Source organism: Variovorax sp. PAMC26660, from assembly GCF_014302995.1.
Taxonomy (GTDB): domain Bacteria; phylum Pseudomonadota; class Gammaproteobacteria; order Burkholderiales; family Burkholderiaceae_C; genus Variovorax.
In genome coordinates this window covers 2,235,652-2,290,955 of record NZ_CP060295.1, presented here as the reverse complement: position 1 = coordinate 2,290,955, position 55,304 = coordinate 2,235,652, and the positions used below count along the sequence as shown (strand labels likewise).

53 protein-coding genes and 1 pseudogene (2 of these 54 only partly in view) are annotated in these 55,304 nt (G+C 65.2%); 23 read left to right on the top strand and 31 right to left on the bottom strand.

The features are described from left to right. Nucleotides 1-22: the 3' end of a recombination regulator RecX gene (gene recX / locus H7F35_RS11085; RefSeq protein WP_187112909.1), read on the top strand. It extends 437 nt beyond the left edge of the window; the window shows 22 of its 459 coding nt (coding positions 438-459); its start codon lies beyond the left edge, outside the window; the stop codon is at nt 20-22. Beyond that, nucleotides 6-434, top strand: a complete 429-nt coding sequence (locus H7F35_RS11080; protein WP_187112908.1) for an SRPBCC family protein — start codon at nt 6-8, stop codon at nt 432-434. The genes recX and H7F35_RS11080 overlap by 17 nt, the downstream gene beginning before the upstream one ends. 339 nt (nt 435-773) lie before the next feature. Here the strand turns inward: H7F35_RS11080 and H7F35_RS11075 are convergent, their stop codons facing one another. From H7F35_RS11075 to H7F35_RS11040, 8 genes are read right to left on the bottom strand one after another with little or no spacing between them, the layout of a single operon-like run. Beyond that, nucleotides 774-1,883, bottom strand: coding sequence for a mandelate racemase/muconate lactonizing enzyme family protein (locus tag H7F35_RS11075; RefSeq protein ID WP_187112907.1), 1,110 nt, complete (start codon nt 1,881-1,883; stop codon nt 774-776). A gap of 5 nt (nt 1,884-1,888) precedes the next feature. Then, on the bottom strand, nt 1,889-2,710 hold the full coding sequence (locus tag H7F35_RS11070; RefSeq protein WP_187112906.1) for a transporter substrate-binding domain-containing protein: 822 nt from the start codon (nt 2,708-2,710) through the stop codon (nt 1,889-1,891). A gap of 38 nt (nt 2,711-2,748) precedes the next feature. Then, entirely contained in the window at nt 2,749-3,477 is a 729-nt protein-coding gene (locus H7F35_RS11065; RefSeq protein ID WP_187112905.1) for an amino acid ABC transporter ATP-binding protein, read from the bottom strand. Continuing rightward, complete coding sequence (locus H7F35_RS11060; protein WP_410010773.1) at nt 3,461-4,117, bottom strand: amino acid ABC transporter permease; 657 nt, start codon at nt 4,115-4,117, stop codon at nt 3,461-3,463. Before H7F35_RS11060 ends, H7F35_RS11065 begins: the two co-directional genes overlap by 17 nt. A gap of 13 nt (nt 4,118-4,130) precedes the next feature. After that, on the bottom strand, nt 4,131-4,814 hold the full coding sequence (locus H7F35_RS11055; protein WP_187112904.1) for an amino acid ABC transporter permease: 684 nt from the start codon (nt 4,812-4,814) through the stop codon (nt 4,131-4,133). Nucleotides 4,815-4,853: 39 nt separating this feature from the next. After that, nucleotides 4,854-6,083 carry a UxaA family hydrolase gene (locus H7F35_RS11050; protein ID WP_187112903.1) on the bottom strand — a complete coding sequence of 410 codons (1,230 nt, stop codon included), beginning with the start codon at nt 6,081-6,083 and terminating at the stop codon, nt 4,854-4,856. Nucleotides 6,084-6,098: 15 nt separating this feature from the next. Then, the gene (locus tag H7F35_RS11045) at nt 6,099-6,428 is read right to left on the bottom strand and encodes a UxaA family hydrolase (RefSeq protein WP_187112902.1); all 330 of its coding nucleotides are present in this window, start codon (nt 6,426-6,428) and stop codon (nt 6,099-6,101) included. Between the two features lie 11 nt (nt 6,429-6,439). Further along, nucleotides 6,440-7,099 (bottom strand): RraA family protein, encoded by a 660-nt coding sequence (locus H7F35_RS11040; RefSeq protein WP_187112901.1) that lies wholly within the window; start codon nt 7,097-7,099, stop codon nt 6,440-6,442. Between the two features lie 223 nt (nt 7,100-7,322). On the opposite strand from H7F35_RS11040, the gene H7F35_RS11035 reads away from it, so the two are divergent. The 3 genes from H7F35_RS11035 to H7F35_RS11025 all read left to right on the top strand — a co-directional run bounded on the left by H7F35_RS11035 (nt 7,323) and on the right by H7F35_RS11025 (nt 10,339). Beyond that, nucleotides 7,323-8,096, top strand: coding sequence for an SDR family oxidoreductase (locus H7F35_RS11035; RefSeq protein ID WP_187112900.1), 774 nt, complete (start codon nt 7,323-7,325; stop codon nt 8,094-8,096). A gap of 3 nt (nt 8,097-8,099) precedes the next feature. Then, the gene (locus H7F35_RS11030; RefSeq protein ID WP_261803600.1) at nt 8,100-9,425 is read left to right on the top strand and encodes an MFS transporter; all 1,326 of its coding nucleotides are present in this window, start codon (nt 8,100-8,102) and stop codon (nt 9,423-9,425) included. A 68-nt stretch (nt 9,426-9,493) separates the two neighbouring features. Beyond that, entirely contained in the window at nt 9,494-10,339 is an 846-nt protein-coding gene (locus H7F35_RS11025) for an IclR family transcriptional regulator (RefSeq protein WP_187112899.1), read from the top strand. Between the two features lie 21 nt (nt 10,340-10,360). Here H7F35_RS11025 and yiaA read toward each other — a convergent pair whose 3' ends face one another. Beyond that, complete coding sequence (gene yiaA, locus H7F35_RS11020; RefSeq protein ID WP_187112898.1) at nt 10,361-10,798, bottom strand: inner membrane protein YiaA; 438 nt, start codon at nt 10,796-10,798, stop codon at nt 10,361-10,363. Nucleotides 10,799-10,911: 113 nt separating this feature from the next. Between yiaA and H7F35_RS11015 the strand changes: the two genes are divergently transcribed. Beyond that, a complete protein-coding gene (locus H7F35_RS11015) occupies nt 10,912-11,640 on the top strand; it encodes a hypothetical protein (RefSeq protein WP_187112897.1) in 729 nt (242 codons plus the stop codon). Nucleotides 11,641-11,676: 36 nt separating this feature from the next. Here the strand turns inward: H7F35_RS11015 and argC are convergent, their stop codons facing one another. After that, nucleotides 11,677-12,600: an N-acetyl-gamma-glutamyl-phosphate reductase gene (argC, locus tag H7F35_RS11010; protein WP_187112896.1), complete on the bottom strand. Its 924-nt coding sequence runs from the start codon at nt 12,598-12,600 to the stop codon at nt 11,677-11,679. Nucleotides 12,601-12,805: 205 nt separating this feature from the next. Here argC and sucC point away from each other — a divergent pair, with 205 nt between their 5' ends. The 9 genes from sucC (at nt 12,806) to H7F35_RS10965 (ending at nt 23,450) form a co-directional block, all read left to right on the top strand. Then, nucleotides 12,806-13,972, top strand: coding sequence for an ADP-forming succinate--CoA ligase subunit beta (gene sucC, locus H7F35_RS11005; RefSeq protein WP_187112895.1), 1,167 nt, complete (start codon nt 12,806-12,808; stop codon nt 13,970-13,972). A gap of 10 nt (nt 13,973-13,982) precedes the next feature. After that, entirely contained in the window at nt 13,983-14,876 is an 894-nt protein-coding gene (gene sucD, locus H7F35_RS11000) for a succinate--CoA ligase subunit alpha (RefSeq protein WP_124457755.1), read from the top strand. 125 nt (nt 14,877-15,001) lie between these two features. After that, nucleotides 15,002-15,685, top strand: a complete 684-nt coding sequence (locus tag H7F35_RS10995) for a TerC family protein (protein WP_187112894.1) — start codon at nt 15,002-15,004, stop codon at nt 15,683-15,685. Nucleotides 15,686-15,713: 28 nt separating this feature from the next. Then, a complete protein-coding gene (locus H7F35_RS10990) occupies nt 15,714-16,523 on the top strand; it encodes a Stp1/IreP family PP2C-type Ser/Thr phosphatase (RefSeq protein ID WP_187114238.1) in 810 nt (269 codons plus the stop codon). A 66-nt stretch (nt 16,524-16,589) separates the two neighbouring features. After that, nucleotides 16,590-17,240 carry an FHA domain-containing protein gene (locus H7F35_RS10985; RefSeq protein ID WP_187112893.1) on the top strand — a complete coding sequence of 217 codons (651 nt, stop codon included), beginning with the start codon at nt 16,590-16,592 and terminating at the stop codon, nt 17,238-17,240. Between the two features lie 57 nt (nt 17,241-17,297). Beyond that, nucleotides 17,298-19,550, top strand: coding sequence for a CHASE2 domain-containing protein (locus H7F35_RS10980; protein WP_187114237.1), 2,253 nt, complete (start codon nt 17,298-17,300; stop codon nt 19,548-19,550). A 29-nt stretch (nt 19,551-19,579) separates the two neighbouring features. Continuing rightward, the gene (locus H7F35_RS10975) at nt 19,580-20,383 is read left to right on the top strand and encodes a 3',5'-cyclic-nucleotide phosphodiesterase (protein WP_187114236.1); all 804 of its coding nucleotides are present in this window, start codon (nt 19,580-19,582) and stop codon (nt 20,381-20,383) included. Between the two features lie 204 nt (nt 20,384-20,587). Beyond that, nucleotides 20,588-21,094 carry a pilin gene (locus H7F35_RS10970; protein ID WP_187112892.1) on the top strand — a complete coding sequence of 169 codons (507 nt, stop codon included), beginning with the start codon at nt 20,588-20,590 and terminating at the stop codon, nt 21,092-21,094. A gap of 637 nt (nt 21,095-21,731) precedes the next feature. Continuing rightward, nucleotides 21,732-23,450: a PglL family O-oligosaccharyltransferase gene (locus H7F35_RS10965; RefSeq protein WP_261803599.1), complete on the top strand. Its 1,719-nt coding sequence runs from the start codon at nt 21,732-21,734 to the stop codon at nt 23,448-23,450. 10 nt (nt 23,451-23,460) lie between these two features. Here the strand turns inward: H7F35_RS10965 and H7F35_RS35035 are convergent, their stop codons facing one another. The 7 genes from H7F35_RS35035 to moaC form a co-directional block, all read right to left on the bottom strand. Next, nucleotides 23,461-23,925: a type IV pilin protein gene (locus H7F35_RS35035; protein ID WP_187112891.1), complete on the bottom strand. Its 465-nt coding sequence runs from the start codon at nt 23,923-23,925 to the stop codon at nt 23,461-23,463. A 25-nt stretch (nt 23,926-23,950) separates the two neighbouring features. Beyond that, a complete protein-coding gene (locus H7F35_RS10955; RefSeq protein WP_410010772.1) occupies nt 23,951-27,343 on the bottom strand; it encodes a pilus assembly protein in 3,393 nt (1,130 codons plus the stop codon). 10 nt (nt 27,344-27,353) lie between these two features. Beyond that, nucleotides 27,354-27,902 carry a PilX N-terminal domain-containing pilus assembly protein gene (locus tag H7F35_RS10950; RefSeq protein ID WP_261803598.1) on the bottom strand — a complete coding sequence of 183 codons (549 nt, stop codon included), beginning with the start codon at nt 27,900-27,902 and terminating at the stop codon, nt 27,354-27,356. 86 nt (nt 27,903-27,988) lie between these two features. Continuing rightward, on the bottom strand, nt 27,989-28,759 hold the full coding sequence (locus tag H7F35_RS10945; protein ID WP_187112889.1) for a PilW family protein: 771 nt from the start codon (nt 28,757-28,759) through the stop codon (nt 27,989-27,991). Continuing rightward, entirely contained in the window at nt 28,759-29,277 is a 519-nt protein-coding gene (locus tag H7F35_RS10940) for a pilus assembly protein (protein WP_261803597.1), read from the bottom strand. The genes H7F35_RS10945 and H7F35_RS10940 overlap by 1 nt, the downstream gene beginning before the upstream one ends. A 47-nt stretch (nt 29,278-29,324) precedes the next feature. Further along, nucleotides 29,325-29,915: a GspH/FimT family pseudopilin gene (locus H7F35_RS10935; RefSeq protein ID WP_187112887.1), complete on the bottom strand. Its 591-nt coding sequence runs from the start codon at nt 29,913-29,915 to the stop codon at nt 29,325-29,327. Between the two features lie 228 nt (nt 29,916-30,143). Next, nucleotides 30,144-30,626 (bottom strand): cyclic pyranopterin monophosphate synthase MoaC, encoded by a 483-nt coding sequence (gene moaC / locus H7F35_RS10930; RefSeq protein WP_187112886.1) that lies wholly within the window; start codon nt 30,624-30,626, stop codon nt 30,144-30,146. A 54-nt stretch (nt 30,627-30,680) separates the two neighbouring features. On the opposite strand from moaC, the gene H7F35_RS10925 reads away from it, so the two are divergent. Continuing rightward, nucleotides 30,681-32,246 carry a M48 family metalloprotease gene (locus H7F35_RS10925; RefSeq protein ID WP_187112885.1) on the top strand — a complete coding sequence of 522 codons (1,566 nt, stop codon included), beginning with the start codon at nt 30,681-30,683 and terminating at the stop codon, nt 32,244-32,246. Nucleotides 32,247-32,265: 19 nt separating this feature from the next. Here H7F35_RS10925 and H7F35_RS10920 read toward each other — a convergent pair whose 3' ends face one another. The 3 genes from H7F35_RS10920 to H7F35_RS10910 form a co-directional block, all read right to left on the bottom strand. Next, the gene (locus tag H7F35_RS10920) at nt 32,266-32,619 is read right to left on the bottom strand and encodes a phage holin family protein (protein ID WP_187112884.1); all 354 of its coding nucleotides are present in this window, start codon (nt 32,617-32,619) and stop codon (nt 32,266-32,268) included. 96 nt (nt 32,620-32,715) lie between these two features. Then, the gene (locus tag H7F35_RS10915) at nt 32,716-33,180 is read right to left on the bottom strand and encodes a hypothetical protein (protein ID WP_187112883.1); all 465 of its coding nucleotides are present in this window, start codon (nt 33,178-33,180) and stop codon (nt 32,716-32,718) included. A gap of 72 nt (nt 33,181-33,252) precedes the next feature. Then, a complete protein-coding gene (locus tag H7F35_RS10910) occupies nt 33,253-33,990 on the bottom strand; it encodes a TerC family protein (protein ID WP_187112882.1) in 738 nt (245 codons plus the stop codon). A gap of 496 nt (nt 33,991-34,486) precedes the next feature. Here H7F35_RS10910 and H7F35_RS10905 point away from each other — a divergent pair, with 496 nt between their 5' ends. Both H7F35_RS10905 and H7F35_RS10900 read left to right on the top strand, forming a co-directional pair. Then, complete coding sequence (locus tag H7F35_RS10905) at nt 34,487-34,951, top strand: DUF3717 domain-containing protein (protein WP_187112881.1); 465 nt, start codon at nt 34,487-34,489, stop codon at nt 34,949-34,951. Nucleotides 34,952-34,967: 16 nt separating this feature from the next. Further along, on the top strand, nt 34,968-35,273 hold the full coding sequence (locus H7F35_RS10900; RefSeq protein WP_187112880.1) for a putative signal transducing protein: 306 nt from the start codon (nt 34,968-34,970) through the stop codon (nt 35,271-35,273). Between the two features lie 18 nt (nt 35,274-35,291). On the opposite strand, the gene H7F35_RS10895 is transcribed toward H7F35_RS10900, so the two are convergent. The 3 genes and pseudogenes from H7F35_RS10895 to purB all read right to left on the bottom strand — a co-directional run bounded on the left by H7F35_RS10895 (nt 35,292) and on the right by purB (nt 37,917). Continuing rightward, complete coding sequence (locus tag H7F35_RS10895) at nt 35,292-35,852, bottom strand: YaeQ family protein (protein WP_187112879.1); 561 nt, start codon at nt 35,850-35,852, stop codon at nt 35,292-35,294. A 34-nt stretch (nt 35,853-35,886) separates the two neighbouring features. After that, a pseudogene (locus H7F35_RS10890) lies at nt 35,887-36,450 on the bottom strand (TonB-dependent receptor domain-containing protein); the annotation flags it as partial. 87 nt (nt 36,451-36,537) lie between these two features. Beyond that, the gene (gene purB, locus H7F35_RS10885) at nt 36,538-37,917 is read right to left on the bottom strand and encodes an adenylosuccinate lyase (protein WP_187112878.1); all 1,380 of its coding nucleotides are present in this window, start codon (nt 37,915-37,917) and stop codon (nt 36,538-36,540) included. A 131-nt stretch (nt 37,918-38,048) separates the two neighbouring features. Between purB and H7F35_RS10880 the strand changes: the two genes are divergently transcribed. Then, nucleotides 38,049-38,660 carry a glutathione S-transferase N-terminal domain-containing protein gene (locus H7F35_RS10880; RefSeq protein ID WP_187112877.1) on the top strand — a complete coding sequence of 204 codons (612 nt, stop codon included), beginning with the start codon at nt 38,049-38,051 and terminating at the stop codon, nt 38,658-38,660. A 107-nt stretch (nt 38,661-38,767) separates the two neighbouring features. Here H7F35_RS10880 and H7F35_RS10875 read toward each other — a convergent pair whose 3' ends face one another. The 6 genes from H7F35_RS10875 to H7F35_RS10850 all read right to left on the bottom strand — a co-directional run bounded on the left by H7F35_RS10875 (nt 38,768) and on the right by H7F35_RS10850 (nt 45,141). After that, nucleotides 38,768-39,562: an SDR family NAD(P)-dependent oxidoreductase gene (locus H7F35_RS10875; protein WP_187112876.1), complete on the bottom strand. Its 795-nt coding sequence runs from the start codon at nt 39,560-39,562 to the stop codon at nt 38,768-38,770. Next, a complete protein-coding gene (locus tag H7F35_RS10870) occupies nt 39,559-40,860 on the bottom strand; it encodes an MFS transporter (protein ID WP_187112875.1) in 1,302 nt (433 codons plus the stop codon). Before H7F35_RS10870 ends, H7F35_RS10875 begins: the two co-directional genes overlap by 4 nt. Before the next feature lie 15 nt (nt 40,861-40,875). Beyond that, nucleotides 40,876-42,099: an SAM-dependent methyltransferase gene (locus tag H7F35_RS10865; RefSeq protein ID WP_187112874.1), complete on the bottom strand. Its 1,224-nt coding sequence runs from the start codon at nt 42,097-42,099 to the stop codon at nt 40,876-40,878. Then, the gene (locus H7F35_RS10860; RefSeq protein WP_187112873.1) at nt 42,096-42,893 is read right to left on the bottom strand and encodes a DUF1365 domain-containing protein; all 798 of its coding nucleotides are present in this window, start codon (nt 42,891-42,893) and stop codon (nt 42,096-42,098) included. The genes H7F35_RS10865 and H7F35_RS10860 overlap by 4 nt, the downstream gene beginning before the upstream one ends. Beyond that, the gene (locus H7F35_RS10855) at nt 42,890-44,233 is read right to left on the bottom strand and encodes an NAD(P)/FAD-dependent oxidoreductase (RefSeq protein ID WP_187112872.1); all 1,344 of its coding nucleotides are present in this window, start codon (nt 44,231-44,233) and stop codon (nt 42,890-42,892) included. Before H7F35_RS10855 ends, H7F35_RS10860 begins: the two co-directional genes overlap by 4 nt. 293 nt (nt 44,234-44,526) lie before the next feature. Continuing rightward, a complete protein-coding gene (locus H7F35_RS10850) occupies nt 44,527-45,141 on the bottom strand; it encodes a glutathione peroxidase (protein ID WP_187112871.1) in 615 nt (204 codons plus the stop codon). A 127-nt stretch (nt 45,142-45,268) separates the two neighbouring features. Between H7F35_RS10850 and H7F35_RS10845 the strand changes: the two genes are divergently transcribed. The 3 genes from H7F35_RS10845 to H7F35_RS10835 all read left to right on the top strand — a co-directional run bounded on the left by H7F35_RS10845 (nt 45,269) and on the right by H7F35_RS10835 (nt 47,631). Further along, entirely contained in the window at nt 45,269-46,126 is an 858-nt protein-coding gene (locus tag H7F35_RS10845) for a ferritin-like domain-containing protein (protein ID WP_187112870.1), read from the top strand. 77 nt (nt 46,127-46,203) lie between these two features. Next, nucleotides 46,204-47,082, top strand: a complete 879-nt coding sequence (locus H7F35_RS10840; protein ID WP_187112869.1) for an RNA polymerase sigma-70 factor — start codon at nt 46,204-46,206, stop codon at nt 47,080-47,082. Between the two features lie 87 nt (nt 47,083-47,169). Further along, nucleotides 47,170-47,631: a carboxymuconolactone decarboxylase family protein gene (locus tag H7F35_RS10835; RefSeq protein ID WP_187112868.1), complete on the top strand. Its 462-nt coding sequence runs from the start codon at nt 47,170-47,172 to the stop codon at nt 47,629-47,631. 8 nt (nt 47,632-47,639) lie between these two features. Here the strand turns inward: H7F35_RS10835 and H7F35_RS10830 are convergent, their stop codons facing one another. Together H7F35_RS10830 and glnE are read right to left on the bottom strand one after the other, a co-directional pair. Then, nucleotides 47,640-48,827 carry a septal ring lytic transglycosylase RlpA family protein gene (locus H7F35_RS10830; protein ID WP_187112867.1) on the bottom strand — a complete coding sequence of 396 codons (1,188 nt, stop codon included), beginning with the start codon at nt 48,825-48,827 and terminating at the stop codon, nt 47,640-47,642. After that, the gene (gene glnE / locus H7F35_RS10825) at nt 48,820-51,624 is read right to left on the bottom strand and encodes a bifunctional [glutamate--ammonia ligase]-adenylyl-L-tyrosine phosphorylase/[glutamate--ammonia-ligase] adenylyltransferase (protein ID WP_187112866.1); all 2,805 of its coding nucleotides are present in this window, start codon (nt 51,622-51,624) and stop codon (nt 48,820-48,822) included. Before glnE ends, H7F35_RS10830 begins: the two co-directional genes overlap by 8 nt. A 25-nt stretch (nt 51,625-51,649) precedes the next feature. On the opposite strand from glnE, the gene H7F35_RS10820 reads away from it, so the two are divergent. Further along, on the top strand, nt 51,650-55,304 hold the 5' portion of the coding sequence (locus H7F35_RS10820) for a YhdP family protein (protein ID WP_187112865.1). It continues 563 nt past the right edge of the window; the window shows 3,655 of its 4,218 coding nt (coding positions 1-3,655); its start codon is at nt 51,650-51,652; its stop codon lies off the right edge, out of view.

Sequence of the window (55,304 nt, the reverse complement as noted above, 5' to 3'; positions counted from 1 at the left end):
CTTCGATGAAGCAGACGAATGAAGACCTCACCGTGCAGTCCCGCGTCGTCACGCAGCGCGTGGCCTGCGAATGGCGTCGCGCTTATGCGTTGGCTGCCGATCCGGCGCGCTTGCCTGATTGGGCGAGCGGCCTGGCCAAGAGCGCACTGGTTCGCTACGGCGACCACTGGATTGTGAAAACGCCCGAGAGCGGTGACGCTCACATGCGTTTTGCGCCGTCCAACGACTTTGGCGTTCTTGATCACTGGGTCGCGCCTGAAGGTGTGCCTGAGGTCTACCTGCCGTTTCGAGTGATCGGCGTGGCGCCGGGCGCTTGTGAGTTGCAGTTCACGCTGTTGCGCCAGCCGCACATGGACGATGCAGCCTTTGAGCGCGATGCGGAATGGATTGCGCGTGACCTGCAGGCGCTGCGGCATCTGCTTGAAGCTGGCTGACTCGGCCTTTTGGAGGCTGTTCATGGGCCGGGCGCGTTCTTGGCGCTGCTGTTCGGGGCGGGTGCATTCAGGGCGAGTGCGAATGACACCGGGTGCTCCCCTGTGCGAATGTCCCCCGCTTCGCTCCTCCTTTATTTCGCTGCGGGGAGCACCCGGTGCCATTCGCACAAGGGCACGCTGCTGGTGATCGCCGATCAACAAGTGCTCTGAGCGCTCACGTCGATACGGGGCTCTTTTTCGCGAAATAAAGGAGGAGCGAAGCGGGGGACATTCGCGAAAAAGAGCACCGTGTCGGCGTGAGTGCCGCCCTGAACAGCAGCACCCCAACGCCAAACAAGCTCAGCCGCGAACCACAATCGGCGCGAACTTGCGCCGCGCCTTGAGCTGATCGACGTCCCACTCAATGCCGAGCCCCGGCGTCTCAGGTGCCACCGCATGGCCATCCTCGATACGCAGCCGGCTCGTGGTCAGGTCGTCGAGCTGCGGGATGTATTCGACCCAGCGCGCATTCGGCACCGCCGCGCACAGGCTCACATGCAGCTCCATCAGGAAGTGCGGACACATCGCGATGTTGTGGGCTTCGGCCAGATGCGCAATCTTCAGCCATGGCGTGATGCCGCCCACACGCGCCACGTCGGCCTGCACGATGGAGCAAGCGCCCTGCTGGATGTATTCGGCGAACTGCGACGGGTGGTACATCGACTCGCCCACCGCGATCGGTACGCTGGTGCTGGCCAGCAGTTGCGCATGCCCGCGCACATGTTCGGCCGGCATCGGCTCCTCGAACCATGCGAGATCGAGCAGCGCGTACTGGCGCGCACGGCGAATGGCTTCGGCCACGGTGAAGCTCTGGTTGGCATCGACCATCAGCTCGAAATCAGCGCCGACCGCCTCGCGCACGGCCGACAGGCGCGCAATGTCCTGCGCCACATGCGGCTTGCCGACCTTGATCTTCGCGCCGAGAAAACCGTCGGCCTTGGCTGCGAGCGTCTGCTCGACCAGTTGCGCCGGCTCGATGTGCAGCCAGCCGCCTTCGGTGGTGTAGACCGGTACGCGCGACTGCGCACCGCCGGCCAGTCGCCACAGCGGCAGGTTGACGGCACGCGCATTGCGGTCCCACAGCGCGGTGTCGATGGCCGCCAGAGCCAGGCTGGTGATGGCGCCGACCGCGGTGGCGTGCGTGTGGAAGAACAGGTCACGCCAGATCGCCTCGTACTGCTGCGGATCGCGCCCGATCAGGCGTGGCACCAGATGGTCGTGCAGCAGCGCCACGATGGACGAGCCGCCCGTGCCTATGGTGTAGGTGTAGCCCGTGCCCACCGAGCCGTCGTCGCAGCGCACGGTGACCATCACGGTCTCCTGCGTCACGAAGGACTGGATGGCGTCGGTGCGCTTGACCTTGGGCGCAATGTCGATCTGCGCGATCTCGACCTGGTCGATCTTGGCCATCGTGCTCAACCCGCGTTGCGCGTCACTTCGACCGGCAGGTCGGCGCCGTGGAACTTCTTGTAGATGGTGTTCAGCTCGCCGCTCTTGAGCTGCGCCTTCACGAAGTCGTCCAGCTTGGCCTTCAGCCGGGGCTCGTTCTTGCGCATGCCGATGGCCATCATGTTGATCTTCATCGTGAACTTCGGCTCCATCTGCTTGGCCGGGTTCTTCTCGTTGATGGTCTTCAGGAGCGGTGGCGCGGTGGCGAAGATGTCGGCCTGGCCGCTGATGACGGCGGTGATCGAGGTGGCGTCGTCGTCGAAGCGCACGATCTGCGTGCCGGCCGGCGCGGCCTTGGTGAGTTCCTGGTCGTTGGTGGTGCCACGCGTGGCAATCACCTTCTTGCCGGCCAGGTCCGCAGGGCCGGTGATGGTCATGCTTTTCGGCGCGCCGACCACGGCCAGGATGGCGGCGTAGGGCACCGAGAAATCAACGACCTTCTCGCGCTCGGGCGTGACCGACATGCTCGAGATCACGATGTCGGCCTTGTCGGTCTGCAGGAACGGGATGCGGTTGGCGCCGGTGGTCTGCACGATCTCCAGCTCCACGCCCAGGCTCTTGGCCAGCAGGCGCGCGGTCTCGACGTCGGAGCCGGTGGCGTTGAGTTTTTCGTCCTTCAGGCCGTACGGCGGCACGGCCAGGTCGATGGCCACGCGGATCTTCTTGGCGGCCGTGATGGTGTCGAGCTGGTCGGCATGCGCCGTGCCGCCGATGAAGGCAAGCGGCAGGGCCAGCGCAAGGGCGGAAAGCAGTGCGCCGCGGCGCTGGGCAAAGAGAGAGCGGGTCATCGAAGGTCTCCTGGAGTTGTGAAGATGGGCGCCGGCGCTCAGAGCCCGGTGCCTAGGAAGTGCTGCAGCTCGGGCGTTTGCGGGTGGCTGAGGATGCTGGCGTCGCCCTCTTCCCATACCAGCCCCTGGTGCATGTAGATGATCTTGTCGGCCACGCCGCGCGCGAAGGCCATCTCGTGCGTCACGAGGATCATGGTCATGCCTTCGGACGCGAGCTTTTCCATCACCTTGAGCACTTCGCCGGTGAGCTGCGGGTCGAGCGCGGAAGTCACTTCGTCGAACAGCATGAGCTGTGGCTTCATCGCGAGCGAGCGCGCGATGGCCACACGCTGCTGCTGGCCGCCCGAGAGTTGTTCGGGGTAGGCGTCGGCCTTCTCGGCCAGGCCCACGCGTTCGAGCACTTCCATCGCGATGGCGTTGGCTTCGGAGGCGCCGATCTTTTTCACCGACTGCGGTGCGAGCGTGATGTTCTGCTTGACCGTGAGGTGCGGGAACAGGTTGTAGCTCTGGAACACGATGCCCACGTCCTTGCGCAGCGCGCGCAGGTTCAGGGCCGCATCGTGCACCGCATGGCCGCAGCACTGGATGGTGCCGCTGTCGATGGTTTCGAGCCGGTCGATGCAGCGCAGTGCCGTGCTCTTGCCCGAGCCGCTCTGGCCGATGATGGCCACCACCTGGCCGCGCTCGACCGAGAACGACACGCCCTTGAGCACATGCAGCTTGCCGAAGTGCTTGTGGACGTCGTTGAGTTCAACCACGGGCTGCATTGAGCTTCCTTTCAAGGGCGCGGCTCCACCGCGAGAGCGGGTAGCAAAGAATGAAATAGAGAACCACCGCGCACCCGAAATACAGGAAGGGCTGGAAGGTCGAGTTGTTCAGCACCTTGGCGTTGTAGGACAGCTCGGCATAGCCGACCACCAGCGACGCGATCGATGTGTTCTTGATGATCTGCACCATGAAGCCCACGGTGGGCGGCGTCGCGATGCGCAGCGCCTGCGGCAGGATCACGCGGCGCATGCGCTCCCAGCGCGTGAGCGCCAGGCACTCGGCGGCTTCCCACTGCGCGCGCGGCACCGCCTGGATACAGCCGCGCCAGATCTCGCCGAGGAAGGCGCTGGCGTAGACGGTGATGGCCAGCGCCGCCGCGGCCAGTGCCGGCACCGAGCCGATGCCGGCGATGTTGGGGCCGAAGAAGCACACGCCCATCAGCACCAGCAGCGGGGTGCCCTGGATGACCTGGATGTAGCCCGCGGCCGCCACGCGCACTGCCTTGACCGGCGACACGCGGGCCAGCGCCACCGCGAGCCCGATCAGCCCGCCGCCGACAAAGGCCAGCGCCGAAAGCTGCACCGTGCCCCAGGCACCCAGAAGGAGAAAGCCGAAGTGATCGGCCGGCATGAATGTCATGACGCGGCGCCTTTCACAGCGGCGTGCCGAGCTTGCGCCGGCGCGGGAAGATCAGCATGGCCAGCAGCCAGAAGCCCAGCCGCATGGCGTACGACAGCACGAGGTACACCACCCACAGCACGATGAAGATCTCGAAGTTGCGGAAGGTGTCCGACTGGATGCGGTTGGCCACGCCGAACAGTTCTTCCGCGCCGATCGACGACATGATGCTGGAGGCCAGCATCAGCAGCACGAACTGGCTGGCAAGCGCCGGATACACCCGCTCCACGGCCGGGCGCAGGATCACGTGCCAGAACACCTGCAGCTTGGAAAGCCCAAGGCATTGCGCGGCTTCGAGCTGGCCCTTGTGGATCGACTCGATGCCCGCGCGGATGATCTCGCAGCTGTAGGCGCCGATGTTGACCACCAGCGCCAGCACCGCGCCCACCATGATCGGCATGGTCACGCCCGCGCTCGACAGGCCAAAGATCAGAAAGTAGCTCTGGATCAGCAGCGGCGTGTTGCGGATCGCCTCCACATAACCACCCGTCAGGCCGCGCAGCCAAGCGTGCGGGCTGTTGCGTCCGAGTGCGCAGACGGTGCCCAGCGCAAAGCCCAGCACGGTGGCGACGAAGGACAGTTGCACGGTCGTCCATGCGCCTTCCAGCAGCAGCGGCCACTGCGCGAGCACGGGTGCGAAATCGAACTGGTAGTTCAAGCAATCTCCTTCGGGGAATCGTTCGCAGGAGTGGCCGGCTCAGGCCGCACGAGCCAGGGGCATGCAGGACGGACCGAGGGGCTCGAAGGCCTTGTAGGTCAGGATGAATTCGCGATGGCCCAGGCCTTCGGACTTGGTGGCCGCGCCGTTGGCGACGTCGCGCACCGCATCGAAGATTTCCTGCCCGACTTCCTGCAGCGTGCCGCGCCCTTCGAGGATGCGGCCGGCGTCCACGTCCATGTCTTCGGCGAGCTGGCGGTAGGTGTCGGGATTGGCGCAGACCTTGATGACCGGCGAGATCGCCGAACCCACCACCGAGCCGCGTCCGGTGGTGAAAAGGATGAGGTGCGCGCCGCAGGCGATCAGCTCGACGATCTCGGCGTTGTCGCTGATGTTCGGAAAGCCGAAGCGCGGCTCGCCATCGGGCACCACGTCGAGCAGGTAGAGGCCGCCCTGCGGCGGCACGTCGCCGGGCTTGACGATGCCGTTGATCGGCGAGGCGCCGCTCTTGGCATAGGCACCCAGCGATTTCTCTTCAATGGTCGAAAGGCCGCCGTCGGCGTTGCCCGGCGCGAAGCTGCCGTGACCCATGATGCTGTAGTAGCGCGCGGCCTTGTTCACGCACTCGACGATCGCATCGCCGAGTTCCGGCGTGGCGGCGCGTCGCTTCATGTGGAATTCGCAGCCGATCAGCTCGCCGGTTTCCTCGAAGATGCAGCGCGCGTCCTGCGCGATCAACAGGTCGAAGGCGCGGCCCACGGCCGGGTTGGCGGTGATGCCGCTGGTGCCGTCGGAGCCGCCGCAGATGGTGCCGACGATGAGTTCGTTCATGGCCATCGGCACGCGCCCCTGCTGCGCGAGTTCGGCCAGCGCCCATTCGACCCATTCGGTGCCTTCGCGGATCGTGCTGCGGGTGCCGCCCTTCTGCTGGATGGTCAGCGTGTGCACCGGCCGGCCCGAGGCCGCGATGGCCTGTTCGAGCTTGCGCTTGTTCATGCTTTCGCAGCCCAGCGAGATCAGCAGCGCCGCGCCCACGTTGGGGTGCGTGGTGATCGCCGTCATCATGCGCTCGGCGTACTCGTTGGGGTAGCAGCCCGGGAAGCCGACGAGGTGCACTTCGACATCGCCTTGCTGATGGCGGAAGTTCAGCGTGATCTCGCGCGCGACGTGGTGCGCGCACTCCACGAGATAGGCGACGACCACCACGTTGCGTATGCCCTTGCGGCCATCGGCGCGCAGGTAGCCGTGGAGCGGGTTCGTTGAGCTCATGAGGGTGTCGTCGCTTCAGGCATGGCCGACGAAGGTGTGGCCCTCGTCCAGCGTGTAGGTGGGGGTGTAGTCGCTGTCGAGGTTGTGCGTGTGGATGTGCTCGCCGGCCTCGACCGGAATGCGCAGGCTGCCGATGACGGCGCCGTACTTCAGCACCTTCTCGCCCGCGGCGATGGCGCGACGCGCGAGCTTGTGGCCCAGGCCGATCTCGCGCGGCAGCGTGGCGCTGCCGCCTTCGAGCTGCACCACGGTGCCGGCTGCGAGGTGGCTGCAGGCGATCAGGCAGTTGTCCTCGGGCGAGAGCAGCACGAGCCGGGAGTCGAGGGGTTGCTGAAGGGCGCTCACGGTTCGATGCCTCAGAACTTGCGGTACTTCAGGTAGGCCTCTTGCGGATCGGTGCCCGCGAGGATGGCGGTGCGCACGAGGTTCTCGCGGCCCATCATGTGTTCGGCCTCGGTGACGATGGCTTCGGCCTGCGCGAGCGGGATGCAGATCACGCCGTCGGTGTCGGCCAGCAGCAAGTCGCCCGGGTTCACGGTGACTTCGCCGATGCGCACGGGCACTTCCATCGCGTCGGGCAGCCAGTAGCCGACGACGTCGCGCGGCGTGAAGTAGCGATGCCAGACCTGGAAGCCTTGGGCAATGATGAATTCGGCATCGCGCACGCCGCCGTCGGCGATCACGCCCAGCACGCCCTTGCGCCCGAGTGTTTCGGCGGACAGCTCGCCCATGTGCGAGACCGTCGAGTCGTTGGGCTGGATCACCGCGATGTGGCCCGGTTTGGCGCGCGAGAGAAAACCGGTCCAGGCCATCAGCGTTTCATGCGGGTCGACGGTGGGATCGACGCGGCCGCTCACCGTGAAGGCTGGGCCGCAGATCTTCTGGCCGGCGATCAGCGGGCGCAGTGTGGGCGGCAGCGTGAAGTCGCGCAGACCCATGGCGCGCATGACGTCGTGAAGGATGCCGGTGTAGCAAGCCTGGAGCCGGGGCAGCAGCGAATCGGTCGTGGTGGTCATGTCTCTTGTTTTCTTAGATAAAACTAGATTTCAGCATTTAGGCTAACAGGACGGACTGTTTTTGATGCTGGGGTTTGCGCCTGTTTACGGGTAAATACCAATGAGAAAGGCGCAATTGGAGGCCTTTGGCAAGCTCCAAATCCCAAGGCCTTGGCGTACATTTGATTTCATAGATGAAATGAAAATTTCACCAGCACTCAAACCACACCAAGGACACCGCAACATGAGCAACCGCGTTCAGGGAAAAAACATCCTCGTCACCGCCGCCGGCAAGGGCATCGGCCGCGCCAGCGCACTCGCACTGGCCCGTGAAGGCGCTGCCACCGTGTGGGCCACCGACGTGGACGAAGCCGCGCTGGCCGAACTCGCCGCACTGGCGCGCGAAGAAGGGCTGACCGGCCTGAAGACCGCATCGCTCAACGTGCGCGACAGCGCCGCGCTGCAGGCCTTCGCGCAGACCGCCGGACGGCTGGACGTGCTTTTCAACTGCGCCGGCTTCGTGCACAGCGGCAACATCCTGGCCTGCGAGGAAGCCGACTGGGACTTCAGCATGGACCTCAACGTGAAGTCGATGTACCGCGCCATCCGCGCCTTCCTGCCCGCGATGCTGGAGCACGGCGGCTCGATCATCAACATGGCCTCGGCCGCGTCGAGCGTGAAGGGCGTGCCCAACCGTTTTGTCTACGGTGCGTCGAAGGCTGCCGTCATCGGGCTGACCAAGGCGGTGGCGGCCGACTTCATCCAGCAGGGCATCCGCTGCAACGCGATCTGCCCAGGCACAGTCGAATCGCCCTCGCTGCGCGATCGCATCGCGGCGCAGGCCGAGCAGGCCGGCGCCGACGAGGCCACGGTGCGCGCCGCGTTCGTCGCGCGCCAGCCGCTGGGCCGTGTCGGCCGGCCGGAGGAAATTGCCGCGCTGGTGGTGTACCTGGCATCGGACGAGTCGGCCTTCACGACCGGCACCACCCACATGATCGACGGCGGCTGGTCGAACTGAGCCATGAGCAACTCATCCATGGCCGGGTCCGCCGTGCTGGCGGACGGCTCGGCGGCCGAGGACGCCATCTACCGCAAGGTCGGCTGGCGCGTACTGCCGCTGCTGGTGGTGTGTTTCATCTTTGCGTACTTCGACCGCGTCAACATCAGCTTTGCCAAGCTGCAGATGCAGGGCGACCTGAGCCTTTCGGATGCTGCCTACGGGCTCGGGGCCAGCATCTTCTTCGTGGGCTACTTCATCTTCGAGGTGCCCAGCAACATCATCATGCATCGCGTGGGTGCCAAGCGATGGATCGCCCGCATCATGATCACCTGGGGGCTGGCCTCCACCGGGATGATGTTCGTGCAGTCGGAGACCTCGTTCTACATCCTGCGCTTCCTGGTGGGCGCGGCGGAAGCGGGCTTCCTGCCGGGCGTCATCCTGTACTTCACCTACTGGTTCCCGGCCCGGCGGCGCGCGCGCATCAACGCCTGGTTCATGACCTCGATCGCGATCTCGGGCGTCATCGGCGGGCCGCTGGCCGGCTGGATCATGACCCGCTTTGCGGGCGTGAACGGCTGGGCCGGCTGGCAGTGGCTGTTCCTGCTGGAGGGGTTGCCGACGATCCTGCTGGGGCTGGTGGTGTTGCTCCTGCTGGACAACCGCATCGAGGACGCGAAGTGGCTGAGCCATGACGAAAAGCGCCTGCTGCGCGCCAACGTCGACGCGGAAGCCGGCCAGGCCGAGCACAATTTCCTGGCGGCCCTGCGCCAGCCGGGCACGGCACTGCTGGCGCTGATCTACATGTTCATGTTGATGGGCCTGTACGGCCTGACCTTCTGGATGCCGCAGCTCATCAAGAACACCGGCATCACAGACCCGCTGAACATCGGGCTGCTCACCGCCATTCCCTATGCGGCTGCGGGCATCGCGATGGTGCTGATCGGCGCCAGCTCGGACCGCTCCGGCGAGCGCCGCTGGCACCTCGGCCTGACCGTGGCCGTGGGCGGGCTTGGCTACATCTGCAGCGCCTACTTCGGCGCGTCGACCGGGCTGGCAATGGCCGCGCTGACGGTGGCGGCCGTGGGCGTGATCGGCTGCCTGCCGGTGTTCTGGACGCTGCCGCCGAAGTTTCTGACAGGCACGGCTGCTGCAGGCGGCATTGCGCTGATCAACTCCATCGGCAACCTCGGCGGCATCATCAGCCCGTACATGGTGGGCAAGGTGCATGACATGACCGGCAGCACGCAGGTCGGCCTGTACGTGATCGCTGCCGTGACGCTGCTCGCCGCCGCGCTCATCCTGTTCGCCCTGCCGCGGCAGATTGCCGGAAAGGACCGCGTGGGCTGATGCGCCGCCCGGCTTCGCCCGAAGCCGGCCTGCCATGCGTGTACGCTTGAAGCGCCATGAATCCAAAGATGTCGAGCAGCCCTGAAGAACCATTGATCGAAGCCCCGTCGTCCGAGCCGGAAGACGGACTGGACGCCGGCCCGCGCTATTCGGCGCCGGCCCTCGAAAAGGGGCTGGACATCCTGGAGGTGCTGGCCGACAGCGTCGCCGGCTGCACGCTCAACGAGCTGGCGCAGAAGGTGGGCCGCAAGGTCAGCGAGATCTTCCGCATGGCGGTGACGCTGCAACGGCGCGGCTACGTGCAGGTCGACGAGAACGACCGCTACACGCTCACGCTGCGGATGTTCGAGCTGGCCCATCGCCAGCAGCCGCTCAAGAGCCTCGTGAGCGTGGCGCTGCCGCTGCTGCGCGAGCTGGCCAACCGGGCGCGCCAGTCCTGCCACCTGGCCATGTACCAGGGCGGGCGCGTGGTCGTCATCGCCCAGGTCGAGAGTCCGGAGCGCTGGTCCTTCGGCCTCAAGGTGGGGGTGGTGATGGGGCTGACGGACACCTCCTCGGGCCATGTGCTGCTGGCGTTCCGCGACGAGATCGACCGCGCCCGCATGCTGCGCGCCCACATTGGCGTGGAAGGCGAACTCGACATGGACCCCGGCGAGCTGTTCTCGATCCTGCAGGAGGTGCGAGCGCGCGGCTACTCGGCAATGCCGAGCAAGCAGACGCGGGGCATCACCAACATCGCGTTCCCGGTGATGGGTGTGGCCGACCATGTCATCGCGTCCATCAACGTGCCGTACATCGAGCGCATCGACCAGAAGGCCGGCCCCGACGTGACGCAGGTGCAGGAGATCGCCGGCAACATTGCGGCACGCCTGTCGGCGCTGATGGGCGCCAGCGGCTACAACGACAACGAGTAGCGCGGCTGGCGCAAAGGGGCTTCAGCCCGCGTCGGGAATGTCGTCGCTTGCGGGTTGGTCGCTCTTGTACGAGGCGATGTCGCGCACGTTCTTCTGCACGGCCACTGCGCCGAACAGGCTCAGCAGGAAGGCCATGCCGTAGAAGCCCTTCTCGCTGTTGGCCAGCGTGGCATTGAACAGGCCGACGGCGAGCAGCGCCACCGACAGCAGCAGCGAGATCCAGCACAGGCCGTAGTAGATGGCGGTGACGGGCGTGCCTTCGAGCTTGTCGCGCACAGTCTTTTGCAGCGACACCGCGGCGAACAGGCCGTACATCAGGATGGTGAAGTAGTAGCCCTTTTCGTTGAGCTGCATCGTGGCGTTCCACAGCCCGATCAGGTAGACGACGGCACCGGCGAGCAGCGCGGCCCAGGAGGCGGCGACGAACGCCCCGGTCGGTTTCTGGAATTTGGTGGCCATGAAGTCCTCCTCGTGTTGGTTGGAGTGCGATTATGGTGTGGGCGCCGATGGCATGATCGTCGGCGACCGGCCCCGCACGGGGCGGCTTTCAAAAATAACCGGAGGAGCTTTTCATGTCATCGGAACCAGCCAGCCAGCCGTCCCTCGTTCGCACCGGCGCCAAGGCCGGTCTTGCCTTCGCGGGATCGGTCATCAAGGGCGGCCTGCTCGGCGTGATTCTGGGCGGCGGCGTTTTCGTCTTCTACCTGAGCCAGTTGCAGGGGCCGGGCAATCCGGCGGCGCGTGCCGGCGGGTTCGGCGCCATCGTCGCGCTGTTCACCTCGCCGCCGCTGATGGTGGCCGTTCTGCTGTTCTTGTTTGTGGGCGTCTACGTGATGCTGGGTGTGGCGCAAGGCCGCGCACGCGCCATGCAGCATCTGGTGGCGGCACGCGGCGAGGTCGTGGCGCAGAAGTTGGGTGGCGCCATCGCGGGCCGCATCGAGGCCATGCCGCGCACCCACGGCACACTGCAGCGCGCGGCCGACTGGCTGTCGGTCGACGCGTTGAGCAAGCAGCTTGCGCCGGTGCTGGGTGAAGGCAAGGCGGCGCGGTCGGTGGTTTCGTTCGTGCTGAACCGGCTGCCGATGAGCGAGATGCTCGCCGAGTGGCAGGAAAGCCGTGCCGCGCAAGGCGAATCGGCCGCCGGCGAAGATGCCGCGCCAGACCCGGCGCTGCGCGCCCTGCTCACGCGCCGCATCAACGAGACGCTGCAGGACATGGCGACGCCGTCGCGCAAGCCGCTGTACATCGCGCTGGGCGCGCACGTGGCGCTGCTGGGCGTGGGCCTGTGGCTGGTTAACTGACCAACTGACTGACGCTGAAGCGAAGGGGCGTGGCGCTCAGAGCGCCAGCATCAGCTTCAGGTTTTGCACCGCGGCGCCGCTGGCGCCCTTGCCGAGGTTGTCCAGGCGAGCGATCACCACGGCATGGCGGTGGTCCTCGTTCGGGAACACGCGGATCTCCAGCAAATTGGTGTCGTTGAGCGCCAGCGCATCGAGCTTCCCGTCTTCCGTGGGCGGCAGAACCTTCACGAACTGTTCAGGCGTGTTGCTCTTGGCATAGTGCGCGGCCAGCGCGTCCTGCAGGTCACCGGCCTTCGGCTTGCCGGGCAGCAGGTCGAGGTGCAGTGGCAACTGGACCAGCATGCCCTGCTTGAAATTGCCCACCGATGGAATGAAGACCGGCCGGCGGGTCAGGCCCGTGTAGGCCATGATTTCGGGAATGTGCTTGTGCTTCAGGCCCAGCGCGTAGGTCTCGAAAAGCGGCGCCTCGTCTTTTTCGTAGGCCTCGATCATGGTCCGGCCGCCGCCCGAATAGCCGCTCACGGAAGGCAGCGAAATCGGGAAGTCGACCGGCAGCAGGCCCGCATCGACCAGCGGGCGCACCATGGCGATGGCGCCGGTGGCGTAGCAGCCGGGGTTGCCGACGCGGTCGGCCTGGGCCACGGCCTGCCAGTGGCCGGCCACCAGTTCGGGGAAGCCGAACACCCATCCGGGTGCGATGCGGTGCGCCGTGGAGGCGTCGATGATCTTGGGCTTCTTGCCGGGCAATTGGTCGATCAGCGCGACGGATTCGCGCGCCGCGTCGTCATGCAGGCACAGCACCACCAGGTCGACGCCGGCCATCAGGCCGCGCTTGGCATTCACGTCTTTTCGCAGCTCCGGCGCGATGCTCACGAGCTCGATTTGCGGCATCGTTTGAAGCCGTTCGCGAATCTGCAGGCCGGTGGTACCGGCTTCGCCGTCGATGAAAACCTTGGCCATGATGGGAGTGTGCTGAGGGGGAGCTAGAAGAAAGTACGTATTGACCGCAACCCCACGTACAGTATTGGTGCGGCGCACCATGATACAGTCCGCGGTTGTTCGCCGCCCCCAGCCGTCAGGCTGCCGTCGCCCGCGAACAACAGAGCACAAACACTCTCACCCCTATCCCCCGTTCTCAACCTCCTCCTTCCGAGAGACATCCCTCATGAAGATTCACGAGTACCAAGGCAAGGAAATCCTTGCCAAGTTCGGCGTGCCGGTGCCGCGCGGCATTCCGGCATATACGGTCCAGGAGGCGGTCGAAGCCGCCCAGAAGCTTGGAGGCCCGGTCTGGGTCGTCAAGGCCCAGATCCACGCGGGTGGCCGCGGCAAGGGCGGCGGCGTCAAGGTCGCCAAGTCGATCGAAGACGTCAAGAAGCTGGCCGGCGAAATCCTCGGCATGCAGCTCAAGACCCACCAGACCGGCCCCGAAGGCCAGAAGGTGCGCCGCCTCTACATCGAAGATGGCGCCGACATCAACAAGGAATACTACATTTCGGCCGTGACCGACCGCGCCACCCAGAAGGTGGCCTTCATCGCTTCGAGCGAAGGCGGCATGGACATCGAGGAAGTGGCCCACTCCTCGCCCGAGAAGATCATCACGGTGTTCGCAGACCCCGAAAAGGGCCTGACCGACGAACAGGCCAAGCAGATCGCCGACGGCATCGGCATGCCGGCCGATTCGACCGCGCAAACGGTCGACATCCTCAAGAAGCTCTACGCCTGCTACATGGAGACGGACGCCTCGCTGGTCGAGATCAACCCGCTCAACCGTGACAGCAAGGGCAACGTCATGGCGCTGGACGCCAAGTTCAACTTCGACAGCAACGCGCTGTTCCGCCACCCCGAAATCGTGGCCCTGCGCGACCTTGACGAAGAAGACGCGGCCGAAGTCGAAGCCTCGAAGTTCGACCTTGCCTACATCTCGCTGGACGGCAACATCGGCTGCCTGGTGAACGGTGCCGGCCTGGCCATGGCCACCATGGACACCATCAAGCTGTTCGGCGGCGAGCCGGCCAACTTCCTGGACGTGGGCGGCGGTGCCACCCCCGAGAAGGTCACGGAAGCCTTCAAGATCATGCTGAAGAACAAGAACGTGGAAGCGATCTTGGTCAACATCTTCGGCGGCATCATGAAGTGCGACACCATCGCCACCGGCGTGATCGCGGCCTGCAAGGCCGTGAACCTGCAAGTGCCGCTGGTCGTGCGCATGAAGGGCACCAACGAAGTCGAAGGCAAGAAGCTGCTGGCCGATTCGGGCCTGCCGATCATCAGCGCCGACACCATGGCGGACGCGGCCCAGAAGGTCGTCGCAGCAGTCAAGAAGGCCTAAGGAAAAAGTCATGTCGATCTACATCAACAAAGACACCAAAGTCATCACGCAAGGCATTACCGGCAAGACCGGTCAGTTCCACACCGAGAAGTGCCAGGAATACGCGAACGGCAAGAACGCCTTCGTGGCCGGCGTGAACCCGAAGAAGGCCGGCGAGTCGATCTTCAATATCCCGATCTTCGGTTCGGTCAAGGAAGCCGCTTCGCAAACCGGCGCCACCGTGTCGGTGATCTACGTGCCGCCGGCAGGCGCCGCGGCCGCCATCTGGGAAGCTGTCGAAGCCGACCTGGACCTGGCGATCTGCATCACCGAAGGCATCCCGGTTCGCGACATGCTCGAAGTGCGCAACAAGATGAAGGCCAAGGAAGCGGCCGGCGGCAAGAAGACCTTGCTGCTGGGCCCGAACTGCCCCGGCCTGATCACGCCCGACGAAATCAAGATCGGCATCATGCCCGGCCACATTCACCGCAAGGGTCGCATCGGTGTGGTCTCGCGCTCGGGCACGCTGACGTACGAAGCCGTGGCTCAACTGACGGAAATCGGCCTGGGCCAATCGTCGGCAGTCGGCATCGGCGGCGACCCGATCAACGGTCTGAAGCACATCGACGTGATGAAGGCCTTCAACGACGATCCGGACACCGACGCGGTCATCATGATCGGCGAAATCGGCGGCCCCGACGAGGCTGACGCAGCCCGCTGGTGCAAGGAACACATGAAGAAGCCGGTTGTCGGCTTCATCGCCGGTGTCACCGCCCCTCCCGGCAAGCGCATGGGCCACGCCGGCGCGCTGATCTCGGGCGGTGCGGACACGGCCGATGCCAAGCTCGCCATCATGGAAGAGTGCGGCTTCACCGTGACGCGCAACTTCTCGGAACTGGCCAAGCTGCTCAAGGCAAGGCTGTAAGAGACGTCTCCACGACACCGGCCGCAGAGCCGGGTCATGAGAGGGCCACGCAGAAATAAAAAAGCGCCCGCACTGGATTGCGGGCGCTTTTTTCAATAAAACACAGTGGAATCGGGATCAGAGACATGGAACTCCTTCAAAGCACAGACTTCTGGATCGGTCTGCTCAAGATCGTCTGGATCAACATCATCCTGTCGGGCGACAACGCCGTGGTCATTGCCATGGCCGCTCGCTCGCTGCCGCCTGCACAGCAGAAAAAAGCCGTGATGTTCGGCTCGGGCGCGGCCGTGGTGCTGCGCATCGTGCTCACGGTGGTGGCGGCCAAGCTGTTGGCGCTGCCTTACCTGCAGATCATCGGCGGCCTGCTGCTGCTGTGGATCGGCCTGCAGTTGCTGAGCGAAGAAGATGATGGCGAAGGAGAAAGCAAGGAATACGGCAGCATGATGGTGGCCGTGCGCACCATCCTGCTGGCCGACCTCGTGATGAGCCTGGACAACGTGATCGCCGTCGCGGCCGCCGCGCAGGGCAGCATGGTGCTGCTGGTGCTGGGCCTGGCGATCAGCATTCCGCTGGTGATCTTCGGCAGCACGCTCATGATCAAGCTCATGGAGCGCTTCCCGATCATCATCATGCTGGGCGCCGCGCTGATCGGCTGGGTCGGTGGCGAGACCATCGTGAGCGACGTCGCACTGCGCGACACGCTGGCGGCCAACCCCTGGTTGCACTACGCGGCGGCTGCCGCCGGTGCAGTGTTCGTCGTGGCCGCCGGCCGCTTGATGCAACGGCGTGCACACGCCGCTGCACACTGAGCTTTCGCGAAGTCGGCGCTGGCAAACCATGGCGAGTGTCGGCGTTTCCCTGTTCTCGACCCGGCCTCCTTTGACCTGGGAGTTCGCCACGCTGACCGATGTCGGGCGGCTGCGCGCCCACAACGAAGACGCTGTGCACGTGGATGCCGCACTCGGCCTGGCGCTGCTGGCCGACGGCATGGGCGGCTACAAGGGCGGTGAAGTGGCGAGCGCCATGGCCATCTCGCTGCTGCACGCCAGTTTCGGACGCTGGTTTGCCCAGGCCGGGATGCAGGCGCCGGCCCGCGTGGTCAGGCGGGCGCTGCAAGCTGCCACGGACGAGGCCAACGGATCGATCCTGCATGCCGGCACCACCAACCCGGAACTGCAGGGCATGGGGACGACGCTGGTGCTGGCCGCATTCCGCCCGCAACGCGTGGTGGTCGGGCACATCGGCGATTCGCGCTGCTATCGCCTGCGCAACAACAAGCTGGAACTGCTCACGCGTGACCATTCGCTGCGCCAGCAACAGCTTGACGCTGGCGCGATCACCGCCGAGGAAGCCCTCAATTCACCGACCCGCAACCTCGTGACGCGGGCTGTTGGCGTGGAGCCCCAAGTGCTGCTGGAAATGCATGAGCACAGCGCAAGGCCGGGCGATCTGTATATGCTTTGCTCCGATGGGCTGAGCGAGATGGTCTCGGATGGGCAGCTTTTCACGCTTCTGGGACACGATGTCGGGCTTCAGAAAAAAGCTTCACTTTTGGTTGCAATTGCAAACGACAATGGTGGACGGGACAACATTTCGGTTGTTCTGGCAAGGGCGGGCGTTGCCGAAGTGCCCCGGGCGGCCAGGTAACAGGCCCCGACGGCTGCACGCCGTCCCGCTTGCCGTCGTTAAAGCTTTGCATTCGGGGAGTCGGCAATGCCGAAGATGATCATTTCGGTCGATGGCGTTGTCATCGGGCAAGTGGCACTCGCCAAGGACCGCACGACGCTTGGCCGGCGTGCCTACAACGACATCGTGATCGACAATCTGGCGGTCAGCGGCGAACACGCCGTGCTGCACATGAGCGATGGCGAAGTCGAAATTGAAGATCTCAACAGCACCAACGGCACCTACGTCAATGCGCTTGCCATCCAGAAGCAAGCGCTCCAGGACAACGATGTCATCGAGGTCGGGGGCTGCCGCATCCATTTCCGCGCGCGCAGCAACCTGGCCATTGGTCCGGGCTCGGTCCGCACGGTGTCTGGCGAGTTTTCAGGGTCCATGCCGCTCTCGTCCGCGCCCACGGAGTCGGGGGCACTCGTTGAACTCGGTATTCCCGTGCTGCGTGTGCTGTCCGGCGCCAACGAAGGACAGGACGTCTCGCTGCAGAAAGTGGTCACCACCATCGGCAAGCCCGGCGTTGCCGTGGCCGTCGTCACGCGCCGCCGGCAAGGCTACGTCGCGGCCAGCGCCGTGGGCGGCGTCACGCTCAATGGCGTGCTCCTGGGGACCGACGCGGTCGCCTTGCAGGAGCTCGACGTGCTCGAGCTTGGCGACAAGACGCGCATGCAGTTCGTGCGGGTCTGAGCCTTTCCTTTTTTTTGACCGCCGCGGCGGTCTTCGTTGTCCGGGCGGGGCGCCATGATGAGCACGCTGCGTCGGCATTGGCCGCGCATCGCCATCACGCTGCTGCCGGTTTTGCTGGCGCTGGCGCATGCGACCGACATTTGGCAGTTGACTGCCTTTGAGCGCCTTGACCGCCTGATCTACGACATCCGGCTGCGCGCCACCATGCCGCGCACACTCGATTCGCGCGTCGTGATCGTTGATGTCGACGACACCAGCCTTTCGCGCCAGGGACAGTGGCCTTGGCCACGCGACAAGATCGCCCGCCTGACCACCGAGCTTCTGACCCGCCAGCAAGCGGCGGTGCTCGGCTTCGACGTCATGTTCCTCGAGCCCGACCGCAGCGCCGGCCTCGACAGGCTGCGAGAGATTGCCAACGGGCCGCTGCGCAACATGCAGGGCCTTGCGGCGGAGATCGAGCGGCTCGCGCCCACGCTGAACCACGACGCCACATTCGCCGAAGCGCTGAACGGCCAGCGGGTTGCGCTCGGCTACTACTTCACGCGAACAGGGTCCCCGAGTGCCAAGGGCCAGTTGCCTGCCACGCCGCTCTTGCCGCCCGATGCCTTTCCCGCAGGCGGCGTCTACGCCACGAGCTGGAACGGCTTCGGGGCCAGCCTGCCGGAGCTGGCGAAGGCCGCGCCCGCTGCGGGCTTTTTGAACACGCTGGTCGGCGCCAGCGGCGACGGCGTCATTCGCAGCGTGCCGCTCATCGCGCGTTACGAAGGCGACCAAGCGCAGCCCGGCTACTACGAGTCGCTGGGGCTCGCGGTCTACCGGCTGGCGAACGGCTCGCCGCCGGTGCGCCCGGCCTTCGCGCCCGGCGGCGAGGTGCCCAGACTCGAATCGCTGCGGCTCGGGCGCCTGCGCATTCCGGTCGATCAGTCCGCCAGCATGCAGGTACCGTTTCGCGGACCGGGCGGTGCAGGTGCGGGATCGTTCCGCTATGTGGCGGCGGCCGACGTGCTCGAAGGCCGACTGGGTCCGGGTGAGCTGAAAGACAAGATCGTGCTCGTGGGCGCCACCGCGCCGGGCCTGCAGGACCTGCGTGCCACGCCGGTTGGCGCTGCGTTTCCGGGTGTCGAGGTGCATGCCAACATCGTCTCGGGCCTGCTCGATCACCGCCTGCTCGCGGTGCCGGACTATGCGCCCGGCTATGAAGTGCTGACCATCCTGGTCGCGGGCCTCGCGCTCGCGTTCGGGCTGTCGCTGCTGTCCGCATCGCGCGCCGTGTTGCTCGCCGCAGGCACGACGGCCGCGCTGATCGGCGTCAACACTTGGCTCTACGTGAGCGAGAGCCTCGTGCTGCCGCTGGCCTCGGCGCTTGCCACGACGGCGTTGGCTTTCGTGCTCAACATGAGCTGGGGCTACTTCGTCGAATCGCGTGCGCGGCGAGGCCTCGTGCGGCTCTTCGGCACCTATGTGCCGCCGCAGCTCGTCAACGAAATGCTCGTGCACCCCGACCGCTACAGCATGCGCGCCGAGAGCAAGCCGATGACCGTGATGTTCTGCGACATGCGCGACTTCACCCGCCTGTCGGAACAGATGGCGCCGGCCGAGCTGCAAGCTTTCTTGAATACCGTCTTCAGCCGACTCACCGACGTGATCAGCACACATCGCGGCACCGTCGACAAGTACATGGGCGATTGCGTCATGGCCTTCTGGGGCGCGCCGATCGACACGCCCGACCACGCGGCGCTGGCCGTGCGCGCGGCGCTCGACATGGCCGAGGCCGTGCGCGAGATCAACAGCATGCACCGCGCCAGCGGCCGGCCCGAAATCAGCGTGGGCATCGGCATCAACAGCGGCGTGATGAGCGTGGGCGACATGGGCTCGACCGCGCGCCGCAGCTACACCGTGGTCGGCGATGCGGTCAATCTGGCGTCGCGCCTCGAAGGACTGAGCGGGCACTACGGCGTCGAGATCGTGGCCAGCGGCGCGACCCGCGAGCTGGCGCCCGACTACATCTGGCAAGAACTCGACAGCGTGCGCGTCAAGGGAAAGGCACAAGTCGTTGCCGTTTTTACGCCCCTGGATGCACGCACGGCCGACGCGGTGAAACAGACGCAACAACTGCTCGAACGCTGGGCCGGCGTGCTCGCGGCCTATCGGCGGCAAGACTGGGCGGTGGGCCGAAACTTGCTGGCACCCCTGCTCGCGGCCGATGCCAAAAAAGTCCTTTACCAGCTCTACGCCCAGCGTTTAGCCTCAATGGCGTTGCGACCGCAAGACCCGAATTGGGACGGCGCAACCCGGTTCGAAACCAAATGACGACAGACACATACAAGGGGTCTCTCACAATGCAGGTTCGTGTGCTGGGTTGCTCGGGCGCCATTGCCAAAGACTGCCGCACCACCTCGTTTCTGGTCGACACGGACCTGCTCGTCGATGCGGGCACCGGGGTCGGAGATCTCACGCTCGACGAGATGGCCGGCATCGACGATGTCGTGCTGACCCACAGCCATCTCGACCACATTGCCGCGTTGCCCCTGATGCTTGATGCCGTGGGGAGCCGCCGCACGCGGCCGCTGCGTGTGCATGCGCTGCGCGCCACCATCGAGGCGCTGCGCGCGCATGTGTTCAACAACGTCATCTGGCCCGACTTCGAGAGCATTCCGAGCCTTGAGGCGCCTTTCGTGAGCTTTCACGATATTGCGGTGGGGCAGATGCTGCAGTTGGGCACTTGCGCGCCCAAGCTGGTCGAGGTGCTGCCGGCTGTGCATACGGTGCCGGCCTGCGGTTTCGCGGTGCGGCGAGCTTCGGGCGGGGCGCATTGGGTCTTCAGCGGCGATACCGAACGCAACGCGCCGTTCTGGGATCGCGTCAATGCAATCGAGGTGGCCATGCTCGTGATCGAGACCGCCTTCAGCAGCCGTGAACAGGCGCTGGCTGAGCGCAGCCTGCATCTGTCGCCGGTCGTGCTGGCGGACGAGCTGGCGCATATCGATCCGGGGAAGCAATACCCGATCTACATCACCCATACCAAGCCGGCAGAAACCGATGAAATCATGAGCCAGATCGGCGCACTGGCAGACCATCAGGTGGCGGGTTTGGCGCAGCGCGATATACGCTGGCTCAAGGCGGATGGGATCCTGACTTTCTGACGGTTTCGGGTGCGCTGGCATGACAAATTTGTCACCGCTTGTAGCATCTTGAAGCAAGTTGTGTCACTTGGTGTAACGCCAAGATGGACAAAGATGACGGGTTTGGGCTGTGCCGAGCTCTGAAGGTGGGTGGCACGGATGCTGCGGAAGGTACTGCGCTCCGGGCTGGTTCCCGGGCTCTACAAACCAACCTGGAGTTAATGAATGAACCGTCGTTCTATCGCACGCAATGTGCAAAAGGGTTTCACCCTTATTGAATTGATGATCGTTGTGGCGATCATTGGTATCTTGGCCGCCATTGCGATTCCGCAATACCAGACCTATGTCGCCAAGTCGCAGATTTCCCGCGTTATTGGTGAAACCGGCTCCCAGAAGACGGCCGTCGAAGACTGCGTTATCAACGGCAAGTTGACCGCGAGTGCTACCAGCTGTGCGGGTACCGCAACCGGATCTAATCTCGTTGTTTCGGCCGGCACCAACACGGTTAACGGCGGTCTCGCCCCGGCTGGTATGGGTGCACCTATTCTTTCCTTCGGCGGCCTTACGGATGGCTCGGCAACCCTTACCTCCACGTTCGGAAACAACGCAGCATCTGTGATTGCCGGGAAGAAGATCGTGTGGTCGCGCGATGCCTCCGGAACTTGGAGTTGCCTATCTGACGTGCCGAAGAAGTACGAGCAAGTCGCTTGCCCGACGAGCTCGGCGACGTAATTTTTTACTCGTTGCTAAAGGCCGCTTTCGGGCGGCTTTTTTCATTGTGTTGACCTCCAATCACACACTGCGCAGCAGCCTGCTCCGTATTTAGCATCGAACCGCGCCACAAGTGAGAAGTTAGCCTTGAGACCCGCGACTGCTTGAGGCGGCAGAGGTCTAATCGGCTTACTGATCCACAAACAGCCCAGTCTGATTATTGAAGACGTGAGCCGGTCGACTCTCAGACTGCTGTCTTGCTGTACAGGCTCTTGCCTGCCGACGTTCTTGTGAAGCGGTTCCGCAGCGCAATTGCTGAATGCTTTGTAGGGTGTACCAAACTCGCGTTACTGCAGATGCCCTGAGTGAGGCCGCGCGCCTAGAATGCCCCTTCAGGTTCTGCTGGCCCAGTGCAGGTGATTTCCCGGCTGCGACGTTCCTGACATTGCACTCCGTATCAGCGTGGTTTGGTGTTCCACCACCTCTGTTTACGGTCGCTATTGAATTGGGCCTCTCGCCCCTCAGCAGTCTGAGCGCGGCCCAACGCTGGTCAAAGTGGGCTGGCTATTTAGTGATCCTGAGCCGCCGTTCAGATGGAACGGTCAGCCCGTCATTCTGCAAAGATTTGGGGTGGTTGAGCGTCGGCAAAATACCTCTAATGAGCTCCTTCGTGATGTCCGCTGGCGCACCCAGAGAAAATCCTCGGTTAGTTGTCTGCAGTACATTGATCGCGCTGCCGTTCCTGTTTCCGATCTCCGCGGGCCCTTCGGTCAGTGCGTGGCAGCAACTGACATCATGGCTTTGTATCGCGTTGTTGTCAGTTCCGCTGGCCGGTGCGAAATATCCCCTGCCTCGCCCGTTGCTGATGACTTGGTTTGCGACGGTGGCAATTTCGATTGCTCTTCTCCACAGCCATCAACTTGGCGTCGGCTTCTGGCTGTCGGCCGTCATTGCGATAGCTGCGACCGGAATGGCTGCTTGCGTTGGTGCCGGACTTGCATGCAGCGGTACCCGTATGCACCACGCGTTTGCTCAAGGGCTGCTGGGCGCGGGCTTGATCAGCGCAGTGCTTGGGCTACTTCAATACTATGGGCTCACTGGATCCTTTGCGCCCTGGACCACCGCGCCCGATGTCGGTCAAGCATTCGGGAACCTACGCCAGCGCAATCAATTCGCGAGCCTGATCAGCATGGCCTTGATCGCCGCGCTCTGGCTTTACCCTGGGGGACGCAGAAGCGCTGCATATCAGCGCTCTGCATGGGCAGGGGCCATCGTCTTGCTCGTAGTGGCTGCAGCGGCATCAACTTCGCGAACCGGTTTGCTTCAATTTCTACTGATTGTCAGCATGGCCGCGTTCTTGGCAAAGCGCAAAGGGGTAGAAAAAAACAAAGCGGCAATTGACCTGCCGCCCCCTTTCGTTCTTTTGTCCTTGGCCCCGCTGTATTTCTTGAGCGCCTGGGCATTGCCACAACTCGCCGGGGGTGGTTTCGACGGCATGGTGCAGCGTCTGAGCGAAGGTGCCCCAGCGGGGCACAGTCGGTGGATCCTCTGGGGAAACGTTTTGAGCCTGATCGCCGAACGCCCGTGGACTGGTTGGGGATGGGGAGAGCTGAGTTTTGCCCATTACAGCTACAGCGCGCTCTATTCAGGGCCGCGCTTCGTCGAGATTCTCGATAACGCACATAACCTGCCATTGCATCTTGCAGTGGAACTCGGAATTCCGGCTGCTGTCTTGATCTGCGGTAACTTTCTCTGGCTGGTGATCGCCGCGCAACCATGGCGCGAGCGCGAACCGTTCCGGGTCATGGCCTGGGGGCTGCTCGGCGTGATCGTGCTGCACAGCCTGCTCGAATACCCGCTCTGGTATGGGCCGTTCCAGCTTGTATTCGGGCTGTGCCTCGGGATTCTCTGGCCTGCGAAAGCCAGCCTTTCGGTGCCTGGGCGAGTTGCTCGTGCGCTACCGGCGTTGTTGGCTGCCGCCTTGGGTTTGATCGTCGCCTACGCTGGTTGGGACTACGCCCGGACCAGCCAGATTTATCTGCCGCGCGACCAACGTTTGCCAGCGTACGAAGACAACACGCTCGCCAAACTGCAGGGTTCGTGGCTTTTTGAAAATCAAGTGCGGTTTGCCGAACTCTCGCTGATGCAAGTGGACCGCTCGAATGCGTCCGAGGTCTACGCGCTTGCCAGGAAACTTCTGCATTTCTCGCCAGAGCCGCGGGTCATCGTCAAGCTCATTGAAAGTGCGGAACTGCTTGGTCGGGTCGACGAAGCCCGATCCGAAGCGGAACGGTTCGGCATCGCCTTTCCGGTGGAGTATGCCGAGTGGGTTTCGGAGAGCCCGGACAGTAAAGCACGGGACTCTCGCCAGCCCTGATGAAATCAGGCTACCAGCAGCTGGTGGACGTCAGCTGGGTTCCATCGCTTTTCAGGTTGGACTGGGCGCCTGTTTGATCCACCTGGAAGGTGTAGCACTCGGTGTCTTTCTGCTGGGTGCCGGTCGGCGTTGCCTTTGCGACAAATCCCGCAGGGCCGGTCGATGTGGTCACGCTCAGGCTGTAGTAGCTGGAGCCGCTCGCATTGACGTCCAACGGAAGGCCCGAATAGCCTAGATCTGCAGCGGTGCCGGTGTACTTGTTGTTGATGCTGAAGAAGCGCTCCTGGCGGCTTGCCATGTCCAGAACCGCATTCTTGGCATCGGCTCTTCGCGACTTCAGAACGTAAGACTGATAGGCCGGAAGCGCGATTGCACTGAGCACTCCAATGATCGCTACCACGATCATGATTTCGATCAAGGTAAAGCCGCGGGCCTTGTTTCGACAGCGCACTGCGGCGGTAGAAGCGTGTTTCATCTGATTCCTTACTTGCGTGCGAAGCTCAACGACGCTTGACCCAGGTCAAGCGACCGCCGTTGCCATTGGCGCCAGGGTTCACCTGCTTCGCCGAGCCTGCGCCACTGACGGTCTGTGTGACGAGGTACTTCTTGCCATTCGTGCTGACCGTGGAGGGAGAGCCCACCCCGCTCAAGCCGATGCCCGATACCACGAGGCCGTTGGCGGTGACGAACTTGTTCGTGGCATCGCTGAAGTAAGAGGTCTGAGGTGCACCACCAGTGTCGGGCGCAATGGCCATCGTGAAGCCCGAGGCCGGTTGAGCGTCGCAGGTCAGAACTTTCGCGACCGACGGCAGCGTCGTATTGACAAGCAACAGTCCGTCGACGATCACCGGGTTGTAGATGATTTGCTCGTTGGTGCCGGGCAGCGGCAACTTCCATCCGAACTTGGTGTTGCCTGTCTTGCACGCCGTGGACCCGCTCCAGCAGATCGGGTTCTGGGTCACGGTACGCACGCCCGAGATGTCTGCGTTGGTGTAGGCGACGTCAGTCGCGACCTGTGCAGTCAGTGCGGCGGCATTGACGGTCTGAGGGCTTTTCAGGCTCGTGTACTGGGTGCTTTTCTTTGCGTTCCATCCATCCATGTCCCAGTCCCAGATGCCAAACAGGGATTGCGTGCCGGTTGCCGGCGTTGCCGCGGAGGTCTGGGTTTGCGGGAGGATCTGCCCCGTGCCAAAACTCACGATGACGCGCGGCGCGGTCGAGGAGGCAAGCGCAGACGTCACCGTCAGTCGCGTGGTGATGGGGGGGCCGCCAGTCGAAAAGACGGCCAATGAGCGAGCAGCCCATTCCGTCGGCTTGTTGCTCGTCAGGTCGAAGCGCCACACGTTCCCGAACACATCGCCCGCGTAGACGTAGTCGGTGACATGGTCGCCGTCCAGATCAGCTGACGTCACCTGCGAGATGCCGTTGCGCGCCGTGATTACACCGGCCGTATTCTTGGCCGGGCCTGCGGCCTCGAGAAAGCGGAAAGTCTTGCTGCCGGAGGCTTGGTCAACGGTCATCACGAAGATGCCGGCCTTGCCCGACGCACTGTTGAAACCGTTGCCGAAGATGACGGCCCAGTTGCCGTCATGCAGGCGGCGAATGATCGGTGTGCCATAGACGCTGCCCAGGCTGTCCTTGCACAGGGCCGACGTGGTGTCGCCGTTGCACGCAAGATTGGTCGAATCCCATTCGCCCAGGACCAGGCTGCCCGCTTTTGATTCCACGAAGTTGCCGGGGTTGGTTACGTCCATCGCATAGAGCGTGCCATTGGCGGTGCCCAGCAGGTCGCCGACGACACCTGTGGCGTTGCCGCCCGCACCCAGGCCGCCGACGATCCACGTGTGCCATGCGCCACTGTAGTAAAGGTCGCCAGTTCCAAGTGTTGCGTCGACAAAGGCATTGTGGCTGTACTGCGCAGAGGAGTAGTCGAGCGCAGGAGTGGATGAGCGGATTGTCTTCAGCGCGGTGTTCGGCATGTAGGCGACAAGCTCGCGACCATCATTCAGCGCCGTCGTGTCGAAATTGCCAGCTGCATCGTAGGCGCCGGCGCGGAAGCCATGTAGCAGCCCATCATTGGCGCCCACGTAGACGACATTGGTTCGCGTTGCGTTGTCGCTTGCGAACTTGGCGTAGCTCGTCGAGCCTTCCGCCATGGTGGCTGTGGGGAAGAGCGCGTCATTCCACGTGTCCTGATAGGGAAGGTTGGGCGCACCGACCCAGGTCGGGCTGGAGTTGACGATGTCGCCCAGCACGCTGTTGCGGACTCGATAAAGACCCACGCCGGACGTATTGATTTCATTGGTGCGATCACCGCGAAGGTAGTCCAATCGCGTGGAGTTGCCGTTCGACACCGCCTGAGGATCCAGCGCTGTTTTCTGTGCAGTGGTCAGGCTGGACCACGTCAGGGGAATGCCTGTGGACCCATTCCAACTCAGCATGTTCCGGCTGCTCGATGCTTGAACCGCGGTGCTGGTGGCGCCGGTTGCGCTACAACTACCGCCAGTCAGAACACAACTCGCGTCCCAATTCGCCGTCGGATTGATCGATACCGTGTCGTTCGTCGTATTGAGAACGAGGTTCTGCGCTGTCAACTGACCCCACCAGTTCGTCGGGTGGTAGTAAGCCAGATACAGCTGCGTGCCCACTTGTACCTTCGCAGACTGTTGGATGTTGATACCGGCCGAACTCGCCGATGTATTGATCTGCGCAGCCTTGAAGCACATGATCTCGTGCACGTTGCTGCCGCCGCCAGTACCGGAGCTGAACCCGAACCGGAACTTCGACGGCAACGCGCCGTTCGATGCAGTGATGAACTGGTTCGTGATCACCGGCGTGGCCGTGCCGCCGTTGTAGCTGTACGAAAGACTAAGCAGGCCGTCCTGCGTGATCTTCAGGCCGTAGGTAATCGGTGTTGCAGAGCCGCGAAGTGGCTTGCCCGTGGCTTGCTGGTTGTAGATCGTCGATCCCGCTGGCAGATCGCTGTAGGCGATCAGGGGGTAGTCGATGATCGGCTCGGTCGTAGATTTCTTTTTGCCGATGGATTTATTGTTGGCGTCAACGATTATGTCGCCGCTGTAGTTCTGCAGAAAACCGGTGCTGCAGGTGGCGCCTACGGCGCTCTGCTGGTCGGTCGAGGAGAGTGAGTCGGGATAGTACTTCTTGAAGTTGGTGTTCAGCCAGGTCCACTGGATGTTGCCCGCACCACGCAGGCTGACCCGACCAGGGCCCGTACCCGGACCGCTGGCCGTGTTGTCGCCAGGATTGGAAAAATTGCCGAACTCGTCAATGCCCAATCCCACGTACGCGCCGAGCAGCCCGTCGTTAACGTTTTTGCCATTGGCACAGCTGTAACCCAGGCTGCCACCAAAGGCGCCGGTCTTGCTGGTCGCATCGACGCTCGTGACCTGGTCGGCGTTGACCAGGAAGAATGCGATGCCGTCCGCACCGGATGCCTGGCCGGCAGAATTCTTGTAGGCGTTGCCGCCATAGGTCACCGTCTTGAACGTCACCTCCAGGCCTTGGTTCGAAGGAAATGAGAACTTCGAATAGACCGCGCCCGTTTGGTTGTTGCCGTTGGAGCCCGCGCCGGTGTCGCCGTTGGTGAGCCGCAATGCGCCTTGCCCGTCCGGGTCGCCGTCGGTTCCGAGCAAGCCCGAGACACCGCCCACCAGTGTCTTGCCACTGTAGTAAGGCAGGCCGACGCACTTCGGAATCGGTGTGCCGGTCAATTTGGTGCCTGCGGTCAAGCAGGCGCCGGCAAGGCTTTGCCAGTCATAGGACGATGCGCCACCAGTGAGCGTGTCGCTGATCACGAGTTGCGCATGGGCGCTGAACGCCAGCATGCCCAGGAAGGGCGCGGTGCAGGCCAGACGAAATTGCTTTGAAGTCATATAGAGGCTTTCAGGGACCACTCAGGTCGACGACTCGAAACGTCATCGCGTAGACACTTTGAACGACGCTGGCGCTGTCGGTGGAGCTACCACCATAGCCGGCGCCGGTGACTTGATAGAGCACGGACTTTCCATCGGGCCCCAGGCCTAGATAGGCGATGTACAGACTCGGGGTCTTGACATAGTTGATGTCGTTCGCCTTGCTGGGGTCGGTGTTGTTGAGGCCACCGTTTAGCGAGATTGACATCGTCGGCGGCTGGTAATCCATGGCTCCTGCCCATGGCAGGGTTTCCGGCTTGGAAAGCATGTTGGTACAGACCCTCATGTTGGTCAGCACATTGCCATTGACCGCATTGCCGCTGCACGCTACCGCCAAACCGGTGTTGGCTTGCTGTATCCACCATTCGCCGTATCGGAGCGCGCTTTCCGCAGCCTGTAGTGAGCGTTGTTTCTCGAGCGTGTTGCCCGCGATCTTCTCCTGCAGGCCAAAGCTGCGATACATGCTGACCGCGATCAGTGTGACGACGACCAGAATCAGCAGGCTTGTGATCAAGGCCACGCCGCTTTGTCGCGTGTGTGGCGCGCGGCTTCGTCGGAGCGTCCGCCGTTGTGGGTGTGAAAGTGAGTTTGACATTGGCATGGGCGTCACTGCCGGTTCATCAGGTTGATGGTCTGGACAACCGACGTTGGCATCTGCACCGGCGCGCCAAGCTTGGACTTGATCACGTCGAGAAATGTCAGCGTGACCTGTGCGGTGTAGACATTGGCCCAGCCATTGGCTGTGGTCACGGCGGAAGCCGTCATGTAGGTGTCCATGCTCCCGTCCAAGTCCGTATCGACCCCATACAGGACGCTCATCTGATAGACGTTGCTTGCGAGCACCTCTGGGGAGCCGGAGCCAACAGTGCAGGTCAGTTCGTTGGTCGAATTGATGGCAAAGCTGTTGACTGACACCAGTAGCGGTGTCGTTGTATTGGTCGCGCCCTGGCAGTTCATCAATCCATCGTTCTGGGCGGTTTGATACTGCACGGCTAGCGTGTCGCTGTTGCTCCCATTTCCCGTGCCATCGCCACTTCCAACGACGGCTTGTCCTGCGGAAAATACCGACGTGCTCTTGTCTGCTCTGGTGACCGTTACCGCCGGCAGCGAGGTGAGCGCCGTCGTCTTCGTGGGGTCCACGAAATAACCCGCTGACTGGATCGTGGTGGTCAGCATCGTGAGCGCGAGGCGCTCGCTGTCCTGAAGCTGGGCGAGTGAATCCTGCGACGTGAAGGTATTGCGCATGTTCAGGTAAATGCTCGCAACGGCACCGATGATGAAAAGCGCGATCGCGATGGCGACCATCAATTCGATGATCGAGAAGCCGAGTTGGTGCGCGCGCTGGATGAGTCGGCGGTTTCGCATGGAGGCTTGCATCACGGTTCGATGTAGAGGGTGTAGAACCTGTCGCCGCCAGTGGCAAAGCTGGTTGGCGCAGATGCTGTGCTGCGTGAGATCGACACGTACTTTTCTGTCCACACGATGTTCAGCACGCAACTCACCGGAATTCCGGCTGTGTTGCTGCAGGTCACGGTGGAGGAGTAGTCGGGCAACAGGCCAGCCATGTGCGCCGCCCACTGTTGCACGTCATAGGCGGCCAGCTTGTCAGGCGCGCAGGGTGCAGTGCTGGGCGTGGCCGCTTGGGAGCAGGCGACTCCTGTGGCTGTGAGTACGTTGGAGGTGTCGGTAACAACCGCGCCCTTGGTCGTGAAGCTCGTTGGCGCCGTGCCGCCGCCCCAGAATTTTCGATTGCCGTGCATCGCGGCAGCAAGGCTCGCGGCCTGCATGGCGACGATGGAACGGCTGCTCGCCACCTGGGTGCTCGAAAGTGCCAAGGCCTGCATCTTGGCAAAGCCAAAGATGCCGATGGAAACAAGCAGGATGGCTACCAGCACTTCGAGGAGGGTGAAGCCGCGCTCGCGGCGTTGAAGTCTTGCGGGCCTCATTTGCAGTCGCTCCCGCTGAGCACTTGCTGTCGTCCCGTCAAGGCGAGCTTGACGCACCGGGTCAGAGTGGTGTTTTCGGGGGTTGTCTTGAGCATGATCAATTCGGGTCCAGACAACCCCATCGCGAAGCCGTCGCGACTGAAGGAAAAGAATTTCTGAGTGCCGATGAATGTGTCAGTGCCGCGCCACGCGGTCTGTTTTCTCAGAACGACCTCGCCGGCATCGACGGTTTGATTGCCATTGGGGTCGTTGAAAACGATCCAACCGGTGCTCCAGGTCGCACTGTTCGCGCAAGCCGTGGACGTGGCGTTGGCTGGGCAGAGCGTGACCGGCTGTCCCCGCTTAATGGCCTCGGCCCGCGCGAACTGCAGGTCGCCCACAAACCCATTGCTCTCCGACGCCATGCGATTTCGCTGAATCATTAGATTGAACGACGGGACGGCCCATGCCAGCAGTACGCCAATGATTGAAACGACAACCAGCAATTCGACGAGCGTGACGCCCCGCATCCTGCCCGCGGATGGCCTGCCGTCGGCTTGGCCTGTGTGTGCTGACGGACCGCGCAATGAGCGTCGGAGCTTGTTCATAGAGGGGCCGCAAAAAGCGGTTGCAGTTTAGAAATGCAAATTACAAATGTACACAGGTGTCTCGGATTTAAGAATGTCACAAAGCATTGGGGCGACGAACGTCGCGCTCCGACCGCTGAACGGTTCAAGCTGTGGGTGGGCGGTTTCGCAAAGCAATAAAAAAGGCCGCTTTCGCGACCGTTTGGCTCCAAAGCGTTGCACTTTGGAGGGGGCGCAAGCGCGCCGAACCTATGGGGCCCCCCAGCTCCCCGACTTCCCCCCATGCTTCTCCAACACATGCACATCCGTGATCCGCATCCCCCGGTCCACCGCCTTGCACATGTCGTAGATCGTGAGAAGCGCGACCTGCACGGCGGTCAGCGCTTCCATCTCCACCCCGGTCGGCCCCACGGTTTCGACCGTCGCGGTACACGCCACCTGCGGGACCTCTCCGCCTTCCGCCATCGCAAACGCCACGGCCACCCGCGTCAACGCCAGCGGATGGCACAGCGGAATCAGGTCGCTGGTCTTCTTCGCTGCCTGGATCCCCGCGATCCGCGCGATACCCAGCACATCCCCCTTCTTCGCCGTCCCCGATTCGATCAGCGCCAGCGTTGCCGGCTGCATCTCGATGCGTCCCGTGGCCACGGCCACGCGGTGGGTGGCGGGCTTGCCGGCGACATCGACCATGTGGGCCTGCCCCTGGGCGTCAAAATGGGTGAGAGACTTCATGTGTGAACGTTCGGTTTGGGGATGCATCATACGAGCCCGAGCCACAGACGAGGAATGCCGCGCTTGACTCCCGATCCCCACAGAAAAAGCCCGCTCACGCCCATCCTGCGGTCGTTATGCGCTACTTTTTTAATAGCGTCCCAGGTATTGCTGCCAACCCCCGCGCTGGCCCAGATGCAGGTACTTCCCGGCATGGGCGACGGCGGCGAGATGACGGCCAGTGCCGAGCGCCATCTCGGCGACCAGATCGCCCGAGAGCTGTACCGCGACACCGACTATGTCGACGACCCGGTGATCGCCGCCTACGTGCAGGAGATCTGGCAGCGGCTGCTGGCTGCCGCCCGCGCGCGCGGCGAGCTGACGCCCGAACTCGACGAGCGCTTCGCCTGGACCATCCTGCTCGGGCGCGACCGCAACATCAATGCCTTTGCGCTGCCGGGCGGTTATCTGGGCCTGAACCTGGGCCTCGTGGCCGTCGTCGGCAGTCGCGATGAGCTGGCCACGGTGCTCGGGCACGAGTTGTCGCACGTCACGCAGCGCCACATCGCGCGCATCATGGACAAGCAGGGCAAGCAGTTGCCGTTGATGCTGGCCGGCCTGATCCTGGGGATGATCGCTGCCAGCAAGAGCCGCAGCGGGGACGCCGGCCAGGCGGTGATCATGGGCAGCCAGGCACTGTTCGCGCAGAACCAGCTGAACTTCTCGCGCGACATGGAGCGCGAGGCCGACCGCATCGGCTTCGGCGTGATGACGCAGGCGGGCTTCGCGCCGCAGGGCGCCGCGGCGATGTTCGAGAAGCTGCAGTACGCCTCGCGCCTGAACGACAACGGCTCGTACCCCTATCTGCGCAGCCACCCGCTCACCACCGAGCGCATCTCCGACATGCAGGGGCGGTTCCAGTTCCGCATGGATGCGGCGCCCCCGGTCCCGCCGGTCATGGACCACGCGATGATCGCCGCGCGTGCCCGCGTGCTGACGCGGCCGGGCGTGGACGTGCTGCGGCTCTGGGTCGACTCCGCGTCGACCGGCGAGTTTGCAAAAAGCACACCGGTGCAGCAGGCCGGCACGCTCTATGCCGCCGCGCTATCGGCCAAGGAAATGCGCGACTACAAAGCGGCGCGCGCGCTGACCGAACGGTTGGTGGCACGCACCGCGGACGACGCGCCCGCTGCCAAGCAGGCGCGCTGGCTCAGCGCGGAGATCGAGCTCGCCGCAGGTGCAGCGCCGAAGGCGGCCACGCTGCTGGACGCCAAGTCGAAGGAGCGGCCCGAGATGCTGCTCGCAGCCGAAGCCGCCATTGCCATGCGCCAGCCCGCGCCGATGATTCCCGCCCTGCGCGACTGGGTGGCAGTGAACCCGCGCGACGCGACGGCGTGGCGCACGCTGGCCAATCTTTATGGGGCCCAGAACGACACGGTGCGCGCGGTGCGGGCTGATGCCGAAGCCAACGTGGCGATCCTCGACTACCCGGCCGCGCGCGATCGCTTCAAGGCGGCGCAGGAGCTGATGCGGCAGTCCGGGAAGTCCATCGATCACTACGAGGCGTCGATCATCGACACCCGCGCGCGGGCGGTCGACGTGCTGGTGAAGCAGCAGGCCGAAGAGCCGCCGCTGAAGTAGCAAATAACGGCAGCGCCGCTCAGCGCCGCGAAAGAAGTCCGCCCAGTGCGGATTCGATGAGCAGCCCCAGCAGCGAGTAGATCAGCGAGCCGATCAGCGCGGCCAGGAAGCCGTTGACGTGGAAGCCGCCGAGCAGCCCCGAGGCGGCCCAGAACAGCAGCGCATTGATCACGAACAGGAACAGCCCGAGCGTGACGATGGTGACCGGCAGCGTCAGCACCACCAGGATCGGCCGCACGATCATGTTGAGCAGGCCGATGACCGCCGCTGCGATCAGCGCGGAGCCGAAGCTGTTGACCTGGACACCGCTGTAGAGGTAGGCGACCGCCAGCAGCGCCACGGCGCTGAGCAGCCATTTGATGATGATGCGCATGCGGCGCAGGATACCCCAGAGCCCCACAAACGACGAGCCCCGGAGCGTTGCCGCGTCGGGGCTCGTCGTGAAGGCCTGTGTGGCCTGTCTTGATGCTTACTCGGCCAGTTCGTTCGCCAGCACCAGCAGTGCACCCATGCCCATCACCGCACCAGGGAACGCCCAGCCTGTCTGGTTCGCGGGCTTCTGGTCGGGCGTCACGGGTTCGAGGTCGACGCCGATCTTCGGGCGGCGCGCATCGACCACATGAACCACCGAATGCTCGCGCTTCAGTTGAAGCGTCAGTTCGGCCAGCGGGCCCATGGCCAGCACCGGCGTCACCTGGCCGCCGTTGCGCTCCAGCAGCGGCAGCATCTGCGCCTGCACCTTGCTGAACCACTTGGCGCGCCAGTTTTCGCGCGCGCTGTGGCTCACCCACTTGCTGATGCGATGCGTCATGCGCGGCGCGCAGGCCACCAGCACCCAATGGCGCGCCACGACGCTGTTCGCGTCCGGTGCGAGTTCGGCGAACTGTTCACAGGCATAGGTGACGTCGTCGACATAAAGAATGATCTTTTCCATGAGTGCTCCTTCAGGTAGTTAGAGTGACAGAGACAGGGGTACAGGAAGCGTCGAGGCGAGAGCTTGCGGCGCTCAGCCTGGCGTGGCGGCCGTTGCCGGCTTGTTGCGGGCCGCGACCCACTTGCCGATCGCCAGCACGAGCAGCGCACCAGCGATGCCGGCTGCGTACTTGATCACGTCGGTCTGCGGCACCTTCGGCACCCAGGTCCAGGCGGCGGTGTTCGCCAGCGCGGGGTCCGACACGGCCATCGTGCCTGCGATCCAGCCCAGCAGCATGCCGCCCAGCGTGATGATCATCGGGAACTTGTCCATCAGCTTGATAACGAGCTGGCTGCCCCAGACGATGATCGGGATGCTCACGAGCAGGCCGAAGATCACGAGCGGCATCTGGTGGTCGGCACCTGCGCCTTGCGCGGCACCGGCAATGGCGATGACGTTGTCCACGCTCATCACGAGGTCGGCAATGATCACGGTCTTGACCGCGCCCCACAGCTTGTCGCTGCCGGTGATGTTGCCGTGTGCGTCGTCATGCTCGGGGGCCAGCAGCTTGATGCCGATCCACACCAGCAGGATGGCACCGACCAGCTTCAGGAACGGAATGGCCAGCAGCGTGAGCGCGAAGAAGATCAGGATCACGCGCAGCACGATGGCGCCGGCGGTGCCCCAAAGAATGCCCTTGGTGCGTTGTGCGGGCGGCAGCTTGCGGCAGGCCAGCGCGATCACGACGGCGTTGTCGCCACCGAGCAGGATGTCGATCATGATGATCTGACCGACAGCGACCCAGAACTCCGGGGTCATGAACAATTCCATAAATTCCTCTTTGTCTTCGCGCCCCGCCTGTCTCTCCTGGGTGGGACGATGACGGGCAGGCGCATACCGATGCGTTTCGATTCATCCCGCACGGGGCTGGTCGAAAGCGTGGAAATGAAGAAACCGGGTGGAACCGGGGACTCGAGAACGCTTCGACCAAACCTGCGCAGGTTCAAATCGAAGGTCTTGCTCGACAGCGCGCGCGCCAGTGCGCGTACGTTGTCCGACAGGCCGGAAGTGTTTTGCTTCGTATTGACGACCTGGCGATTCGCGCTGCCGTTGGCAGCGGTCGGGAGCTACTCCCCTTCGTGGGCGGAATTAGAGCATCGAAGGCCGCGGCGTGGCAATCGAAAGTTTTCACGAATTTAAGAAGAACCAGCCCGAAACGCGCATGAACAGGGCGATAGGCGCTCCTCTTTTGGTAGCGAGCATGGCCCTTTGGGATCGCGGGACATTGGCGGACTATGATCGCCGCTCGCTGCTTTTTCCACTCTTCATGGCCGCCATACACATCACCGACATCGAGGCCGCCATCAACCATTGGCGCGAGAGAACACCCTCGCCCGACGGGGTCACGCTGGGACCCGAATTGCGCGCGCTGGCCGAGGTCTACGCGCTCATGGTTTTTCACCACGAGGACGAGGTCGACGAGGTCGGCTTCCCTCCCAAAGCCTGGGCTGCCTGGATGGCTTGGTACGAGAGCACCCCCGACACGCCCTGCATCGCGATCTGTTCCACCAGCCAGGGCGACGACGAATGCAAGGGCTGCGGGCGCAGCTTCGACGAAGTGCAGTACTGGCCCGCGATGACGCCGGTCGAGAAGCGCGTGACCTGGCGCCGCATCACCATGGAAGACTCGGCCTGGCGCTTCAACCGCTACGCCGAGCGCGCCCGCGAGGCCGAGCCGCCGCAGTGGCCCGACGATCCGACCGAGCCGCTCGGTCCCGACGACACGCCCTGAAGGCCGGCACGACCGCATGCGCCGCCTTGCCCAAGCCCCCAACCTTGCGATCGCGACGCTGTGGGTGCACGCCTTGCGCGAAGAGGGCGTCGAGGCCACTGTGCAACGTGAATTCCTCGGCGCGGTGATGGGCCAGTTGCCGCCCGACCAGTGCCTGCCCGAAATCTGGATCGACGATGAAAGCCAGTTCGAGCTTGCTCAACGCGTGCTGCACGCTGTGCAGCACCGGCCGCAACGCAGCTGGCAATGCGTGTGCGGGGAGCAGGTCGAAGGCGGTTTCGAACAGTGCTGGCAGTGCGGCGAAATGATGCCGGCGGTCTGACCTCGCCGGCGCGGCGGGCTACTTCCAGCGCAGCAGTTCGATGTCGATGCTGTTCGTGCCGTCGCCCAGCGTCAGCGTGTTTTCCTGGATCGTCGCCTGCAGTTGCATGCTGCGCTGCGCGAGCGCGGCCAGTGCCTGCGAGGCGTCGGTCGGCACGCGGTAGACCTTCAGGTTCTGTGGCCGCGTGAGCTTGTTCTCGATGCCGCGCCACCAGATCTCGGCAGCGTGGTTGAAGCAATAGACGATCACCTCGTCCGCCTTGCCGCAGGCCTTGAGGACGGGCTTGTCCTCGGGCTGGCCGACCTCGATCCAGATCTTGATCTGGCCCGTGAAGTCGCGCAGCCAGACGTCGGGCTCGTCGACGTTCGACAGGCCGGCGCCAAAGGTCAGCGTGCCGTCGCCGTTGCAGACGTCCTGCAGCTGGTGCGCATTGAGCGCGAGCGCGACGAGCCGGATCATCATCCGCTCGTCGGTTTCGCTCGGGTGGCGCGCCAGGGTCAGCGCATGGTCGGCGTAGTAGCCGTGGTCGATGTCGGCCACCGCGAGGGCGACCTTGAAGATGGTGGATTTGAGGGCCATGGGTGCGCGAGTGTATGCGCGCGCACCCCCGGACTCAGAACGCCACCGAGGCTTGCACGTACAGCGTGCGCGGCTGGCCCACGTACTTGCCGCCATTGTTGTCGACCGAGCGGTTGTAGTAGCGGCGGTCGAACAGGTTCTTGATGCCCACGGCCAGCTTCAGGTTGCGCATGTTCGGGCCGAAGTCGTAGCCTGCGCGCAGATTCACGGTCGTGTAGCCGGGGATGTTGCCGAGCCGGCCGGTCGCGTCTTCCTGCGTGACGTAGATCGCGCCGGTGTCGGGCGAGCCGGGCGAGCGCTGCTTCGACTGCGCGTAGACGTCGGCATTGAAGACCCAAGGGCCGCGTTCGTAGCGTGCGCCGAGCGATGCCACCTGGCGCGAATAGAACGGCAGGTCGCGCCCCGCGAACACGCCGGCCTTGGAGGTGGCCTGCGTGTAGGTGTAGGTCCCCGAAACCGACAGCCCCTTGAGCGCGTTGCTCAGGTCGCCGAAGTCGTAGCGCAGCGCCGATTCCAGGCCGCGATGCCGCGTGGCACCCAGGTCGGTCCACTGGCCGACGTCGCCGGTGATGGAGCGGGCCAGCTGCAGTTCCTTGTCGATCCTGCAGGTGCGTTGGCTGGGGAGTGGGTGCGATGCGACGAAAACAGCCGCCCTCAGGCGGCTGGTGCATCGGTACACGAAGTCTTAAATTCTACTGGCGAGTTCCGCAGCCTTGCCGACGTAGCTGGCTGGCGTCATGGCCAGAAGGCGGGTTTTTTCCTCTTCCGGGATGTCGAGCGAGCGGATCAGCCCGTGCAGCGCCTCGGCCGTGACGGTCTTGCCGCGCGTCACTTCCTTGAGCTGCTCGTAGGCGCCCTGCACGCCGAAGCGGCGCATGACGGTCTGGATCGGCTCGGCCAGCACTTCCCACGAAGCGTCGAGGTCTTCCGACAGCGCTTCCTGGTTGAGTTCGAGCTTGCCCAGGCCGGTGGCCAGGCTGGCATAGGCCAGCGTGGCGTAGCCGAAGGCCACGCCGATGTTGCGCAGCACCGTGCTGTCGGTCAGGTCGCGCTGCCAGCGGCTGATGGGCAGCTTTTCGCTCAGGTGGCGCAGCACCGCGTTGGCCAGGCCCAGGTTGCCTTCGGCATTCTCGAAGTCGATCGGGTTGACCTTGTGCGGCATCGTCGAGGAGCCGATTTCGCCCTTCTTCAGGCGCTGCTTGAAGTAGCCCAGGCTCACGTAGCCCCAGATGTCGCGCGAGAAGTCGATCAGGATGGTGTCGGCACGCGCCACGGCGTCGAACAGCTCGGCCATGTAGTCGTGCGGCTCGATCTGGATGCTGTACGGCTGGAAGCTCAGGCCCAGGCCCAGCGGCGCCGGCGTCTCGATCACCTTGCGGCTGAAGGCTTCCCAGTCGAAGTCGGGCCAGGCGGCCAGGTGGGCGTTGTAGTTGCCGACAGCGCCGTTCATCTTGCCCAGCAGCTGCACCGAGGCAATCTGCGCGCGGGCCTTCGACAGGCGCACCGCCACGTTGGCGATTTCCTTGCCGACCGTGGTCGGGCTGGCCGTCTGGCCGTGCGTGCGCGAGAGCATCGACACGTTGGCGAACTGGTGCGCCATTTCGCGCAGCTTGGCGATCAGGCCGTCGATGGCGGGCAGCACCACTTTTTCGCGGGCGGCCTGGATCTGCAGGGCGTGGCTGGTGTTGTTGATGTCTTCGCTGGTGCAGGCAAAGTGCACGAATTCAGCGGCGGCGAGCAGCTCGGGCCGGGCTTCGAACTTGGATTTGATCCAGTATTCGACCGCCTTCACGTCGTGGTTGGTGGTCTTCTCGATTTCCTTGATGGCCAGCGCATCGGTCTCGGAGAAATGGGCAACCAGCCCCAGCAGGTATTTGCGGGCGCCGCCCGTCAGGGGCTTGAATTCGGCGAAGCCGCAGTCCGACAGCGCAATGAACCACGCCACTTCGACCTGCACGCGCCGGTGCATGTAGCCCTGTTCGCTCATCAGCGGGCGCAGTGCCGCGAGTTTGGTCGCATAGCGACCGTCCAGGGGGGAGAGGGCGGAAACGGTGGAAAAGCTCATGCCCGAATTTTAGGCGGCCGCCGGTCCGTGGGGCGGCCCCGACACATTGGGGTCGATTCGGGCCTCTGGTTTTCCCGTTCACCTAAAATGATTATGAACAAATGTTGTCAAAGCAAAGGGAGAGAGTCTTCATGAAACTGATCGGATCGGCCGCCAGCCCTTATGTGCGCAAGGTGCGCGTGGTGCTGGCCGAAAAGCGGCTCGATTACCAGTTCGTGATCGAAGACGTCTGGGCTGCCGACACCACCATCGCCAGCTCCAACCCGCTGGGCAAGGTGCCCTGCCTGATCATGGAAGGCGGCGAGGCGATGTTCGACTCGCGCGTGATCGTCGAATACCTGGACACCCTGTCGCCCGTCGGCAAGCTCATCCCGCAGCAAAGCCGCGAACGCGCCGAGGTCAAGACCTGGGAAGCGCTGGCCGATGGCGTGATGGACGCCGGCGTGCTCTGGCGCCTCGAAGCCACCTGGACTGGCCGCAGCGACGGTGAGCGCAGCGCGGCATGGATCGAACGCCAGCGCACCAAGGTCGAGGACGGCGTGGCCGCCATGTCCAAGGGCCTGGGCGACAAGCCCTTCTGCAGCGGCATTCACCTGAGCCTGTCGGACATCGCGGTGGGCTGCACGCTGGGTTGGCTGAACCTGCGCTTTCCCGAAATCGACTGGCGCGGCGACCACAGCAACCTCGCCAAGCTGTACGACAAGCTGATGCTGCGCCCCAGCTTCATCGATACGAAGCCTTGACTCTTCCCCAGGCTTCGCGCACTTCGTGTCGCCCCTTCGCCGGGGCAACACCAGCGGCCCGGCGAAGCCGGTTCCGCGGTGTTCCGCGAAGAATCCTTCGACTCATCTCATAGGCCTGTGAAGCGCGCCACCGCCGGAAAGTAAAGCCGGTACGGCAGCACCCGCATCAGCTTCATCCAGAAGGTGAAGCGGCGCGGAAAGTGAATCTCGAAGGCGCCCCGGCGCCAGCCGTCGAGCATGGCCTCGGCGGCCTCTGCGGGCGTGATCAGCGCCGGCATCCTGAAATCGTTCTTCGCCGTGAGCGGCGTTTCGACAAACCCCGGCTGGACCAGGCTGACGCCGATGCCGCGCGCATGCAGGTCGATGTACAGCACCTCGGCCAGATTGCCGAGCGCCGCCTTGGTCGGGCCGTAGGCCAGGCTCTGCGGCAGCCCGCGAAACCCGGCCACGCTGCCCGTGATCGAGAGATGGCCCGCGCCGCGCGCCACGAAGTCGGGCAGCACGGCAGCCAGCACATGCAGGGCGCCCACATAGTTGATCTGCTGGTGCGCCAGCATCGCATCGAGCGCGAACGCGTCGGCGCGCAGCGCGTCGTAGGTGGCGACGTTGTAGAGCACGAAGTCGATCTGTCCCGCGACGGCCTGCAACTGCGCGTGCGCGGCCGCCACCGCGGCAGCATCGCGCACGTCGAGCGGCAGCACGATCACGCTCGGCGGCCGGCTGGCGTCGTTGTGCATCGCCGCGACTTCTTCAAGCGCCTCACGGTTGCGCGCCGATACCGCGACCCGTGCGCCGCGTGCGAGCAGCGCCAGCACCGTCGCACGGCCGATGCCCGAGGACGCGCCGACGATCCACGCCGTCTTGCCGTGCCAGTCGGCCAGCGGCGGATTGAACGGCTTCACTGCGAAGCCTCGGGAACAGGCGCCGATGCAGTCGATCCACCGGACGCCGGCCGGATCACCAAGGCCCAGAGCGACACGCCCGCGAGCACCTTGAGCACGCAGGGCAGCAGGCAGTAGGCCAGCGAAAGCGCCTGCAGGGCCGCGGGCTCGCGCGCGCCGGGCACATAACCCGCCAGCCCGAGCAGTGGCAGGGCCACGCCCGCGGCCAGCGCCAGGTTCAGCTTGGTCGCGAAATTCCACCAGCCGAAGTAGGCACCGGCATGCGGCTGGTCGCCGGCCTCGGCAATGATCCCGGCCAGCAAGGCGCCCGGCAATACGAGATCGGAGCCGATCGCAAAGCCCGACAGCGCGCAGACCACGAGGAAAGGCACCGCGTCGCCCGCGCCCATCGCGCCGGCCCACGCGAACACCGCCACCGACATGCACATGCCACCCAGCCAACTGCGCGCCAGGCCCCAGCGGCGCACGATGCGCAGCCACACCGGAATCGACGCTGCCGCCACGACGAAGTAAAGACCCAGGAAGGCCGGCTCCAGCGAAGCGGGCGCGCGCAAGCGGTCCTGCACGAAGAACAGCACCAGCGTCGCCGGCACCGCGCTCGCGATGCCGTTGAGCACGAACACCGTCAGCAGGCGGCGAAACGCAGGGCGACGCAGCGGCAGCCGCAGGTCGATCGCCACACGAGGGATGGCGGCACGCGCCGGCCGGGGCGCCCGTGTCCAGAACACCCAGCCGATGGCCAGCAGGATGCCGAACAGCCCCACCATCGCGGGCAGCCCGGCCAGTGCCGGCACCACCGACGCGAGCACCACGCCGACCAGTCCCATGCCTTCGCGCCAGCCCACGATGCGGCCGCGCTGCAAGGCGTCGCCGCCCAGCATCGCGCCCCAAGACTGGTGCGAGATGCTCAGCATGCTGTAGCCCGCGTAGGCGATGGCCAGCAGCACGGCCGCAGCGACGAGCAGTGCGCCCTGCCGCGCAGGATCGACCAGCAACTGCGGAAAGAACAGCAGTCCGAAGCCGAGCAACAACACACCGGCCGCGATGGCGCCGGCACCGAGCACCGCCTGCGGCGAACGCGCATGCAGCCGGTCGCTCAGTCGCCCGAGCAGCGGGTCGATCAACGCATCGAGCAGTCGCGCACCGAGCAGCACCGCGCCCAGCGTTGCCAGCGGCACGCCGAAGGCGCGCGCATAGTGGTTCGGCAGCAGCACGTAGAGCGGCAGCGCGACAAAGGCGAGCGGCAGCCCGAGCAGTCCGTAGCGCAAGCCGTCGAAGGGGCCGAAAGAAGACGACACGAAGGGCCGCGCGCTCTATCGCTTGCGCAGCGTGTACTGGACCACGTCGATGTTGGCCTGCGAGAACGCGGCCTCGCAGTAGGCCAGGTAGAACTCCCAGATGCGCATGAAGCGCTCGTCGAAGCCAAGCTGCAGGATGTGGGCGCGCTGCCCCAGGAAGCTCTCGCGCCAGCGGCGCAGCGTCTCGGCGTAGTCGGCGCCGAAGGCGAATTCGTCCACCACCTCCAGCCCCGCGGCCTCGGCTTCGCGGCGAAACTCGCGCGGGCACGGCAGGCAGCCGCCCGGGAAGATGTACTGCTGGATGAAGTCGGTCGAGTCGATGTAGCGGTCGAACAACTGGTCGTCGATCACGATGCTCTGCACGCAGGCGCGGCCGCCCGGCTTGAGCAGGCGGCTCACGCTGGCGAAGTAGGTCGGCCAGTATTCGCGGCCCACGGCTTCCACCATTTCGATGGAGCAGACGGCGTCGAAGGGCGCGTCGTCGATGTCGCGGTAGTCCTGCAGGCGCAGGTCGGTCTTCAGGCCCGCCGTGCGTTGCCGGGCGAAAGCCAATTGCTCGGTCGAGAGCGTGACGCCGGTCACTGAAGCGCCGAAATCGAAGGCGGCCATCTCGGCCAGCGCGCCCCAGCCGCAGCCGATTTCGAGCACGCGGTCGCCGGGCTTCACGGCCGCCAGTTCGAGCGCGCGGCGCACCTTGGCGCGCTGCGCCTCGGGCATCGGCTTGTCGAACTTGCCCTCGAACCAGGCCGACGAATAGTTCATCGTGTCGTCGAGCCAGAGCTTGTAGAACGCGTTGCCCAGGTCGTAGTGCGCGTGGATGTTGCGCGAGCTGCCGGTCTTGCTGTTGCGGTTCATGATGTGCCGCACGCGGTAGAGCAGGCGGCCGAACCAGCTGCCGTACACCACGTCCTCGATGGCGCGGCGGTTGGCGATGAACACCTTGATCAGCTCGGTGAGGTTGGGCGTGGTCCAGTCGCCCGCGATGTAGCTCTCGGCAAAACCGATGTCGCCCGACTTGAGCGCGGCCTTGCAGACGTTCCAGTTGCGCAGCGTGAGCGAGGCCGTCGGGCCGCTGCCCGGCGTGGCGCCGAAGTGCCGCACCGAGTCGTCGGGCAGGCGCACGGTGAGCGAGCCGTAGGCCAGCCGCTGCAGCAGGCCGAGCACGGTGCGCGCGGCGCCCGGGGCGTCTTGCGGCAACGAGAAGCGCGAGGCGGAGGAGGCGGTGTGGGTCGTGGTCATGGGTTCGCCTGCTGCTGGTTGTCGCGTGAAACGAAATGGGTGGGCGGCGCCGGCTTGGCGACGAACGGCACGCGCTTGAGCCAGAGCCGGGCAGCCTGCCAGTGGATGCGCGCGATCAGCCCGAAGGTCATGGCGGGGTAGCGCCACAGCGCGCGCCGCACGCTGGCCGCGGTCATCGGTGCGAGTTCGCCGCTCACGCTGGTCTGCAGCAGCGGGCCGTCGGCGTCGTCGTGGTCGATGCGCACCACGGTGCGCGTGAGGTCGGCATCGACGAAGAAGCGAAAGCGGTAGTCGCCGCTGACCTGGCAGAACGGCGAGACGTGGAAGGCCTTGGTGGCCGTCAGTTCTGCGCCGTACACCGGGCGGTCCAACAGGTAGCAGTGGCGTTCGCCGAAGGTGTTGTTGACCTCGACCACGATCGCCCGCAGCACGCCTTCGACCGTGTGGCAGTACCAGAAGCTCACGGGTTTGAAGGTGTAGCCGAACACGCGCGGGTAGCAGTGCAGCCAGGCTTCGCCATCGGCGTCGTGGATCTGGTGGGCGGCCAGCAGCTCGTCGAGCCAGGCCAGCGCGCCGCCTTGGTTGGGCGCGCGGCCGTCGCCGTGGTCGATGTCGAAGAAGGACAGGGCGGCCCGGCGGTTGACCGCGAGCGTGTCGCTGCCGCGTGCGCGCAGGGCACGCATCGGCAGCATCAGGAAGTAGGTCGGGTAGACGAAGGCGTTGTGCGCCGGGCGCAGGCGTGTGTGGCGGACTTCTCCGAAGCCCATCAGCGGCACGGCCTGCGTCGGCGTCATGCCGCGTGCCTCGCGGTCGCGTCGCCGTCGGTGACAGACAGGCGAGCCCGCAGGCCCTGGGCCGCGGCCAGGCCTGCCTTCAGGCCGTCCTCGTGGAAGCCGTAGCCCATCCACGCGCCCGCGAACCAGGTGTTGCGCTGGCCTTGCAGGGCGGGCACTTCGGCTTGCGCGCGGATCGCGGCAAGGTCGAGCACCGGGTGGTCATAGTCGTATTCGGCCATGACCTGACTACGCTGGATTTCGCGGACCGGATTCAACGAAACGACGACCGGTTGTTCCCAGGGCAGTGGCTGCAGCTTGTTCAGCAGGTAATGCAGGCAGACGCGGCCCGATTCGCGGTCGCTGGCTGCCGCGCGTTCGTAGTTCCAGGCCGCCCAGGCCGAGCGGCGCTGCGGCAGCGCGCCAGCGTCGGTGTGCAGCACGGCGTGGTTGGCCTGGTAACGGATCGCGCCCAGCACCGCGGCCTCGGCCGGGCTGGCGTCGCCGAGCATGGCGAGGGACTGGTCGGAATGGGTGGCCAGCACGATGTGGTCGAAGCGCTCGGTGCCGCTGTCGGTGGCAACGAGCACGCCGTTGTCGTCCGTGCGTGTGATGCGGCGGACCGGCGTGTTCAGGCGCTTGTCGGCCAGGCTGGCGACGATCTTCTCGACGTAGTGGCGCGAGCCGCCGCGCACGGTGCGCCACTGCGGCCGGTTGGCGATCTGGATCAGGCCATGGTTGTGGCAGAAGCGGATCATGGTCGCGACCGGGAACGCCAGCATCTGCGTGGTCGAGCAGCTCCAGATGCAGCCCATCATCGGCAGGAAGTACCAGTCGCGGAACGCCGCGCCGAAGCGGTGGGCGTCGAGGAAGTCGCCGAGCGGCTGGGCCAGCTCGCCCTCGGTGCCGGCCTGGGCGATGCGCGTGGTCAGGCGGTTGAAGCGCAGCAGGTCGCGCAGCATGCCGAGGAAGCGGGCGTCGAACAGGTTGCGGCGCTGGGCGAAGACGGTGCCGAGGTTGTTGCCGCTCCATTCGAGCGGGCCGCCGTTGTCGTCTCGCGTGGCTTGGACCGAGAACGACATCTCCGACAGCGCGGTCTCCACGCCGAGTTCGGAGAAAAGGCGGATCAGGTTCGGATAGGTGCGGTCGTTGTAGACCAGGAAGCCGGTGTCGACGCCGTGCGCAACGCGGGTGCTGTCGGTGGCTGAGCGCGCAAGCTCGATCGTTGCCGTGTGGGCGTGGCCACCGAAGTAGTCACTGGCTTCGAAGAGGGTGACCTCGGCCGCGTCGCGCAGCGAATGCGCCGCGGCCAGACCCGAGATGCCGGCGCCGATGACGGCGATGCGAGGGGGCTGCGTCATCGCGAAACCCCCGCCCGGCGGGAAGATAAAAATGCTGCGAGGCGCCCCGACGCGAAGGAGGGAGGGAGGGAGGAGGAGAAGAATCGCCTCGGGATTTCAACCGGACGGCAGGCGCCCGGAAGACCTCGCAACATGAAACTTGCTGGGCAATCACTGCCCACGCAAGTTAGGAGCGCGACCTCCGCAGCACGGTTCCCGCTGGATTGGTAAACGTTTGTTTCTGTAGGTTTACGAAGGTCTAGACGCATCGGTAAATAATATTACCGATTCGTATTTTTGTGAACTACTCAGTCTTAATTTGTTCCGAGCTGCTTTTCGATGACGTTCACGAACCCGTTTTCGTCGGGCGCCGTCATGCTCGACCATGCCTGCACGACCTTGCCGTCACGCCCGATCAGGTACTTGTAGAAGTTCCATTTCGGCGTGGTGCCGGAGGCTTGCGCGAGCTGTTTGAACAGCGGATTGGCGTCGGTGCCGCGCACCGACGACTTGGCGAACATTGGGAATTTCACGCCGAAGGTGCTTTCGCAGAAGTCGGCAATTTCCTTGTTGGAGCCCGATTCCTGAGAGAAATCGTTCGACGGGAAGCCCAGCACCACGAGGCCGCGTGCACGGTATTTCAGGTCCAGCGCTTCCAGCCCCTTGTATTGCGGCGTGAAGCCGCAGAAGCTGGCCGTATTGACCACCAGAACCACTTTGCCGGAGTACTGGCACAGAGTCTGGGGCTTTTCATCCTGCAGCCGCGGGAAGGTGTGTTGCAGGATGGTCGGGCACCCTGCCGCCTCTGCCGGGGCGGGTGCGGCGGGCGCACTCTGGGCACTTGCGGGAAGCACAGTAAACAGGCCCGCCACGAGGGAAATAGCAGGGGCGCAGCGCAAGAGCGTCGACAATCGGGAGAGGGTTCGCATGGCGGGCTCCTGGTTCAAAGGGGGGTGTGCATCCGTGCCGCAACGGCGCGCGTATTCGCATCATCGCGCGTCTGTCATGGTCGCGCCAAACGGGCCGACTAAAATCGGCGGCCATAGAAAGACATTGATGCTCTATCCGGAACTCTTCAGACAACTCGAATCCGTCCGCTGGGACATGGACAAAGACATTCCCTGGCAGTCGTTCGACGCTTCTTTGCTGACGGAAGAGCAGGCGCAGACCATCAAGATGAATGCCATCACCGAGTGGGCGGCGTTGCCGGCCACCGAGATGTTCCTGCGCGACAACCGCCACGATAGCGATTTTTCGGCTTTCATGTCGATCTGGTTCTTTGAAGAGCAAAAGCATTCGCTGGTGCTGATGGAGTACCTGAAGCGCTTCAGCCCGAAGCACGCGCCCACCGAGCAGGAACTGCACGAAGTGCGCTTCGACTTCGACCCGGCCCCCCCGCTCGAAACCCTGATGCTGCATTTCTGCGGCGAGATCCGCCTGAACCACTGGTATCGCCGTGCCGCCCAGTGGCACACCGAGCCGGTCATCAAGCACATCTACACCACGCTGAGCCAGGACGAAGCCCGCCACGGCGGCGCCTACCTGCGCTACATGAAGCGCGCCATGGAAAAGTTCGGCGACGAGGCCCGTGCCGCGTTCACCAAGGTCGGCGTGCTGATGGCCAGCGCGCGCCGCACCGCCCAGGCGCTGCACCCGACCAACCTGCACGTGAACAAGTCGCTGTTCCCGAACGACACCATCCAGAGCCGCATGCCCGACCCGGACTGGCTCGAGCACTGGCTCGACAAGCAGATCAAGTTCGATGCGGTCTGGGAATCCAAGGTCGGCGAGCGCATCCTGCACAACCTGAGCCTGCTCATGAACCGCAGCTTCAAGACCGTGCAGGAACTGAACCGCTACCGCAAGGAAATCGCCGCCACCCTGGGCCCCAAGCCCGAATATCAAGGCGCATAAGAAACTCGCCCCGCACGCCGGGGCGTTTTTTTGGGGCAGGCCGTCACAAACCGCAGGCGCCAGCCGTCTAGCCCGACATGGACGACCCCACCCTCACTTTCGACAGCCATCGGCGGCGCCTGCAGGGCATCGCCTACCGCATGCTCGGTTCCGTCGCGGAAGCCGAAGAAGTCGTGCAAGACGCCTGGCTGCGCTGGCACGACGCCGACAAGAACAGCTTCGACAGCGCCGAAGCCTGGCTCGTGACCGTCGTCACGCGGCTGTCGATCGACCGGCTGCGTGCCGCCAAGGTCCAGCGCGAGCACTACATCGGCACCTGGATGCCCGAGCCCACGCTGACCGAGGCGCCCGACACACCTGAAGAACTGCTCGAACGCGCCGACGACGTTTCGGTCGCGTTCCTTGCCGTGCTGGAGCGCCTGGCGCCCGAGGCCCGCGCCGCCTTCCTGCTGCGCGAGGTGTTCGACGCCGATTACGACGAAGTGGCCCGCACCCTCGGCAAGAGCGAGGCCGCCTGCCGGCAACTGGTGCACCGCGCCAAGCTGCAGGTGCAAGAGGCGCGACCGCGTTTCAGCGTGCCGCGCGAAACCCACCAGCGCCTGCTGCGCGCCTTCGCCGATGCCGCCGCGCGCGGCAGCCTGCAGGACCTGAAGGCGCTGATGTCGGAAGACGCCGAGCTTCTTGGCGACGGCGGCGGCAAGGTCCAGACCTTCGACAAGATCCTGCGCGGCAGCCAGCGGCTGGCGCAGCTCTACTTCTCGCTCTGGCGCCGCATGGGTGCGTCGGTGCGCATGGAACTGGTCGACATCAACGGCGAGCCCGGCATGCTGCGCTTTCTCGACGGCGAACTCGAATCGGCGCAGACCTTCGAGATCGAGAACGACCTCATCGTGCGCATCCGCGCGCAGCGCAATCCCGACAAGCTGGCGCGCATCGCGCAACTGTTTTCAAAATAACTCGCGTGAGGTGTCACAGGGCGAACGCGTCGCCCGTCTTCAGAGGGTAGACAGCAGATTTCATCGTCAACCCCTCTGGAGAAACCCATGAACACCACCGCCCGCCTCAACTGGTTCAAGATCGCGCCGAAGTCCTTCGAGGCCATCCTCGCCGTCAACACCAGCATCGAATCGACCACGCTCGGCAAGAAGCTGGTCGACCTGGTTTTTGCCCGTGTCTCGCAGATCAACGGCTGCGCCTATTGCCTCGACATGCACGTGCGCGACCTGCGCAAGGAAGGCGAAGAGTGGCAGCGCATCAACAGCCTGCCGACCTGGCGTGAAGTCGGCTTCTACAGTGAACGCGAGCGTGCGGCATTCGCGTGGGCCGAGTCGCTTACGCGGCTGGCGGACAGCCACGACACGCGCGACGGCGAATTCGACGCCCTGAAGGCGCATTTCAGCGATACGGAGATCGTCGAACTCACGGTGGCGATCTCGCAGATCAACACCTGGAACCGCCTCGGTGTCGGCATGCGGTTGCAGGTCGCGGCCAAGCCCTTGGTCTGAGCGAAGGCCTAGCGGCGTTCCACCACCATCGGCGCGATGCGCAGGCTGTCGCGCAACTGCGTGACGGCCTCGCCGGCGGCGTTGCGCGAGGGGAACGGCCCGGCCTGCAGGCGGTGCGTGCCGGCTTCGCTGAACACGCGCAGTTGCGGTGCCAGCGAGGGCAGGCCGCGTGCGGCCTGGCTCATCAGGCTCTCGGCACCGTCGCGTTCGCGGAATGCGCCGAGCTGCACCCAGAAGCCTTGCAGCGCAGTGGAAGGCGGTGGGGTTCCCGCCGGAAGCGGCGGTGACGAAGGCGCGGCCTGCAGCGGTGCGAGGTCCGTCACCATGATGGCCTGCCGCGACGGCGGAACCGACGGCGGCAACTGGGCCGATTCCGGCTCGGCCCCTGTCCCGGGAGGCAGCGTGGCTGCCATGGGCGTTTGCGGCACGACCGGCATCGTCGAAGCGGGCGGCGGCATGTCGTTGCTGTTCGTGGCAACCGACGTTGTCCACTGGGCGGGCACAGGCACCGGTTGCTGTGCGCTCGCCGTGCGCGACGACGGAACCCGCACCGGAACAACCGGCACAGGTGTCGCCGACGCATACGCCGTGCCGTCATCGCGCCGCCATGCGCCGGTGCGAATGTCTTCGTTCGTGATCCGCTCGATCTCCACCGGCGCCACGCCGCGCAGCAGGTCGAGCTTCAACGCGGCCGTGTAGCTCAGGTCGATGACGCGGCCATCGACGAACGGCCCACGGTCGTTCACCCGCACGATCACCTCGCGGCCGTTGGACGGGTTGCGCACGCGCACGTAGCTCGGGAGCGGCAGCGTTTTGTGCGCGGCCGTCATGGCGTACATGTCGTAGGGCTCGCCGCTCGAAGTCGATGCCGCATGGAACTTGCGGCCGTACCAGGAGGCCAGCCCCGACTCGCGAAACGGCCGGTCGTCGGTGATCGGCGCATAGCCCCGGCCCAGCACCGTGTAGGGCTTGCTGGTGCCGCCGCTGCTGCGGATGGGCTCGATGCGGGGCTCGGCGTCGGGCACGCGGTCCAGGTCCGGCGGGATGTTGGTGCCAGGGCCGTCGCGGCCGCTGAACCCGCCGCTGCCGCTGCCACCACTGCGTGTACCGCTTGCGCAGCCGGCGAGAAGAACGGCGACAGCAACCGCGCAGGCAGCCAGCGCGGTGGTCGTGCGGGTGCGCGTTTCGTCAGCCAAATACAGCCTTCCACAGCGCCAGCATGGCGTCGCGTTCCGCGGCCAGTGCAGGCGGGGTGACTTGCGTTGGTTCTTCGTTCAGGCGCGCGCGATGCTGCACGCGGCGCAGCTCGCGGTAGGCCCGTGCCGCACTGCGGCCGACACCCTCGGGCAGCAGTCCGCCGAGTTCGGCGCGCAGCAGCAGCGCGATGTTGCCGAGGTTGGGGATCAGCTCCGGATGCTCGCCCGAGGACGACAGCACCAGGAACTGCACCGCGAACTCGGCATCGACCATGCCGCCGGGGCTGTGCTTCACGTCGAAGCGGTCGGCCTTCACCGGCCGCGCGGTGCGCAGCTTGTCGCGCATCGCGATGATCTCGGCCTTCAGCGCCTCGCGGTCGCGCGGCGCCACCAGCACGGCCTCGCGCACCTGGTCGAAGCGCGCGCCCAGTTCGGCGCCGTGGTCCGCGCTGCCGAGCACGAAGCGCGCGCGCGTCATGGCCTGGTGTTCCCAGGTCCACGCGGTGTTGCTGCCACGGCCGAGCTGGTATTTCTCGTAGGCCTGGAAACTGGTGGTGAGCAGACCCGAGTTGCCGTTGGGCCGCAGGGCCGTGTCGATCTCGAACAGGTCGCCTTCGCGCGTCTTCACCGTGAGCCAGTTGATCAGCTTGCGCACATAGGCCGCATAGACCTCGCCGGCGCGCTCGTCCTCGTCGTCGTAGACGAACACGATGTCCAGGTCGCTGCCGTAGCCCAGCTCTTTGCCGCCCAGCTTGCCGTAGCCGATGATCGCGAACTGCGGCACTTCGCGGTGGCGGTTGCGCACATGGGGCCAGCACCAGCGGGCGGTCACGCGCAGCGTGGTGTCGGCCAGCGCGCTCAGGTCGTCGGCCACCTGCTCGACGGTGATGCGGCCGTCGACGTCGCGCGCCAGCGTGCGGAACACCTCGGCATGGTGGGCGTGGCGCAGCAGGTTCAGCAGGCGCTCTTCGTCGGCTTCGCCGGTGCGGGTGAGCGATTCATGGCGCGCGTCGAGTTCGCGCTCGAATTCGACCGCCACGAAGCGGCCCGACAGCATCTCGTCGCTCGCCAGTTCGTCGATCACGCCCGGGTGCTGCATCAGGTAGCGGGCGGGCCACTTGGCGGCGCCCAGCAGGCGCAGCAGGCGCTCTTGCACGGCGGGCCGCTCGACCAGCAATGCGAGGTAGCTTTCGCGCCGCAGCAGCGGTTCGATCCAGTCGGCCCAGCGCAGCGCGGCATCGACGTGGCGCGGGGTTTGCCCTTCGCCGTCGCCATCGGGCTCCTTCAGCCAGAGGCCGGTGCGTTGCACCAACTGGCGCAGCCGCACGCGGGTTTCCTCGCGCAGGGCCAGCATGCGCGGTTGCTCGCACCAGTCGCGGATGCGCTCGGCAAAGGCGGGAGGCAGGTCGTCGAGCAGGTCGGCCAGCTCGGCGGGTGCGGCGGCTTTCTTGCCGTTGCACTTGCCGTTGCAGGGCTTCTCGCCGCCGAGCAGCTTGTCGAACTCCTGCGCGACGAACTCGCGGTGGGTGTCGAGCTGTTCCAGGAAGGGGCAGCAGTTCGCGTAACCCATGCTCTGGGCGATCCAGCGCAGGTCGTCGTCGGCCACCGGCAGCACATGGGTCTGCTGGTCGTCCAGGTACTGGATGCGGTGTTCGACGCGGCGCAGGAACTCGTAGGCCGAGGCCAGCGCATCGGCGGTTTCCTGCGGCATCAGGTTGGCGCGCGCCAGGCGCTGCAGCGCATCGAGCGTGGGTCGCGTGCGCAGTTCGGGGAACTGGCCGCCGCGCACCACCTGCAGCAGTTGCACGGTGAATTCGATCTCGCGGATGCCGCCGCGCGAGAGCTTGACGTCGTTGGCGCGCTCGGGCCGCCCGGCGCTGCGGCGCGCCGACTGCTCGCGGATCTGCCGGTGCAGCGTGCGCAGCGAGTCGAACACGCTGTAGTCGAGGTAGCGGCGGAACACGAAGGGCAGCACCGCGCCGCGCAGGCCCTGTGCCTGCCCTGCGAGCACGAGATCGCGTGGCGCAACCACCCGGCTCTTCATCCAGGCGAAGCGCTCCCATTCGCGGCCCTGCACCTGGAAATATTCTTCGAGCGCATCGAGCGAGACCACGCTGGGCCCCGAGTTGCCGTTGGGCCGCAGCGCCAGGTCGACGCGGAACACGAAGCCGTGCTCCGTGGTGTCGCCCACCAGCGCGTAGATGCGCTTCACGGCGCGCGAGAAGTATTCCTGGTTGGCAAGCCGACCCCGGCCATCGGCGTCGCCGGTGGTTTCTCCGTCGACGTCGTACAGGTAGATCAGGTCGATGTCGCTCGACACGTTCAGCTCGCGCGCGCCGAGCTTGCCCATGCCGATCACCCAGAGCTGCGCGCGCTGGCCTTCGGGGCCGAGTGGCGCGCCGTGCACGGCGTCGAGTTCGTGGCAGGCGTCGCGGCAGGCGATGTCGAGCGCCAGTTCGGCCAGCTCGGTGACGGCGGTGGTCACCACGGCCAGCGGCGCCTGCTCGTCGCAATCAAGCGTTACAAGCCGCTCCATCGTGAGCTGCCGCACAATCCGCAGTGCATCGGCAACGCTGTCCCCTCGTTGACGCAATGCCTCGTAAGCCACTGTCATCGATTCGCGCCGCGGCGCGCCAAGGGGAAGAAATGAAAGCTCGGCCGCATACCTGCGACGCAGGCGCTGCACGAAGCGTGAGTAAGAAGAGAACGCGCTCTGCGCGTCTGGCGTCGAAGTGGCTGGCAACTGGTTCACACTGCTATCGGTTTCCGTGGAACCCCTCTGAATGCTGGCGGTCATAATTCCCGACACAGCGCGATCCTCAATGAACGACACGGCGTCTACCCCTTCACGTCTGCTCAAAATCACCGCTGTGACGGCGCGCTGGCTGTTGGGTTTGCTGATCGCTGCATGGCTTCTGCTGGCGCTGTCAGTCGTTGTCCTACACGCGTGGATTGTGCCGCGAATCGGTGATTTTCGCGGCGCTCTGGAGGCACAGGCTAGCAAGGCCATCGGCGTGCCGGTCCGCATCGGATCGATCACCGCCCGCTCCGAAGGGCTTTTCCCGGCCTTCGAACTGCGCGACGTGGTGCTGCAGGATGCAGACAACCGCGAGGCGCTTCGCCTCGTGCGCGTGGTGGCCAGCGTGTCGCCGCGCTCGCTCTGGCGCCTGAATTTCGAGCAGCTCTACATCGAGGGTCCGCAGGTCGACGTGCGCCGCGATGCTCAGGGAAAACTCCATGTGGCTGGATTGCACATGTCGACCGAGACGACCGGAGAAACCCGCGCCGCCGACTGGTTTTTCGCTCAACGCGAGCTGGTCATCGAAGGCGGCACGGTGCGCTGGACCGACGAACAGCGCCGGGCCGAACCCCTGCTGCTGACCGACGTGCGCTTCGTCGCGCGCAACACCGGCCTGCGCCACGGCCTGCGGCTCGATGCCACGCCGCCGGCCGGTTGGGGCGAGCGCTTCACGCTGCGTGGCCAGTTTCGTCAGCCGTTTCTGTCGATGCGCAGCGGCCGCTGGCAGACCTGGGACGGCCAGCTCTATGCCGACCTGCCTTACATCGACGTCACGCGGCTGGGCCAATACGTGGCGCTCGACGCCCGCATCCGCGAAGGCAACGGCGCGCTGCGCGTGTGGGCCGACGTGGACGATGGCCAGATCGTGGGCGGCGCGGCCGACCTCGGGCTCGACCAGGTCGACGTCTCGCTCGACAAGGGCCTGCAGCCGCTGGTGCTGCGCGCGGTCACCGGTCGCCTGGCCGGCCATCGCTCCGAGGAAACCCTCGAGTTCTCGACCACCGCGCTGCAGTTCGAGACCAGCGACGGCATGCGCTGGCCCGGCGGCAACCTGTGGCTGCAGCACACGCCGGCCAAGGGGCGCACGCCCGAGCACGGCGCGGTGCGCGCCGACCGCCTCGACCTTGCGGCGCTGGCCCTCATCGCCGACCGGCTGCCGCTGGGCGAGGCCACGCACAAGGTGCTCGGCGCGTATGCGCCGCGCGGGCTGGTCGAGCACATCGACGTGAGCTGGCAAGGCGCGCTGGGCGCGCCCGACAGGTACCAGGCCAAGGGCCGTGTCAGCGGCCTGCGCGTGGCCTCGCAACCGGGTGCGGCCGATACCGCCGCAGGCCCTCCTCCCGCATCGACGACGGCCACCACCCCGGTTGCCGCCGCCAACAATGCAACGCCCGCCCATCCCAAGGTCCACCCCGGCACGCCCGGCCTGAGCGGCGCCACGCTCGACTTCGACGCGACCCATGCCGGTGGCACCGCCACGCTGGCAATTGCACAGGGCACGCTCGAATTTCCCGGCGTGTTCGAGGACCCGATCATCCCGATCGACCGGCTCTCGACCCAACTGCAATGGAAGCTCGACAACGGCAATGCACAACTGCAGGTCTCCAAATTGCGCTTCGCCAACGTCGACGCCGAGGGCGACGCCGAAGCCAGTTGGCGCACCAGCGACCCGGCCACCTCCAGCGGCAAGGGCCACTACCCGGGCGTGCTCGACCTGCAAGGCAAGCTGACCCGTGCCGATGGCACGCGCGTGTTCCGCTACCTGCCGCTCGACATTCCCCAGCACACCCGCGACTACGTGCGCGACGCCGTCACCAAGGGCACGGCCAGCAGCGTCGATTTCCGCGTGCGCGGCGACCTGCACGACATGCCCTTCCTCGACCCGAAGCTGGGCGACTTCCGCATCGCGGCCAAGGTGGCGGACGTCAACTACGCCTACGCACCGCCCCATGTCCCGCCCGCGCCGGCGCGCAACGGCATGCCGCCCCCCGTGTGGCCGCCGCTCACCGGCCTGTCGGGCGAACTGGTGTTCGAGCGCGACAGCATGCTGGTGCGCAATGCGCGCGGCCGCCTGGCCGGCGCCAACGGTGTCGAAGTGACCAAGGCCGAAGCGCAGATCCCCGAGCTGTCGCACCACGCGCCGCAACTGCGCGTCGATGCCCAGGCCAAGGGCCCGCTCGCCGAGGTGCTGCGCGCGGGCGCGCCGCTGGCCGGCGAAACCGGCGAGATCATGCTGCGCGCGCGCGCCACCGGTTCGGCCGACTACAAGCTGCACCTCGAACTGCCGCTCGCGGCCATGGACAACGCCAAGGTGCAGGCCAGCGTGACGCTGGCCGACAACGAACTGCAGGTGGTGCCCGAAGCGCCGTCCCTGACGCAGGCCAAGGGCACGCTGAACTTCACCGAAACCGGCTTCTCGCTGGCCGGCGTGCAGGCCCGGCTGCTGGGCGGCGACATCCGCATCGAAGGCAAGGGCCGCTTCTCAGGCCCCAACCGCGAAGTGGCCCTGAAGGCGCAGGGCACAGCCACCGCCGACGGCCTGCGCGGCGCGCGCGAGATCGAATGGCTCTCGCGCCTGGCCGGCAAGGCCAGCGGCAGCACGCCCTTCGCCGCCACTTTCTCGGTGCGCGACGGCGCGCCCGAGTTCTCGCTCACCAGCAGCCTGCAGGGCATGGCCCTGCAATTGCCGCCACCGCTCGTGAAGACCGCCGAAGAGCAGATGCCGCTGCGCATCGAGAAGAAGGTGACCGCGCGCGAAACCCGCCAGGGCGCAAGCGTTGCCACGCAAGACCAGCTCACGCTGGACCTGGGCCGCGTCGGCGCGATCCAGTACATGCGTGACATCTCCGGCACCGAGGCACGCGTGCTGCGCGGCAGCATCGGCTTCGGCCTGACGGCGGGCGAGACCGCCAGCCTGCCCGACAAGGGCGTGTTCGCGAACGTCAACATCGTCAAGCTCGACATCTCCGCATGGCAGGCGTTGCTGGGCTCGGCCGTGAGCAATGCTTCCGAAAGCGCCGGCAGCACCGAGCGGCCCGACGACCCGGCCCTGGCCTACCTGCCCACGCGCATCGCCGTGCGTGCGCAGCAACTCGGCGTTGCAGGCCGCACGCTGCACAACGTGGTGTTGGGCGGCACGCGCGACGGCGCGCTCTGGCGCGCCAACATCGACGCCACCGAACTCAGCGGCTATGCCGAGTACCGCCACACGCAGGCCGGCCGGCTCTATGCGCGGCTCGCGCGGCTGAAGATCGCACCCTCCGAGGCCACGCAGGTCGAGACCCTGCTCGACGAGCAACCCGGCGCGCTGCCGGCCCTCGACATCGTCATCGACGACTTCGAGCTGCTGGGCAAGCGACTCGGACGCGCCGAGATCGATGCGGTCAACCGCGGCGGCGCGGGTCGCGAATGGGCGCTCAACAAGCTGGGCTTCACCATGCCGGAAGCCAGCTTTTCGGCCAAGGGCACCTGGGCCGCCATCCCCGGGGCCGCGGTTGGCCAGCGCCGCACCGCCATGACCTTCAAGCTCGACATTGCCGATGCCGGCGAACTGCTCGGGCGCTTCGGCATGCCGGGCGTGCTGCGGCGCGGCAAGGGGCGGCTCGAAGGCGACGTCAACTGGCGCGGCTCGCCCTTCTCGCTCGACTACCCGAGCCTGAGCGGCCAGTTGCAGGTCG

What these genes read in the sequence shown, in the direction of transcription:
- H7F35_RS11080 (WP_187112908.1), top strand. Translation starts at nt 6, where the DNA reads ATGAAGCAGACGAATGAAGACCTCACCGTGCAGTCCCGCGTCGTCACG.
- H7F35_RS11075 (WP_187112907.1), bottom strand. Translation starts at nt 1,883, where the DNA reads ATGGCCAAGATCGACCAGGTCGAGATCGCGCAGATCGACATTGCGCCC.
- H7F35_RS11070 (WP_187112906.1), bottom strand. Translation starts at nt 2,710, where the DNA reads ATGACCCGCTCTCTCTTTGCCCAGCGCCGCGGCGCACTGCTTTCCGCC.
- H7F35_RS11065 (WP_187112905.1), bottom strand. Translation starts at nt 3,477, where the DNA reads ATGCAGCCCGTGGTTGAACTCAACGACGTCCACAAGCACTTCGGCAAG.
- H7F35_RS11060 (WP_410010773.1), bottom strand. Translation starts at nt 4,117, where the DNA reads ATGACATTCATGCCGGCCGATCACTTCGGCTTTCTCCTTCTGGGTGCC.
- H7F35_RS11050 (WP_187112903.1), bottom strand. Translation starts at nt 6,083, where the DNA reads ATGAGCTCAACGAACCCGCTCCACGGCTACCTGCGCGCCGATGGCCGC.
- H7F35_RS11040 (WP_187112901.1), bottom strand. Translation starts at nt 7,099, where the DNA reads ATGACCACCACGACCGATTCGCTGCTGCCCCGGCTCCAGGCTTGCTAC.
- H7F35_RS11035 (WP_187112900.1), top strand. Translation starts at nt 7,323, where the DNA reads ATGAGCAACCGCGTTCAGGGAAAAAACATCCTCGTCACCGCCGCCGGC.
- H7F35_RS11030 (WP_261803600.1), top strand. Translation starts at nt 8,100, where the DNA reads ATGAGCAACTCATCCATGGCCGGGTCCGCCGTGCTGGCGGACGGCTCG.
- H7F35_RS11025 (WP_187112899.1), top strand. Translation starts at nt 9,494, where the DNA reads ATGTCGAGCAGCCCTGAAGAACCATTGATCGAAGCCCCGTCGTCCGAG.
- yiaA (WP_187112898.1), bottom strand. Translation starts at nt 10,798, where the DNA reads ATGGCCACCAAATTCCAGAAACCGACCGGGGCGTTCGTCGCCGCCTCC.
- H7F35_RS11015 (WP_187112897.1), top strand. Translation starts at nt 10,912, where the DNA reads ATGTCATCGGAACCAGCCAGCCAGCCGTCCCTCGTTCGCACCGGCGCC.
- argC (WP_187112896.1), bottom strand. Translation starts at nt 12,600, where the DNA reads ATGGCCAAGGTTTTCATCGACGGCGAAGCCGGTACCACCGGCCTGCAG.
- sucC (WP_187112895.1), top strand. Translation starts at nt 12,806, where the DNA reads ATGAAGATTCACGAGTACCAAGGCAAGGAAATCCTTGCCAAGTTCGGC.
- sucD (WP_124457755.1), top strand. Translation starts at nt 13,983, where the DNA reads ATGTCGATCTACATCAACAAAGACACCAAAGTCATCACGCAAGGCATT.
- H7F35_RS10995 (WP_187112894.1), top strand. Translation starts at nt 15,002, where the DNA reads ATGGAACTCCTTCAAAGCACAGACTTCTGGATCGGTCTGCTCAAGATC.
- H7F35_RS10990 (WP_187114238.1), top strand. Translation starts at nt 15,714, where the DNA reads ATGGCGAGTGTCGGCGTTTCCCTGTTCTCGACCCGGCCTCCTTTGACC.
- H7F35_RS10985 (WP_187112893.1), top strand. Translation starts at nt 16,590, where the DNA reads ATGCCGAAGATGATCATTTCGGTCGATGGCGTTGTCATCGGGCAAGTG.
- H7F35_RS10980 (WP_187114237.1), top strand. Translation starts at nt 17,298, where the DNA reads ATGAGCACGCTGCGTCGGCATTGGCCGCGCATCGCCATCACGCTGCTG.
- H7F35_RS10975 (WP_187114236.1), top strand. Translation starts at nt 19,580, where the DNA reads ATGCAGGTTCGTGTGCTGGGTTGCTCGGGCGCCATTGCCAAAGACTGC.
- H7F35_RS10970 (WP_187112892.1), top strand. Translation starts at nt 20,588, where the DNA reads ATGAACCGTCGTTCTATCGCACGCAATGTGCAAAAGGGTTTCACCCTT.
- H7F35_RS10965 (WP_261803599.1), top strand. Translation starts at nt 21,732, where the DNA reads ATGAGCTCCTTCGTGATGTCCGCTGGCGCACCCAGAGAAAATCCTCGG.
- H7F35_RS35035 (WP_187112891.1), bottom strand. Translation starts at nt 23,925, where the DNA reads ATGAAACACGCTTCTACCGCCGCAGTGCGCTGTCGAAACAAGGCCCGC.
- H7F35_RS10955 (WP_410010772.1), bottom strand. Translation starts at nt 27,343, where the DNA reads ATGACTTCAAAGCAATTTCGTCTGGCCTGCACCGCGCCCTTCCTGGGC.
- H7F35_RS10945 (WP_187112889.1), bottom strand. Translation starts at nt 28,759, where the DNA reads ATGCAAGCCTCCATGCGAAACCGCCGACTCATCCAGCGCGCGCACCAA.
- H7F35_RS10935 (WP_187112887.1), bottom strand. Translation starts at nt 29,915, where the DNA reads ATGAACAAGCTCCGACGCTCATTGCGCGGTCCGTCAGCACACACAGGC.
- moaC (WP_187112886.1), bottom strand. Translation starts at nt 30,626, where the DNA reads ATGAAGTCTCTCACCCATTTTGACGCCCAGGGGCAGGCCCACATGGTC.
- H7F35_RS10925 (WP_187112885.1), top strand. Translation starts at nt 30,681, where the DNA reads ATGCCGCGCTTGACTCCCGATCCCCACAGAAAAAGCCCGCTCACGCCC.
- H7F35_RS10920 (WP_187112884.1), bottom strand. Translation starts at nt 32,619, where the DNA reads ATGCGCATCATCATCAAATGGCTGCTCAGCGCCGTGGCGCTGCTGGCG.
- H7F35_RS10915 (WP_187112883.1), bottom strand. Translation starts at nt 33,180, where the DNA reads ATGGAAAAGATCATTCTTTATGTCGACGACGTCACCTATGCCTGTGAA.
- H7F35_RS10910 (WP_187112882.1), bottom strand. Translation starts at nt 33,990, where the DNA reads ATGGAATTGTTCATGACCCCGGAGTTCTGGGTCGCTGTCGGTCAGATC.
- H7F35_RS10905 (WP_187112881.1), top strand. Translation starts at nt 34,487, where the DNA reads ATGGCCGCCATACACATCACCGACATCGAGGCCGCCATCAACCATTGG.
- H7F35_RS10900 (WP_187112880.1), top strand. Translation starts at nt 34,968, where the DNA reads ATGCGCCGCCTTGCCCAAGCCCCCAACCTTGCGATCGCGACGCTGTGG.
- H7F35_RS10895 (WP_187112879.1), bottom strand. Translation starts at nt 35,852, where the DNA reads ATGGCCCTCAAATCCACCATCTTCAAGGTCGCCCTCGCGGTGGCCGAC.
- purB (WP_187112878.1), bottom strand. Translation starts at nt 37,917, where the DNA reads ATGAGCTTTTCCACCGTTTCCGCCCTCTCCCCCCTGGACGGTCGCTAT.
- H7F35_RS10880 (WP_187112877.1), top strand. Translation starts at nt 38,049, where the DNA reads ATGAAACTGATCGGATCGGCCGCCAGCCCTTATGTGCGCAAGGTGCGC.
- H7F35_RS10865 (WP_187112874.1), bottom strand. Translation starts at nt 42,099, where the DNA reads ATGACCACGACCCACACCGCCTCCTCCGCCTCGCGCTTCTCGTTGCCG.
- H7F35_RS10860 (WP_187112873.1), bottom strand. Translation starts at nt 42,893, where the DNA reads ATGACGCCGACGCAGGCCGTGCCGCTGATGGGCTTCGGAGAAGTCCGC.
- H7F35_RS10855 (WP_187112872.1), bottom strand. Translation starts at nt 44,233, where the DNA reads ATGACGCAGCCCCCTCGCATCGCCGTCATCGGCGCCGGCATCTCGGGT.
- H7F35_RS10850 (WP_187112871.1), bottom strand. Translation starts at nt 45,141, where the DNA reads ATGCGAACCCTCTCCCGATTGTCGACGCTCTTGCGCTGCGCCCCTGCT.
- H7F35_RS10845 (WP_187112870.1), top strand. Translation starts at nt 45,269, where the DNA reads ATGCTCTATCCGGAACTCTTCAGACAACTCGAATCCGTCCGCTGGGAC.
- H7F35_RS10840 (WP_187112869.1), top strand. Translation starts at nt 46,204, where the DNA reads ATGGACGACCCCACCCTCACTTTCGACAGCCATCGGCGGCGCCTGCAG.
- H7F35_RS10835 (WP_187112868.1), top strand. Translation starts at nt 47,170, where the DNA reads ATGAACACCACCGCCCGCCTCAACTGGTTCAAGATCGCGCCGAAGTCC.
- glnE (WP_187112866.1), bottom strand. Translation starts at nt 51,624, where the DNA reads ATGACCGCCAGCATTCAGAGGGGTTCCACGGAAACCGATAGCAGTGTG.